47 protein-coding genes (1 of these 47 running past the window's edge) are annotated in these 57,671 nt (G+C 51.1%); 18 read left to right on the top strand and 29 right to left on the bottom strand.

The features are described 5' to 3' along the window. Nucleotides 1-682: the 3' portion of a branched-chain amino acid aminotransferase gene (locus tag JHJ32_RS20270; RefSeq protein ID WP_079716452.1), read on the top strand. 389 nt of this gene lie to the left of the window's left edge; only the last 682 of its 1,071 coding nucleotides appear in the window; its start codon lies off the left edge, out of view; its stop codon occupies nt 680-682. 12 nt (nt 683-694) lie between these two features. Here JHJ32_RS20270 and miaA read toward each other — a convergent pair whose 3' ends face one another. From miaA to JHJ32_RS20245, 5 genes are all read right to left on the bottom strand, one after another. Then, nucleotides 695-1,612 (bottom strand): tRNA (adenosine(37)-N6)-dimethylallyltransferase MiaA, encoded by a 918-nt coding sequence (miaA, locus tag JHJ32_RS20265; RefSeq protein WP_200122197.1) that lies wholly within the window; start codon nt 1,610-1,612, stop codon nt 695-697. 8 nt (nt 1,613-1,620) lie between these two features. Next, nucleotides 1,621-2,208: a hypothetical protein gene (locus JHJ32_RS20260; RefSeq protein ID WP_200122196.1), complete on the bottom strand. Its 588-nt coding sequence runs from the start codon at nt 2,206-2,208 to the stop codon at nt 1,621-1,623. Nucleotides 2,209-2,332: 124 nt separating this feature from the next. Next, nucleotides 2,333-3,730, bottom strand: coding sequence for a CCA tRNA nucleotidyltransferase (locus tag JHJ32_RS20255; RefSeq protein ID WP_079716455.1), 1,398 nt, complete (start codon nt 3,728-3,730; stop codon nt 2,333-2,335). A gap of 81 nt (nt 3,731-3,811) precedes the next feature. Beyond that, nucleotides 3,812-4,867: a 4-hydroxythreonine-4-phosphate dehydrogenase PdxA gene (gene pdxA, locus JHJ32_RS20250; protein WP_200122195.1), complete on the bottom strand. Its 1,056-nt coding sequence runs from the start codon at nt 4,865-4,867 to the stop codon at nt 3,812-3,814. Between the two features lie 53 nt (nt 4,868-4,920). Then, entirely contained in the window at nt 4,921-5,142 is a 222-nt protein-coding gene (locus JHJ32_RS20245) for a DUF2905 domain-containing protein (RefSeq protein ID WP_233632779.1), read from the bottom strand. A gap of 163 nt (nt 5,143-5,305) precedes the next feature. Between JHJ32_RS20245 and rsmA the strand changes: the two genes are divergently transcribed. Both rsmA and JHJ32_RS20235 read left to right on the top strand, forming a co-directional pair. Further along, nucleotides 5,306-6,085, top strand: a complete 780-nt coding sequence (rsmA, locus tag JHJ32_RS20240) for a 16S rRNA (adenine(1518)-N(6)/adenine(1519)-N(6))-dimethyltransferase RsmA (RefSeq protein ID WP_079716457.1) — start codon at nt 5,306-5,308, stop codon at nt 6,083-6,085. Beyond that, nucleotides 6,082-7,026 carry an NAD(P)-dependent oxidoreductase gene (locus JHJ32_RS20235; protein WP_079716458.1) on the top strand — a complete coding sequence of 315 codons (945 nt, stop codon included), beginning with the start codon at nt 6,082-6,084 and terminating at the stop codon, nt 7,024-7,026. Before rsmA ends, JHJ32_RS20235 begins: the two co-directional genes overlap by 4 nt. On the opposite strand, the gene JHJ32_RS20230 is transcribed toward JHJ32_RS20235, so the two are convergent. After that, entirely contained in the window at nt 7,023-7,907 is an 885-nt protein-coding gene (locus tag JHJ32_RS20230) for a hypothetical protein (RefSeq protein ID WP_200122194.1), read from the bottom strand. The two genes, JHJ32_RS20235 and JHJ32_RS20230, sit on opposite strands and share 4 nt — an antisense overlap. Nucleotides 7,908-8,009: 102 nt before the next feature. Here JHJ32_RS20230 and JHJ32_RS20225 point away from each other — a divergent pair, with 102 nt between their 5' ends. Beyond that, nucleotides 8,010-8,588 carry a hypothetical protein gene (locus JHJ32_RS20225; RefSeq protein ID WP_079716460.1) on the top strand — a complete coding sequence of 193 codons (579 nt, stop codon included), beginning with the start codon at nt 8,010-8,012 and terminating at the stop codon, nt 8,586-8,588. Between the two features lie 10 nt (nt 8,589-8,598). Here the strand turns inward: JHJ32_RS20225 and JHJ32_RS20220 are convergent, their stop codons facing one another. Further along, nucleotides 8,599-9,468: a UbiA family prenyltransferase gene (locus tag JHJ32_RS20220; RefSeq protein ID WP_200122193.1), complete on the bottom strand. Its 870-nt coding sequence runs from the start codon at nt 9,466-9,468 to the stop codon at nt 8,599-8,601. A gap of 112 nt (nt 9,469-9,580) precedes the next feature. On the opposite strand from JHJ32_RS20220, the gene acs reads away from it, so the two are divergent. Then, nucleotides 9,581-11,500: an acetate--CoA ligase gene (gene acs, locus JHJ32_RS20215; RefSeq protein ID WP_200122192.1), complete on the top strand. Its 1,920-nt coding sequence runs from the start codon at nt 9,581-9,583 to the stop codon at nt 11,498-11,500. Between the two features lie 88 nt (nt 11,501-11,588). On the opposite strand, the gene JHJ32_RS20210 is transcribed toward acs, so the two are convergent. The 15 genes from JHJ32_RS20210 to JHJ32_RS20140 form a co-directional block, all read right to left on the bottom strand. Then, nucleotides 11,589-14,114, bottom strand: coding sequence for a zinc-dependent metalloprotease (locus tag JHJ32_RS20210; RefSeq protein ID WP_079716463.1), 2,526 nt, complete (start codon nt 14,112-14,114; stop codon nt 11,589-11,591). Between the two features lie 131 nt (nt 14,115-14,245). Continuing rightward, complete coding sequence (locus tag JHJ32_RS20205) at nt 14,246-15,712, bottom strand: RagB/SusD family nutrient uptake outer membrane protein (protein ID WP_200122191.1); 1,467 nt, start codon at nt 15,710-15,712, stop codon at nt 14,246-14,248. A 52-nt stretch (nt 15,713-15,764) separates the two neighbouring features. Continuing rightward, nucleotides 15,765-19,037 (bottom strand): TonB-dependent receptor, encoded by a 3,273-nt coding sequence (locus JHJ32_RS20200; protein ID WP_200122190.1) that lies wholly within the window; start codon nt 19,035-19,037, stop codon nt 15,765-15,767. A gap of 543 nt (nt 19,038-19,580) precedes the next feature. After that, complete coding sequence (locus JHJ32_RS20195) at nt 19,581-20,540, bottom strand: D-2-hydroxyacid dehydrogenase (RefSeq protein WP_200122189.1); 960 nt, start codon at nt 20,538-20,540, stop codon at nt 19,581-19,583. A 154-nt stretch (nt 20,541-20,694) separates the two neighbouring features. Further along, complete coding sequence (locus JHJ32_RS20190) at nt 20,695-22,311, bottom strand: amidohydrolase family protein (protein WP_079716558.1); 1,617 nt, start codon at nt 22,309-22,311, stop codon at nt 20,695-20,697. A gap of 16 nt (nt 22,312-22,327) precedes the next feature. Continuing rightward, nucleotides 22,328-23,806 carry a S10 family peptidase gene (locus tag JHJ32_RS20185; RefSeq protein ID WP_200122188.1) on the bottom strand — a complete coding sequence of 493 codons (1,479 nt, stop codon included), beginning with the start codon at nt 23,804-23,806 and terminating at the stop codon, nt 22,328-22,330. 14 nt (nt 23,807-23,820) lie between these two features. After that, on the bottom strand, nt 23,821-25,323 hold the full coding sequence (locus JHJ32_RS20180) for a S10 family peptidase (protein WP_079716468.1): 1,503 nt from the start codon (nt 25,321-25,323) through the stop codon (nt 23,821-23,823). A gap of 40 nt (nt 25,324-25,363) precedes the next feature. Continuing rightward, on the bottom strand, nt 25,364-26,749 hold the full coding sequence (locus JHJ32_RS20175; protein ID WP_200122187.1) for a RagB/SusD family nutrient uptake outer membrane protein: 1,386 nt from the start codon (nt 26,747-26,749) through the stop codon (nt 25,364-25,366). An 11-nt stretch (nt 26,750-26,760) separates the two neighbouring features. After that, complete coding sequence (locus JHJ32_RS20170; RefSeq protein ID WP_200122186.1) at nt 26,761-30,093, bottom strand: TonB-dependent receptor; 3,333 nt, start codon at nt 30,091-30,093, stop codon at nt 26,761-26,763. A gap of 386 nt (nt 30,094-30,479) precedes the next feature. Next, complete coding sequence (locus JHJ32_RS20165; protein ID WP_200122185.1) at nt 30,480-33,371, bottom strand: tetratricopeptide repeat protein; 2,892 nt, start codon at nt 33,369-33,371, stop codon at nt 30,480-30,482. Nucleotides 33,372-33,415: 44 nt separating this feature from the next. After that, on the bottom strand, nt 33,416-34,897 hold the full coding sequence (locus JHJ32_RS20160) for a S10 family peptidase (RefSeq protein WP_079716471.1): 1,482 nt from the start codon (nt 34,895-34,897) through the stop codon (nt 33,416-33,418). A gap of 66 nt (nt 34,898-34,963) precedes the next feature. Next, nucleotides 34,964-36,487 (bottom strand): SusD/RagB family nutrient-binding outer membrane lipoprotein, encoded by a 1,524-nt coding sequence (locus tag JHJ32_RS20155; protein ID WP_079716472.1) that lies wholly within the window; start codon nt 36,485-36,487, stop codon nt 34,964-34,966. Between the two features lie 29 nt (nt 36,488-36,516). Further along, nucleotides 36,517-39,726, bottom strand: coding sequence for a SusC/RagA family TonB-linked outer membrane protein (locus JHJ32_RS20150; RefSeq protein WP_079716473.1), 3,210 nt, complete (start codon nt 39,724-39,726; stop codon nt 36,517-36,519). Between the two features lie 158 nt (nt 39,727-39,884). Continuing rightward, the gene (locus JHJ32_RS20145; RefSeq protein WP_200122184.1) at nt 39,885-41,042 is read right to left on the bottom strand and encodes a FecR family protein; all 1,158 of its coding nucleotides are present in this window, start codon (nt 41,040-41,042) and stop codon (nt 39,885-39,887) included. 118 nt (nt 41,043-41,160) lie between these two features. After that, nucleotides 41,161-41,700: an RNA polymerase sigma-70 factor gene (locus JHJ32_RS20140; RefSeq protein ID WP_200122183.1), complete on the bottom strand. Its 540-nt coding sequence runs from the start codon at nt 41,698-41,700 to the stop codon at nt 41,161-41,163. A 216-nt stretch (nt 41,701-41,916) separates the two neighbouring features. Here JHJ32_RS20140 and JHJ32_RS20135 point away from each other — a divergent pair, with 216 nt between their 5' ends. Genes JHJ32_RS20135 through mnhG form a run of 7 tightly spaced genes read left to right on the top strand, consistent with a single transcriptional unit; the run spans nt 41,917 to nt 47,668 of the window. Then, entirely contained in the window at nt 41,917-44,226 is a 2,310-nt protein-coding gene (locus JHJ32_RS20135) for a putative monovalent cation/H+ antiporter subunit A (RefSeq protein WP_200122182.1), read from the top strand. Nucleotides 44,227-44,228: 2 nt separating this feature from the next. Next, nucleotides 44,229-44,642, top strand: coding sequence for a Na+/H+ antiporter subunit B (locus tag JHJ32_RS20130; RefSeq protein ID WP_200122181.1), 414 nt, complete (start codon nt 44,229-44,231; stop codon nt 44,640-44,642). A 2-nt stretch (nt 44,643-44,644) separates the two neighbouring features. Further along, complete coding sequence (locus JHJ32_RS20125; protein WP_079716478.1) at nt 44,645-45,001, top strand: Na+/H+ antiporter subunit C; 357 nt, start codon at nt 44,645-44,647, stop codon at nt 44,999-45,001. Beyond that, entirely contained in the window at nt 44,998-46,521 is a 1,524-nt protein-coding gene (locus JHJ32_RS20120; protein ID WP_200122180.1) for a proton-conducting transporter membrane subunit, read from the top strand. The genes JHJ32_RS20125 and JHJ32_RS20120 overlap by 4 nt, the downstream gene beginning before the upstream one ends. Nucleotides 46,522-46,533: 12 nt before the next feature. Continuing rightward, complete coding sequence (locus tag JHJ32_RS20115) at nt 46,534-47,010, top strand: Na+/H+ antiporter subunit E (protein WP_200122179.1); 477 nt, start codon at nt 46,534-46,536, stop codon at nt 47,008-47,010. Then, on the top strand, nt 47,007-47,279 hold the full coding sequence (locus tag JHJ32_RS20110) for a cation:proton antiporter (RefSeq protein WP_079716481.1): 273 nt from the start codon (nt 47,007-47,009) through the stop codon (nt 47,277-47,279). Before JHJ32_RS20115 ends, JHJ32_RS20110 begins: the two co-directional genes overlap by 4 nt. Further along, the gene (mnhG, locus tag JHJ32_RS20105; protein ID WP_079716482.1) at nt 47,276-47,668 is read left to right on the top strand and encodes a monovalent cation/H(+) antiporter subunit G; all 393 of its coding nucleotides are present in this window, start codon (nt 47,276-47,278) and stop codon (nt 47,666-47,668) included. Before JHJ32_RS20110 ends, mnhG begins: the two co-directional genes overlap by 4 nt. 32 nt (nt 47,669-47,700) lie before the next feature. On the opposite strand, the gene JHJ32_RS20100 is transcribed toward mnhG, so the two are convergent. After that, a complete protein-coding gene (locus JHJ32_RS20100; protein WP_200122178.1) occupies nt 47,701-48,801 on the bottom strand; it encodes an NADH:flavin oxidoreductase in 1,101 nt (366 codons plus the stop codon). A 22-nt stretch (nt 48,802-48,823) separates the two neighbouring features. Next, nucleotides 48,824-49,123: a helix-turn-helix transcriptional regulator gene (locus tag JHJ32_RS20095; protein WP_200122177.1), complete on the bottom strand. Its 300-nt coding sequence runs from the start codon at nt 49,121-49,123 to the stop codon at nt 48,824-48,826. Nucleotides 49,124-49,227: 104 nt separating this feature from the next. Here JHJ32_RS20095 and JHJ32_RS20090 point away from each other — a divergent pair, with 104 nt between their 5' ends. Then, nucleotides 49,228-50,163 carry an alpha/beta fold hydrolase gene (locus tag JHJ32_RS20090; RefSeq protein WP_200122176.1) on the top strand — a complete coding sequence of 312 codons (936 nt, stop codon included), beginning with the start codon at nt 49,228-49,230 and terminating at the stop codon, nt 50,161-50,163. Here JHJ32_RS20090 and JHJ32_RS20085 read toward each other — a convergent pair. From JHJ32_RS20085 to JHJ32_RS20070, 4 genes are all read right to left on the bottom strand, one after another. After that, the gene (locus tag JHJ32_RS20085; protein ID WP_200122175.1) at nt 50,156-50,515 is read right to left on the bottom strand and encodes a DUF4180 domain-containing protein; all 360 of its coding nucleotides are present in this window, start codon (nt 50,513-50,515) and stop codon (nt 50,156-50,158) included. The two genes, JHJ32_RS20090 and JHJ32_RS20085, sit on opposite strands and share 8 nt — an antisense overlap. A 74-nt stretch (nt 50,516-50,589) precedes the next feature. Beyond that, nucleotides 50,590-51,498 (bottom strand): class A beta-lactamase, subclass A2, encoded by a 909-nt coding sequence (bla, locus tag JHJ32_RS20080; RefSeq protein WP_370584553.1) that lies wholly within the window; start codon nt 51,496-51,498, stop codon nt 50,590-50,592. 1 nt (nt 51,499) lies between these two features. Continuing rightward, the gene (gene metA, locus JHJ32_RS20075) at nt 51,500-52,444 is read right to left on the bottom strand and encodes a homoserine O-succinyltransferase (RefSeq protein ID WP_200122173.1); all 945 of its coding nucleotides are present in this window, start codon (nt 52,442-52,444) and stop codon (nt 51,500-51,502) included. An 83-nt stretch (nt 52,445-52,527) separates the two neighbouring features. Next, on the bottom strand, nt 52,528-52,761 hold the full coding sequence (locus JHJ32_RS20070) for a hypothetical protein (protein ID WP_079716487.1): 234 nt from the start codon (nt 52,759-52,761) through the stop codon (nt 52,528-52,530). A 169-nt stretch (nt 52,762-52,930) separates the two neighbouring features. On the opposite strand from JHJ32_RS20070, the gene JHJ32_RS20065 reads away from it, so the two are divergent. The 4 genes from JHJ32_RS20065 to JHJ32_RS20050 all read left to right on the top strand — a co-directional run bounded on the left by JHJ32_RS20065 (nt 52,931) and on the right by JHJ32_RS20050 (nt 55,739). Further along, nucleotides 52,931-53,668: a DNA-formamidopyrimidine glycosylase family protein gene (locus JHJ32_RS20065; protein ID WP_079716488.1), complete on the top strand. Its 738-nt coding sequence runs from the start codon at nt 52,931-52,933 to the stop codon at nt 53,666-53,668. A 237-nt stretch (nt 53,669-53,905) separates the two neighbouring features. Then, nucleotides 53,906-54,373 carry a hypothetical protein gene (locus JHJ32_RS20060; RefSeq protein WP_079716489.1) on the top strand — a complete coding sequence of 156 codons (468 nt, stop codon included), beginning with the start codon at nt 53,906-53,908 and terminating at the stop codon, nt 54,371-54,373. Between the two features lie 611 nt (nt 54,374-54,984). After that, nucleotides 54,985-55,209: a helix-turn-helix domain-containing protein gene (locus tag JHJ32_RS22930; RefSeq protein ID WP_370584552.1), complete on the top strand. Its 225-nt coding sequence runs from the start codon at nt 54,985-54,987 to the stop codon at nt 55,207-55,209. An 83-nt stretch (nt 55,210-55,292) separates the two neighbouring features. Then, nucleotides 55,293-55,739 (top strand): META domain-containing protein, encoded by a 447-nt coding sequence (locus tag JHJ32_RS20050; RefSeq protein WP_200122172.1) that lies wholly within the window; start codon nt 55,293-55,295, stop codon nt 55,737-55,739. A gap of 80 nt (nt 55,740-55,819) precedes the next feature. On the opposite strand, the gene JHJ32_RS20045 is transcribed toward JHJ32_RS20050, so the two are convergent. Continuing rightward, nucleotides 55,820-56,281 (bottom strand): VOC family protein, encoded by a 462-nt coding sequence (locus JHJ32_RS20045; protein ID WP_200122171.1) that lies wholly within the window; start codon nt 56,279-56,281, stop codon nt 55,820-55,822. Nucleotides 56,282-56,363: 82 nt separating this feature from the next. Between JHJ32_RS20045 and JHJ32_RS20040 the strand changes: the two genes are divergently transcribed. Next, a complete protein-coding gene (locus JHJ32_RS20040) occupies nt 56,364-57,137 on the top strand; it encodes an alpha/beta fold hydrolase (protein ID WP_200122170.1) in 774 nt (257 codons plus the stop codon). Nucleotides 57,138-57,671 lie beyond the last annotated feature (534 nt).

Below are 57,671 nucleotides of genomic sequence, written 5' to 3'. Positions count from 1 at the left end.
GGTGCCGGGTGCTGAGGGTTCATCGCTGTATATCCGTCCGTTCATGTTCGGTACGGAACCCGCGTTAGGTGTACATCCGTCTGACTCGTATAAATTCATCGTCATCACGAGCCCCGTCGGCGCGTACTATCACAAATCACTGCGGCTCAAAGTGGAAACCCACTTTACGCGTGCTGCGGAAGGCGGCGTCGGCTTTTCCAAAAACGCCGGCAACTACGCGCTCTCACTCCATCCGACGCGGCTGGCACAGCAAGAAGGTTTCGACCAATTGATTTGGACCGATGCCAACGAACACAAGTATGTAGAAGAGGCCGGCACAGCCAACCTGCTGTTCCGTGTAGGGGATACCATCATCACGCCCTCCTCAGACACCATATTGCATGGCATTACCCGCCGGACTATCATTGAAATCGCCCGCCATTGGGGTTATCAAGCGGAAGAACGCAAGGTATCCGTAAAAGAATTGATCGATGGTATTGAAGATGGCAGCGTCACAGAAGCGTTCGCCGCTGGTACTGCAGCGACACTCACGCCCATCACCGAGATTGGTTATGAAGGACGGATCTACACCTTACCTGATCCCGCAAAACGAGTGTTTTCAAACAAAGTCCTACAGTACCTTAATGATCTACGTTACGGCCGCATCGACGATGAATTCGGCTGGAACCTTATTGTGGATTAAAATTGATTAACTTCATGGCTTATCCACATGGTCAACATGCTTGACTATGTGGGATACCATTTGATCAATCGCTTCCGGTGCAAACCAAACAGTTGTTGGATCTTTCTTAAACCAGGTCAGTTGGCGCTTGGCGTACCTCCGCGTATTCTGCTTGATTTTAGCTATCGCCTGCTGCCAGGTGTACCGGCCATCCAGGTAGTCAAACAGTTCGGCATAGCCCACGGTCAGCAACGGGGGGCGATGCCGAAACGGCAGCAACGCGCTCACTTCGCCCAGCAAACCGGCCTCCACCATCGCATCCACGCGATTGTTGATACGCTCGTACAAGTGTAGCCTATCGGTATCAAGTCCAATTTTTAGCACATTGAAAGGACGCGCGGCTGCTGCCCGACGCCGAAAATGCGAAAAAGGTTTGCCCGTACTTTCATACACCTCAAGCGCGCGGATCACCCGTTGCGGATTGTTGATATCCACCTGCTCATAATACACCGGATCGACTTGTTTCAGTCGCATTTGGAGTGATTCAAGGCCGCCCTGCTCATACAGGCTATTCAGCTGTTCACGTACACCAGGAAGCGCCTTAGGTAGATCGTCAAGTCCACGGCATACCGCATCGACAAACAATCCCGATCCCCCCACCAATAGGACGATATCCAGTCGAGAAAACAGCTCTGCCAAGCATTTCAAGGCATCACGCTCGAAATCACCAGCCGAATAATCATCCAAGACGCTATGGGAATCAATGAAGTAGTGGGGTATAGCGGCCAATTCCTCAACCGAAGGCTTTGCCGTCCCGATGGACAACTCGCGATAAAACTGCCGGGAATCAGCAGACAGGATAACCGTATGAAAATGTTGTGCCAACCGGATCCCGACGGCCGTTTTGCCGATGGCGGTCGGCCCCACAATGCACACCAAGGTTTTTGCCACGTGACTCGCTAATAATCCTCTTCATAGCCACCGTTCTCTTCCTTGCTCTCTCCCTCCTGTTCTTCTTCATCCAGCATGTCTAAGTCCTCTTCCTCATTAATACCGTATTCGGTCTCCTGAAGAAAATCATATTCTTCGCCAGCTTTTTTAGACGTGGGCTCTGTAGCCACAGGCACCACCGGTACCCCCGGTAGCTTAGGGGCCTGACCAACACTTTTAAACAATGCTGGATATTCTTTGCCCGCTTCTTCCTTCAAAATTTTGATAAGCTGCACATGAAAGTCAAGCGGGTGCTCGAAGTTATATACGTAATAGAATTTTTGGTGCGGGTCATCAATGAATTTATTCAGCTTCGATTCCTCCATCAATGCCACGCCCCGCTCCTTTTTCCGTTCGTCGGGTAAGTAAGCGATTTCATCTCCCTTCTTCCAATGATCATTACTCACATAAAAGGATGAGGATGCTTCAGGGTTATAGCCCAAAGCTGTGTGAATAGCTTGGTGTAAATCTAAGAACGTTTGCTTAGGCAACACATCAATCTCTCGAATCACATCATCATAGTCCTCAAATGAAATCCTAAACCGGTAGATAGCCATGACGCGCCTTTTGTATAAGTTAGTTAATGCGATTTTTTGCGAATATCAGAAAATAAGTCGGAACTTGGAAAGTTGGAGCGGTCGAAAATTGGAAAGTCGAGCGATTGGAAAACGTTAAAACCCGCTATTTTAACCCCAGTTCTTTCCCTTTTTCGAGCATAAACTGGTAGGCTTTCTCCCGGTCGTTAGGGATTTCGCCCTCCAATATCGCTTCACGAATCGCATTTTTTATAATGCCCACCTCCCTGCCGGGCTTCAAGCCAAATGCCGCCATGATATCTTCACCAGATACCGGGGGTTGCCAATTCCGGATTTGGTCCCGTTCCTCTACATCTTTTAGTTTTTGCTTGACCAGCTCGAAATTTTGCCGGTATTTTTTCTTTTTATACTCATTCTTAGTGGTCACGTCAGCATGGCAAAGCATCATGAGGCTATCAATATCGTCACCCGCCTCAAACAACAGCCGCCTTACCGCTGAATCGGTCACGATATCCTGAGCCAATACGATTGGCCGGAGATGCAACAGCACCAACTTTTGCACGAATTTCATTTTATCATTGAGCGGCAACCGAAGCTCCGCAAACAATTTGGGCACCATCCTCGCCCCTTTATCTTCGTGGCCATGGAATGTCCAGCCATGCCGCTTATCGAAACGCTTGGTTGCGGGTTTGGCGATATCATGCATAATGGCCGCCCAGCGGAGCCACAAGTCATCACTTCGCTCGGCCACATTGTCCAGCACTTCCAACGTGTGGTAAAAATTATCTTTATGGCCCTTGCCGTCGATGACCTCCACACCATGAAGATCGGCCATAGCCGGAAAGACAAGATGTAGCAGCCCCGTATCGAACAAGTACCTAAAACCGATGGAAGGTTTGGGTGCCAAGATAATCTTATTCAGCTCATCAATGATGCGTTCCCGGGAGATGATTGCTATCCGTTGGGTATTGTCGCGTATCGCCCGGATCGCCTGGATATCGATTTTGAAATTCAGCTGTGTAGCGAACCGTATTGCCCGCATCATGCGTAAGGGGTCGTCAGAAAATGTCTCCCGGGGGTTTAGTGGCGTCCGGATAATGCGGTGCTCAATGTCAGCAAGCCCATTAAATGGGTCCAACAGCTCTCCAAAATTATGCTTATTCAAGGAAAGCGCCATGGCATTGATGGTAAAATCCCGTCGGTTTTGATCATCTTGCAGGCTGCCGTTTTCGACAATAGGTTTACGCGAGTCCGTCCGATACGATTCTTTTCTGGCCCCAACAAACTCGATCTGGAGCGACCCGTAGGTCAACATGGCCGTCCCAAAGTTTTTATAGACAGTCACTTTCGTGTTTAACCGGCTACCCACCTGTTTTGCAAAATCGATACCACTCCCTATCACCACAATATCGATATCGTTTTTGAAATCACGGCCCATGATTTTATCTCGCACATAGCCGCCAACGACATAACAATCCGTACGGGAGGCCTCGGCGATGTCCCGCAGTACGGAAAATATAGGATGTTGCAAAAAATTTTTCATGGTTGTACTCGGCATCGCCAAATCGTGTGCGGCGGCAAAAATACACATTCGATTGGGTAATCGGCCATCAGTCAAGCCTGATTAGTCCCTATCACGGGCCAATCGCCTGGTCACCAACGGGTTTGACATTAACGCCTCTTGCTCACGCCTGCGTTCTACGATATGGATAGCGGCAAAAATCGCCTCACGGAAAGACGTTTCAGTGGCCACGTTCTTCCCTGCGATATCATATCCGGTACCATGGTCCGGAGACGTACGGACTACAGGCAAGCCAGCCGTATAGTTTACGCCGCTCCGCGAAGCAATATGCTTAAAGGGGATAAGCCCCTGATCATGGTACATAGCCAGCACGGCATCGAATTTCGTATAGGTATCCGATGCGAAGAAGCCGTCGGCTGGATATGGGCCGAAACAAAAAATGCCTGCCGCCCTGGCTTGCTCAATCGCCGGGGTGACAATCGTCTCGTCTTCCAAACCGATGAGCCCCTTATCTCCCGCGTGGGGATTTAATCCCAACACCGCTATTTTAGGTTTTTGAATCCAAAAGTCCTGTTTTAGGCTCGCGTCCATTAGCGCCAGCTTCGAGACGATCGTCTCAATCGACAATTTGGGCGCGATATCTTTCACGGGAATATGTCCCGTGACCACGCCTACGCGCAGATTATCGCTAATCATAAACATCAAAACATCTCCGCTGGCTGTCCGCGATTGGAGGTATTCGGTATGCCCAGGGAAATCAAATTCATCCTGCTGGATATTATGTTTATTGATCGGAGCGGTTACCAGCGCGTCAACCTTGCCTGCCAACAGATCATCTACGGCGTGCTTCAATGAAAGAAATGCGTACTTGCCGCCAATCTCATTTTCTTCGCCCAAACTGATCTTAACTTCCTCCTGCCAGCAATTGATGATATTTGGACGTTTGCCATGAGCTTGTTCAGGATCGCGGATGACATTGAAACTGAAATCATTAATACCCAGCGCCTTGCGATGAAATGAAGCAACTTTGGTATTCCCATAGACAATCGGCGTAAAATACTCCAGAATCCGGTTATCCAGCAATGTTTTAATAATCACCTCTAACCCAATACCGTTTACATCACCGATGGAAATTCCTATTTTCAATTTGTCGCTCATATCCGCATTCGTTTTGCTTTGGCTACCAAAAGTATGAATTTTAACGGATGCACTCAAAACAATTTGCGTACCAACCAAATCACGGCACTGAATACGACACTTAAGAGCACCATGCTGGTGATGGGCATATAGAAGCTAAACCCCGGCCTTTCTATCCGGATATCCCCGGGTAAGTTGCCAAACCATTTCAGCTTGTCACCCAGAAAATAGACAACAACCCCCAAGACGAGGAGCAGCCCACCACCGAATATAAGTATTTTGGCTATTTCTTTCATGATTTGATTCACTGTAAGCAGCCACCTATTTGCGTAAAACATCTTGGCCTATGGCCCCGAAGGTCTGCCACCCTAAAGCCTCATGCTTATCGCCTATCGCCTGCCTATTATTCCAAAAACAAAACAACAAAAAAACTATCTTTGCCCAAAATCCATTTCGTCCATGAGCAGTGTCCGCGCCAAAAAGCACCTTGGCCAGCATTTTCTTACCGATAAGAATACCGCCGCCAAAATCGTCGGTGCGCTAAGGCCTCAGTTGGGGTATCAAATCGTGCTGGAAGTGGGCCCGGGCATGGGTATCCTGTCGGATTTTCTCTTGCAGGCAGACCGCTACCAAACCTGGTTCATTGATGTGGATGGCGAATCCATTCAATTCCTGCAAACCAAATACCCTCAGGTGGGCGACAAGCTCATCCACGGCGATTTTTTACAGCTGGATTTTGCATCGCACTTCACCGGCAAGTTGGCTGTCATCGGCAATTTCCCGTATAACATCTCCTCCCAGATCCTGTTCAAAATACTGGAGGAACGCCAGCGCGTGATAGAGGTGGTCGGTATGTTTCAAAAAGAGGTAGCCGAACGCTGTGTCGCCCAGCCGGGCAGCAAAGCTTACGGGATATTGAGCGTATTCATCCAAGCCTATTACGATGTAGAATACTTATTTACCGTTAAGGCAGGCGCTTTCAACCCACCGCCGAAAGTGCTTTCAGGGGTCATCCGGCTTACCCGCAATGCGATGGAGTACCTCGATTGTGATGAGACGCTGTTTTGGCGGGTGGTGAAGGCTGCCTTCAACCAACGACGTAAAACGTTGCGGAATGCGCTGGCTACCGTCATTCCCAAAGATCAAATGGGTGACAACCCCGTGTATGATCTCCGTGCAGAACGATTAACCGTAGCAGATTTTGTTCAACTAACTCAAGATATTGCTCAACGAATATGACAAATACCCCTACCAAAGTCCTTATCGTGGATGACATCCACCCTATTTTCATTTCCAAGTTGCAGGCATCCGGCATTGGGTTTGAATACCAGCCCGATATCGGAAAAGAAGAAGCCCTACAGATTATTGCCCAATACACAGGGCTGGTCATCCGATCCAAGTTCAAGGTCGACGCCGCGTTTATGGACGCCGCTCCGCAACTAAGGTTTATAGCCCGCGGCGGCGCCGGTATGGACAATATAGACGATGCGTATGCGCAGAAAAAAGGGATAACGCTGCTTAATGCACCGGAGGGCAACCGCGATGCGGTGGGCGAGCACATGGTAGGCATGCTGCTGGCGTTGATGAATAACCTCAACCGGGCAAACCTGGAAGTTAGGCAAGGACTATGGCGACGCGAAGAAAACCGCGGGCTGGAGCTGGGTGGCCGCACGGTAGCACTTATTGGCTACGGCAACAACGGGCAGGCTATGGCGCGCAAGCTGTCCGGCTTTGACGTCACGGTCATTGCCTATGACAAATACAAAACAGGTTTCAGCGATGCCTACGCCACCGAGGTCAGCATGGAAGAAGTGGTCAAGCGGGCTGATGTCCTTAGCCTCCACATCCCGCTCACCCGGGAGACGCGTAGCATGATAGATGATGAATACCTGTTCCATTTTCGCAAACCCATTTTCTTCCTCAACGGCGCCCGCGGCGAAATTGTTCACATCCCCGCTATCCTCAAGGCACTCGACGAGGGGCGGATACTCGGCGCTGCATTCGACGTATTACCCGTGGAGAAATTTCCTGATCTGGCCAAGCAACCGTGGTTTATCCCGTTGACTGGACATGAAAAAGTGGTGTTGAGCCCGCATGTCGCTGGCTGGAGCGTAGAGAGTTATTTCAAGATAGCCGATGTATTGTCCGAAAAAATCATCAACTATCTCTCGGCCGTTTAGTATTCGTCCATACGCGGCGGATACCCGTCTGGCTCTACACCGTACACCTCAATATAAGCACTGACCGACGGTTCGGGATCTTCCTGTACGAACTCGATATAGCTGGATTCAAAAGAAATGTCTGAGAGACCATGTTGTTTGTATTGGTCGGCGCCCGGAGCCAGATCTTCCGGTTCAACGGGCTGCAGCTCATAGCCGTCCGGTTCCTCTTGTTCGTCGTCTTCGCTGCGACCACTCCGGTGACCGAATGCGCCCGATTCGATTCTTTTCGAAGCAGCAAGATAGTCCGAACGGTATTGCCAATTGTATCCTTCATCCCGGAGGTAGCGGAATATAAACACCATGAACGGACGCAAGAGAACGCTTTCCCAATCTTCAAACAGGGTATCCATATCCTCATGCACCGCATCGCTTTCGGCATCTGTACCGGGAAAAGGCAGGTTGTCTTGAGCTACCTGCAACAGCCGTTTGCTTACGGTATGGGGTTCGCCAAAATAATGGTAACGTCTGGTATTGATATGATAAACCGTGCACACACTGGCAAAAATTTCGCTCATCGCACAAATCATCCCCGCTAAAGACGCCCGATCAAGGTCAAACTGCGAAGGCTGTTGATAGACCCGGATGTACTCGGACTTGGAATACGGAGTACCGTCATGAGGGGGTAACCCGCTCGCGGCAGAAGCCCGATACGAAAAGTAACGCTGGAACCGATACCAGACATACCCCAAATGATGCTCGTGGATGCGCATGGTAAAATACACTTTTCTGAGCAACGACGTGTCTTTCATTTCGGCTATGAATTGCGGAATACACCACAACAAGCTGACAATCAACCGATCAGTCTCTTCGTCAGGATATACGGACAATTGACCCCTCATAACGCTTGGTTTTCAGGTTAACAGTTTTAACGATTTTTACGTTAAAATTAAGAAAAAACAACTAAAACTTGTATGTTTGATTAACAATAGCGTCTAATTGCCATGAATGACCTAATAAACCGTTACTTTTCACACCAGCTATCCTTTTTCAACACCATTAGCCTGAAGAAGTTGATGGATGAAACGCCTAACCGCGAGCAACAATCGTTGATACACTACACGACCCGGGACTTCCGACAACGCTCTGCCTTCTTCAAAGAGCAGCTTGCCAAATGCCATGAAGATACCGAAGAAATCAGGCAAGGATTGATCAGCTATTTTACACAGCAATATGCCGCCTTCCGTAGGGCCAAGAAGCCCGCTGCCAACAAAAATTTCGTCAACAGTACTTCCCCCATTTTCGAAGCATTTTTCTGTATCTATTGGTCAGCAGTGATTTGCGCATGTACACGGGGGAAGGTGATCATTCCACAACCCGTCTCCCATTTGGACAAAATCGTACGTGTCTTTCTGCGCCGAACCACGGCATTGATCCTAAACCGGCTAAAAAAAGAAAAGTTTAACACGCAATTGGATGTTGTCGAATTCCTGACCGCGTATGTCTCGCTTGATGATACCAAGGGCATGAAACGATGGGCCGCGCTACTCCGCCGCGCTGCTACACCCGTGTGGACGAGATAGCGACCATCCATTAATTTGCAGCCCATACCACCAAAAACTGAAGCAGCATCGTCCCGTCCAGCACCAGGAAATAGTAGTACTCATTCTTCTTCATCGGTGGAAACAGGATAGCAAGCAGGCAAAACAATGAAGTCACGGACAAGGCAGCACGAACGTCCAATGCATGCCCGCTTGCCCATACCCAACCGATATGGATCACCAGCAATATAGCCGACAGCGCAAGCGCCTTTCGCTCGCCGACCAATACAGGAATCGTTTTCAGCCCATAATACCTGTCCTGATAAATATCCCGCACATCGAACGGGATTGTGATAGCCACCACAAACAAAAACACCCACGCGGCCAACTGTCCAACCTGCGTCCAAGCGATAGCGAACCCATCGTGATAAGCTTCGGCCACCGGTAACAACACGCAGCTCATTGCCCACACTGCGCCGATGTAAAACAACTTGACTCCTGTCAGTTGCCTGAGGCCGACCCAACGCCTTTCGCCCTTCATGCGAATAAGCGGTACGTTATAAGCCAGTCCCATGGCCCCTACCGCGCCCAACAGCAGGAACGAAGGCAGGTGAAGCTGGAATCCCAATAGCAAAGCGACGGCCAATGCCACCGCCGTCCATCCCCATAGCGACCGTTCATGGCGAAATATCCAACGTACCCGCCGATAAGGCGACGTTTCGGGATACTGGGGCCTTGCCAGTATCATACTGAAATTGTACAATGCCAGCGTTGCACAGCCCAGTATAGCCAAGACAGCGTAATCCATCGGCAAGGAAAGCAACAAGTAAGACAAGCTCCCCTGAGCCACGGCACAACACGCGATGAACACGTTGCTAAATAGCAAAAGATCCAATACCTTTATAAAGTAATTACGCGCCATTTGGCAGAAAATTCTCTTTTTTCCAAAAAGTATGTAAATTAGCCAACGTTAAAAACCAAAAGTAGGCCAACGTGTTGTCCAACAAAATAACACATAAAAAGATAAACTAAACATGGATTTACAAATCAAATCATTTGAAGAATACCAAGAAGTGTACCGTTACAGCGTCGAAAAACCCGAGGAGTTCTGGGCGGCTATCGCCGAAAATTTTTATTGGCGGCGCAAATGGTTCAACGTATTAGACTGGAATTTCAAGGAGCCAAAAATCAAATGGTTTGAAGGCGCGAGACTCAATATCACCGAAAATTGCCTCGATCGCCATATCTATAAGCTTGGCGATAAGCCAGCCATCATCTGGGAACCCAACGATCCCAATGAAGCCTACCGCATCCTTACCTATAAACAATTGCTTGACAAGGTTGAACAATTTGCCCATGTCTTGAAAAACAACGGTGTTCAAAAAGGTGATCGGGTATGCATATACCTTCCGATGGTGCCAGAGCTGGTCATCGCAGTATTGGCCTGTGCACGTATTGGAGCCATACATTCCGTCGTCTTCGGCGGATTTTCAGCGCAATCCATCGCAGACCGCATCAATGATGCAGACTGCCGGTTAGTCATTACGGCCGACGGCGGATACCGGGGAACGAAGATCATCGAGTTAAAAAGCATCGTGGACGACGCGCTTGTGCAATGCAAATCCGTTGAACGGGTCATCGTACTCACCCGTACCCGTACGGCGGTTTCCATGATCAAAGGTCGGGACGTCTGGTGGGAAGATGAAATCAAAAAGGTAGAAACCCAAGGCAATCCACCATGCCCTGCCGAAGAAATGAGCGCTGAAGACATGCTGTTCATTTTATATACGTCCGGCTCCACAGGCAAACCCAAGGGGGTGGTGCATACCTGCGGGGGCTATATGGTTTACACGGGGTACACATTTGCCAATGCATTTCAATATCAACCCGGCGAAGTATACTTCTGTACAGCAGACATCGGCTGGATAACAGGCCATTCATACATTATATACGGCCCGCTTTCGCAAGGTGCTACTTCGTTGATGTTCGAGGGTATCCCCACTTGGCCCGACGCCGGCCGCCTGTGGGATATCGTCGAAAAACACAGCGTCAATATTGTGTACACCGCGCCAACGGCTATCCGCTCCTTGATGGCGGCAGGGGATCAATTTGTCGAAGGCAAAGACTTAAGCAGTATTACCAAACTTGGTTCGGTCGGCGAGCCAATCAACGAAGAGGCTTGGCACTGGTTCAACGAAAAAATAGGCCGCGGCCAAGCGCCCATCGTTGACACCTGGTGGCAAACCGAAACAGGCGGTTTCCTCATTTCGCCGATTGCCGGCGTAACGCCGACAGTCCCGGGTTATGCCATGCTCCCCCTTCCCGGCGTGCAGCCTATCCTGGTGGACGAAAACGGCAACGAGATCGAAGGAAATGGCGTGAGCGGGAATCTTTGCATTAAATTCCCGTGGCCAGGGATGCTCCGCACCACATACGGCGACCATGAGCGGTGCCGCCAAACCTACTTCTCCGCCTATGAGAACCTTTATTTCACCGGTGACGGCTGTTTACGCGACGAAAACGGCTATTACCGCATTACCGGGCGCGTAGATGACGTATTAAATGTTTCCGGGCACCGCATTGGTACCGCCGAAGTAGAAAACGCCATCAATATGCACAGTGACGTAATCGAATCGGCAGTCGTCGGGTATCCCCACGCGGTTAAAGGCCAGGGAATATATGCCTTTGTTATTGCCAGCCAACATCATTTAGATGAAGACCTCACCCGGCAAGACATTCATAAAACCGTGAGCCGCATCATCGGCGCCATCGCCAAGCCGGATAAGATTCAGTTTGTGTCCGGTCTACCCAAGACCCGATCAGGCAAAATCATGCGGCGCATTCTCCGGAAGATCGCCGAGGGCGACACCGCCAGTCTGGGCGATACCACCACCTTGCTTGATCCTGGCATTGTCGACGAAATCAAGGCCGGAGCGGAAAAACTAAGGGACTAACCCGCAACATAAAAACGCCTTGGTGGCCAGCATCCATAGCATAAAAGCATGGACCCTGGCCACCAAGGCTCTTAAACCGGTCAACCGGCTAGTTCGTTATAAAATGTCCGCAATTTTCCGTGTGGCTATGCCGTAGAAAATCCATGCCAGGCATGATGGGCGCTCCCGGAGGCATTTCAAACGTACGTCCCGGCTGAAACTCATCCGGATCCTTCTCAAATTTCTCAATCTGAGACACCGCAAATAACGCTTGTGCCTTTTGCTCGTCATTAGCCGAGTTGAGGTCCGCCTGTAGCCTTGTTTTCAAGTCGTTGATTTTTAGCAATGCCTGGCCCCGTACAATGCCTGAAGCCTCCTTGTCCGCTGCCAGTTTCAACAAGTGTGTGAGCACAAGGTGATTTACCGTGGTCTGCAGCGCGCCGGCATAACCAGTAGCAAGAGGCTTGCCCCATGTTTCGGCGAGTAGCCTGTCCAGTACTGCCATCAAGCCGGGTTGTTTGCTATCCCGCGCTTTGTATTCCACAAGACGGGCAGCCCGCTCGGCATTGAGCAGCGACGCAACAGTTTCGGTAGCCGCCGAAGCCGCAGCAGCAAGCGGATCAAATGTGGGGCCGGTATTCCCTGAGAAAAGCTCGATGCTACGGGGATAGCCCGATGGGCGGGGCGGTATTTTTTGAATCAGCGTTTCGGGCAGTGCCAACGCTTCGGGCGTAATGGTAGTCATCAGCGCATCGAAAGCCTTCCATTGCCGGTCCGGCTCAACCATGCGCGTAGGCTCCTGCCCATCGCCTTTGATAGCATGCGTAAAATACAATCCGCCCACACTTTTCGCCACAGCTTCGATCTGGTACCGATGCAGCAGGTAGGCCGGCACCAGCACTTCGTGTATCGTCGTCATGGGCTCCCCGTCGCGTATGGCCCGTTCTGAAAACCGGTCAAGAACCAATCGGCGCACCTTCATCAGGTGTTGCAGTTGTTCAATGGGATCCACGCCATCATCCCACTGGTGCGACACCGGATGAGTATACCCGCCGATGTCAGGTATATATTGGTGCCCCTGCGCCAGCGTCTCCTGCATAATTTTTTCAAGTTCAGCATCTTCATCTGCGCCCGGCGGAAATTCAGCGTATCCCCAGATAACTGCCCGGATATCCCAGCTGCCAATCCCGACACCATAAGCGCTGTCCAAGCTAAGGGTTCCATCTTTATCCAGATCAATACGCGGGAATGGGTAATCCATGACCGACGCACGCCCCTTGGGACTGGCCGCAAAATTATGCATGAAACCCAGCGTATGCCCTATTTCATGGGCAGACAGCTGCCTTATCCGCGCCAGGGCCATTTCTTCCATCTGCTTAGAAGCCGGCTTACCGGTTTCATAAGGCTGCAACAACCCCTCGGCAATCAGGTAGTCCTGGCGGTGCCTATCAGCCCCCAGGGTGACTACCCCTTTGATGATTTCACCGGTACGGGGGTCGGTATACGAAGAGCCATACGAAAACGCCCTTGGGCTACCGCTCCGGTTGATCCAGTTAACCACGTTGTACCGGATGTCCATCGGATCAGCATCGGCAGGCAGCTCTTTGACGATGAAGGCGTTGCGGAATCCCGCAGCTTCAAACGCTTCATTCCACCACGCCCCCCCTTCGATAAGCGCTTTTTTAATCAGCTCGGGCGCGCCCCTATCGACATAATACACAATAGGTTCCACAGGCTCACTAATCGCCGCCTGAGGGTCTTTCTTTTGCAAGCGGTGCCGCCTGATAAAGCGCTTGGTCAGCGGCTCTTCCATGGGAGCGGAAAAATCCATATAGGTAAATGCGTTGAAGCCCGAACGAGCATCAAACTTCCGCATGTTGAAACCCGGCTCGGGAAGCGCCACAAAGGACTGGTGCAGGTGCAGTGTCACCGCTGCAGGATCCGGCGCAATGCCGCCCCCGCGGCCAAAACCGCCACCCCCACCTGAGGCTCCCCCTGCAAAGGTGACGACCGCCTCGAATTCCGAGTTTTTCGGAAAGTTCTTGGTATTCTCCATGAAAATAGCTGAACGGCTATCATCGACACGGTACGCATTCCCACCACCGGCAGCACCGCCACGACTACCACCACCAGCCAGGCTCCCCGCAATGCCCTGGCTATCGCGAATCAGGAATGGCGTCAAATCAACCAATACCCGGCCGCCTTCCGCAGCCACCGGATTGAATGCCCAAATAATCGATTTGGCAAACGCCGTTTCTACGGATTTCACCTCGTCCTCATTGCCATTCACTGCACGGTAATTATACTCCGGACGCAACAGGAAAACTTTGGGCCCTACCTTTACAAATTTGACGATGTAGGAAGTCGCACGTCCCTTTTCGGCTGCACTGCCGGCTCCTGCGGCGATCGCACTGAAATACAGAAACTCCTCATCGAACCGATCGACCTCCAGCAGGATCTTGCCGCTGCTGTTGTCATAATAAAAATCAAAAAAGCCTTCAAACTTCTGATGGTTTGCGGTGGCAGCTCCGATGGTCTTTGCCGGCTGGGGATTGCCTGCATCCTGCCGCCCCTGTCCTAAGACCGGTCCAACAGAAGTAAGTAGCCACAAGCCTACATGGATAGCACGTTTCATTCGTTAATTAATTTATTGGTTAATGGCTTCATGAAATCCTGCATTGCATCGTCTTTTGCGCAAGTCGCTGTCATCGCAGGTTTCATACAATTATGGTATTTGGTAAAAACGCCATGAATATACATGCTAAATCAATCGGAAATCAAATTATTTGTCAAAATTTCGTCGTTCGACATTGGCCAGATGTAATTTTCCGCAGCGGGTGGCACCGCCGAAGCCGAAAAGGATGGGCCTACTTTTTCGGGAATCGTATACAGCCGGCGCAGCAAATCATTCGATCGGAAACCTTCACCCAATAATTCGATTCGACGCTCGGTTTCTATGCTGGCAACCAATGCCCCCCTTGTAGCAGTAGCCGATACAGGAAAGACATAGTCTGGATCAGACCGATGATGAACAGCTTCCAGCAATCCCCTGGCTAAGACAAAATCTCCGGTCTCCGCCGCCGCTTCCGCATAGTTCAATAACACTTCTGCGTAGCGAATCACGGGTATATATCGCAGGAAAGGTGCATCCCGACCATATTTACTCAGGTAATAACGGCCATTGGTCGCGTTGAAGCGCAGCAGTCCCCACCGGTCGTCTCCTTCAGCCCATTGAGCGCTGCCCAATATCCCCGCTGGATTCAGGAAATACTCCGAGTTGCCATTGTAGAGGTACCCCAGCGCAGACTGGCCGCTTAAATTGTCCAGGTTGGTAAATGGCATGGAAAAGATGGATTCTGCCGTGGTGAAGTTATTCGTTAACGTCTCGACAATATCACTTTGAAGCGCGTGAGCCACGCCGGTAGTCGCCGAAAAAGGCGCCGCGGTCTGGGGGACAATCTTGCGGGCCTCAGCAATGACCGCGTTCCAGTTCCCTTGATTGAGGTACACCCGCGTCTTCAACGCAATTGCCGTATTTCTATGTGCCCGTGTTGTATTCAATAAAGCCGAAGCATATTCATCGGGCAGGTTTGCCTCGGCGTCGTCCAAATCCTGGAGAATCTGCGAATAAACCTGAGCCACCGTACTACGGGCTAAATTATTATTTTCAGACGTTGTCTCGGCCTGCAACCGCAGAGGCAGGCCGGGCGAAGCGCCATCGTTCTCCGCATAAGGGCGGGCAAATATGGTCACCAACGTAAAGTAAGAAAGCGCACGCAGAAATTTGGCTTCCGCCACATACCCCGCTGCTGTCGTTTCATCCACTACGCCCGGGTTTGCTGCCAGCCCTTCAATGACAAAATTAGCCCGGTTTATCGTGGTGTACCCCGTGGACCAGACGTTAAGGATATCAGCTGAAGAAGAATTGTACGAATGCGCCCAGGCGTCATAGCCGGTAAACGAGTTGGCCGTCGTATTGATAAAATCCTCGCCACGCACATCCAGAAACAGTAATAACCTCCCCCCATAGAAATTTGATCCCTTAAGTGACGCATAGATGCCGTTTACCAGCCCTTCGATGCGTGCCGGGGTACTGAATATATCGGAATAACTAAGCTGCGTGGGGGGAATCTGTTGTAGGTACTCCTCTTCACTGCACGAAGAAATGCTCACCAAGCAAGCAATGCCTAATGCGGCTCCGAGCTTCTTGATGGATTTATATGTGATATTCATAGCTGTTCAATTTTAATGATTAACCTTATCCGAAATCCTGCCTGTTTCATTCCTAAAAGCCGAGGTTCATCCCAAACGTAAACGTACGTCCGTTGCCCAGGGAATTGTACTCAATACCGGGAGATCGGGGATTATTCCCATTGATGGATGATTCCGGCTCCACCCCTGTGTAATTCGTAAACAAATACACATTGGTAGCTTGCACGTAAATCCGTGCCGAGCTGATACCGGCTTTTGCGAGCAACTGGTTAGGCAGCCGGTACCCTATCAGTACATTTTGCAAGCGCAAAAAATCGCCTTTTTCGACATAATCGGAGATGTTCGGAATGTTTGCACTTGCAAAATTGTCGTTGAATACAAGACGTGGCACGTCCGTCACATCGCCGGGCTGTTGCCAACGGTCCAGCACTTTGACCGAATTATTGAAATACCGTTGGTCCAACCAGGTTCCGGTATTGCCATTCAAGACATAGTTGCCGCCAGAAAAGGAAAAGTTAATTCCTGCATCGAAGCTTCCATACCGAAACGTATTATTAAAGCCGCCATACCATGTGGGCAAAGCATTTCCCAAGGGTTGGTAATCAGCCGCCGTGATTGCCGGTGCCGGGCGACCATCCAGGTATGTCCACGCAGAGCCTCCCGAAGGAAAAGCTGCCGAATATTGCACTTGTTCACCAGCCGCATTCATGTAAATACGCTGGCCGGTAGCCGGATTGACACCATTGGTGACCGCTCCGTACAACGTGCCTACGGAGTAGCCCGCCTGCGTCATGTTAAACGGATTGCCCGAAGAGGTGCTTACGATACGCGAGCCTTCGCCTTCAAGTGCAGTCACCTCATTCTTGATGCTCGTGAAATTGAACGAAGCATTCCATGAAAACTTCCCTTTTCTGACGACATCCCCGCTAATTCCTAATTCAACACCTCGGTTGTACAATGATCCGACGTTTCCCAGAATTGCATTGCCGGGAATACCCTTTGAAGGAGACTGCGGCACCTCCAAGATCAACCCGTTTACATTGTTATTGAACCAGCTGAAATCAACCAATATCCGGTCGTTCCAAAAGCCCAAATCCGCCCCGATATTGGTTTGTTCACTGGTCTCCCAGCCCAGATCCGAATTGCCTGCTTGGCTAAGGTGCCACGTAGAAGCACTCCCGTAAAGCGCCGAAGAGAACAAAATGAGCGAGCCATACCGTGAATTCATCTCGCCGTTGCCTACCCGGCCCCAGCCGCCCCGCAGTTTGACACTACTCATGACGGTACTTATAGCGGAACCCTGGTAGAACGCTTCTTCAGACAGTGTCCATCCGGCGGATGCCCCGCCAAAGTTACCCCACTTGGTCGAAGCGCCTAACGCCGAATTGCCATCCCGCCTGAAATTGAACTTGATGAAATAACGACTCTTATAGTCGTAATTCAAGCTTGCGAAATAGGATAAAAAGGCCCAATTTATCAGCAAGTTACCTGACTGCGATACTTGCCCCCAGTTACCCTGAACATCGGTAAAATACGGATCGGAAGCTTGCTGCACATTGACTCCCCATCGGTTCGTCGAAAAATCCTGCACATCCATACCACCAACGGCCGAAATGTGGTGGTCCGCAAATCGCGTGTCATAATTCAACGTATTGGTAAAATTCCAGTTGTTAAATAAAGTCGATACGTTCGTCACACTACCGTTTGTAGACGAACTGGAACCATGCTCGGGACTCAGCGAGCTGACATTAAGAGTGGACAACCGGTCTACCGAATAACTGGTCGTGAAATTCAGGCCCTTCAACAGGTTAACGGTCGCTCCCACATTCGCCAATATCCGATCGTTGGTCGAGCTGTATTTAGCCAGCTCAAATAAAGCCACCGGATTATAATAGACGCTCACGACCTGGTTGTTGCCATTGCCGATAGGTCCGCCCGGCGTGTTGGCCAGGTGTGGGGTACCATCCGGATTATACGCCGGCACATTCGGATTAAGGGTATAAGCCATCCGGGCAGCGCCTACAATCAGCTGTGCGTTGCCTTCCATGGAACCCGAGTTTGGCGCCCTATTTTCAGACTTGGTATAACTTATATTACCTCTCAACTTGAGCCACGAGTTTACATCATGGTCCAAATTAAATCGAAGCCCCGTCCGGTCAAACTCGTTCGTCTGCAAGAATCCCTCCTGCTCGGTAAGGTTGGCCGAAAAGAAGTAACGCGTCTTCGGACTGCCACCGCTCACCGTTACCGCATGGCTGTGCTGCACACCCGTTTGAAAAATATAGTCATACCAATTGGTATTCACCAGCGACCCATCTGGATGATAACTTGGGAAGAACAACGCCGACGCAACAGCATCGTTATCCGCCTGACCGCTCAGTATCTTCCTGTTCAGTTGCGCTTCGTTCTTGATCATCATGAAGTCTTCCGCCTCCAGCAACTTTGGAAGCCTTACCGGCTCGGTCACGCCTACCCAGCCGTCATAAGTCACCCGGGCGCTTCCCTCTTTACCTCTTTTGGTAGTAACTAAAATGACGCCATTAGCCGCCCGGGATCCGTAAATAGCCGTAGATGCAGCATCCTTCAATACGTCAATCGATTCAATGTCGGCTGGGTTAATGTCTGCCAGCGGGTTGTTGGCCACGGTAGCGTTTGAAGACACATCGCCGCTTGTCACCGGAATACCGTCTATGACGATTAATGGATAAGAGCTTAGTGATATGGAATTCGTTCCCCTGATGCGGATAACCGGCGCATTGTTCAGTACCCCGTTTGGTAAGTTGATTTTTACGCCGGCAGCCCTTCCTATAAGCGCCTGATCAAAACTCTGTACCGGGATTTCCTTGACTTGATCAGCCACAATGCGGCTTGCGGCACCTGTAAATTCCTTTTTTGACTGGGTACTATATCCAACGACAAGCACCTCGTCCAACTCCGAAGCGTCGGGCTCAAGGTTAATGGTATAAGGACCCGGGGTTCTCACGACAACCTCGGCAACGCTATACCCCAGGAATGTCACCTCAATGGTTGATCCCACCGGCACCCGAAGTGAAAATTGCCCATCGTCATTCGTTTTCGTCGCCAGTGTACTGCTGCCTTTCACATGTACAGTAGCCTCGGGCAAAGGAGCGCCGGTCTCATCGCGCACCGTTCCCGAAACCGTTATGAGTTCTTGAAAAGCGGCGTCCGGGACCAGCGATACGGCACCCCGAACGCCCATCGTGCCTGAAAACATCAGGGCACACAGGAACGCAAAGACGCTGCAGACAGGTTTGGGTTTAGGTTTTAATTGGATATGCCTATGCACACCACTTGGCATCGTTTTGCCAAATAAAAAGTATTTCATACTTTTACCAAATTAAGGTTAGCTATTAGAGAATAATGACGTTTTATTAGTAGTGATACCTTGTCCATGCAGGAGTGGTGCGAACACTCCTGCTTTTTTATTGGTATCGGGTATTTCCGGTCATGCTCAAGGAGGGTAAAAATGATTCATATAAAACGGTTAAGCCTGTTGACGCCTATATTTAATTACATACATTTGGCAGCTAAAAATCGTTAACCTGCAAACACCGTATGTGTTTGATAGTCCAGCTATCAGCATACCAGACTACTACGGTCCCGTGCAAACCACCGATTCACTTATCTTTTCAAGACAGAAAAAGCGAGAATCCCCAAAAAACAACCAACACAGCACAACACCAGCAATGGAGAAATGAAAAAATTAAAACTCACCTATCAATACACACAAACATAACCATATTCTTATATAATTCACAATAAAATAGTAAAAATATTTTATTTTTCATCAATAAAAAACAAAACAAATAAGAAAAACACAATTTTAGTCAGTCAAACAAGACGAAAAATTCAACAAAACCCAAAAAATCTACATATTAACGGCGTTTTTTGAATTCCCTTTCTGATAATCCATCAAATTACACACAGCAACCTCCATCAGGCGGGTCCGCGCCTCTTTCGTAGCCCATGCAATATGCGGGGTAATCAAACAATGTCGTGCGCCAAACAACGGATTGTCCGGAGCCGGCGGCTCGGCGGACAACACGTCAAGGCCGGCACCGGCGATGCCGCCGCTGTTCAGCGCTTCCGCAAGATCTTCTTCCACCACAAGTGGCCCGCGCGCCGTATTGATAAGAAATGCAGTTTCTTTCATCTTTTTCAGGCTACCGGCATTTATCAGGCCCTTGGTTTGCGGCGTGAGCGGACAGTGGAGGCTCACTACATCAGCCTGTGCCAGCAATTCGTCCAAGCTTGCCCAACGGAAATTCCGTCGGTAAGACTGATCGGTTTGCGTACGGCTATATCCAATGACGTCCATGCCGAATGCGGCGGCAGCGTCTGCCACGCGCTGGCCGATATCACCGAATCCGATGATGCCCAATGTCTTGCCCGAAAGCTCCATCAATGGATAATCCCAGAAGCAGAAATCAGGTGATCGCGACCATTTGCCCGAAGCGACGGCGTCACTGTGTCGCTGTACATGGTGGCAAAGTTCCAATAGCAGCGCAAAAGTCAGCTGCACAACAGACGCCGTGCTGTATCCCGGCACATTGGTCACCACGATTCCCTTTTCCCTGGCGTAGTCAATATCCACGATATTGTACCCGGTGGCCAGCACTCCGATGTATTTCAGGTCCGGCAGTTGTTCCAGTATTTCGGCATCCAATGGCACTTTATTCGTCAATAAGGCTTCAGCGCCGTTTGCCCGTTCCACGATTTGGTCGGCGGTCGTTCGGTCATATACGGTCAGTTCACCCAAACTGCCCAGATCGTCCCAACTTAAGTCGCCGGGGTTCAGCGTATGTCCGTCCAGTACAATGATCTTCATCTTTTTATTCGTTTGATTTAAAAACCCAATATTAAGCATAACTTTTAACTATCGCGAAGACGCCGGCCGGTTCACGTCCATAACGACAGCGGCGCGTATACGGTCTATTCCAGACCGTATATGCGCCACCATGACACGCTACCGTAGGTAAAGTTTATTTAAACATCGAATGATGGTAAATACCCGGCTGCAGGATTTCATACTTTTCCTTGGCCTTTTCCTGACGTACCATTTCCTTCACATCATCCAGCAATTTCTTTGCATCGTAGACAATACCGTCCTTCACGGTATACGTTACGCCACCCACACGCACCACCTCATTCTCTTCCGTCACCCGGATGGCGCCAGTGCCGTACAATACCTGCAGATTTTCCAGTGGATTTTGGTCCACGATGACAAAATCCGCCAGCTTGCCGACTTCCACGCTGCCGATTTCGTCGTCCATACCCAACGATTCCGCACCGTTGAGCGTCGCCGCCTTGATGACCTCCAACGGATGGAAGCCCGACTCACGCAGGAGCTCCATTTCCCGCGGATAAGCAAACCCGTACAGCGCATAGATAAATCCGGCATCCGTGCCAACGGTGACGCGGCCACCCCGGTTTTTATATTCATTGATAAACTTCATCCACAGCTGGTAGTTGCGTTTCCATTGCAGCTCCTGTTCCGTCCCCCAATTAAACCAATACGATCCGTGCGAAACCCGGTTGGGCTTGTAAAACTCCCACAACGAAGGCAGGGTGTATTCCTCGTGCCACTCCGACCGCCTTGCGCGCATCAGGTCCCTGCTTGCCTCATAAATCACCAACGTAGGCGAAAGCGTAAAATCCAGTGCAATCAGCTCATCCATCACCTTATTCCATCGTTCAGAGTAAGGTTCGGCTGCCTGTTCCCACAACTGTCCTGCTTCACCGAAGCGATCTTGCTCATCCTGGTAGTTGTATGACAGCGAATAATCCTGTACCGTACGATCCGTAAACATCGCCTCCGGCAACCCATACCAATGCTCCAATGCTGTAAGTCCCGCCCGGGCACTGTGCAGCGCATTCCAGCGTCCTACGTACACCTGTGCATGGTGCGTTTTTGACCGTAGCCCCAGACGTTTGTTTTCTTTGATGGCGGCATCCATGATGTGCGGTTCAGCACCGAAAAATTTGATGCCGTCGGCCCCCTTTTCCTTGTTGCTGCGCACCCATGCGATGGCCTGCTCTTCGGTACTGATGGGTCCGCTTACCCCTTGCCCGAACCGCGCGTAAGCCTTAATCCTTGGCGCTGTAATCGTATTTTCCGCACTTTTCTTTTTCTGATCCAACACCCATTCCAGGCCATTGCCACATCCCGGATCGGCAATGGTTGTCACGCCATGCGCCATCCACAGTTTAAAAACATATTCGGCGGACGCCGCCTGCGATCCACCGATATGGGCATGCGTGTCTACAAAACCCGGCAGCAGATACATCCCTGTGGCATCCAGTTCCTTCCCGCCTTCCACGAGTTTTGGCCTGCGCGCTTCGTTGACCGGCACACCCGGTGCACCGACAACCGCTACGTTTGTAATCCGGTTACCTTCCACCACGATATCCACTGGCCCCATTGGTGGCGAAAGCGTACTGTTTATCAGCGTCACCCCCCGGATGATCAATTGTTTCCAGGGCCCCTCTCCCTCTGCCCTATCGGGTGCCCCCGCCACTCGGCCTTGGGCGTACCCCCTGCCACTCATGCCGATACCTGACAAGCAACAGGCGGCAATCACGATTAGTACATGCTTCATACGCTCGTTCATTAAGTTAATCAACACGATATTTTGCGGGCATATCTTCCGCTGGCAGCGTTTTGGCGATAAACGCCCGCAAGTCGTCGTTGGCTGCCTTCAGATCCTCCTTGCGCAAATACATCATGTGACCGCTGCGATAGCCTTTCCAATCCATCCGGGATTTCAGTTTGCCGCTGGGGTCCATCTGCCAAAGGTTGTATTGCGCATTGAAATAGTCGGTAGCCCCGTCATAATACCCCGATTGGACGAGCACATGCAAAAACGGATTCATCGCCATGGCCTGCCGCAAGCTCTCGCCGGTTTTGTTTTCCAGCGCAAACCGGTTCCATGAAGCGTGGCCAGCCACGTAATATTCCAGATCCGTATCGTACTTCAGGTAATTTTTGATGTAATAGTTGTTTGCTGGTGTGAACGTATGCTGCCACGACGTATTCTCCGCTGCATAGTCCGGTCTTTCGCCTGCGACCGTCCGGTCGATGCCCAGGTACCGCGAGTCCAGCCTGCCAATGGAATAGCCTTCTGCGCGCAACAGCTCTTTCCAGAAAAAGGCCATCGGCACCACCAGGTTATGTTGCAGGATAGCGGTTTCGGAGATCCCCATGTACCGGGACATTTTGTGCGCAATAGCTTGCCTCTTCCCTTCATCGAGGTAGCCGCCCCTTACCAACGCAGGTATCAGCGAGTCCACCGTATAAGCCTCCACTTCGGGAAGCATCTCCTCCAGATCCTTCCGCTGCAGGTCCGCCGGCAGTTTTTTATGGTACCAAGCCGTGGCCGCATAGTAGGGCAGCAAATTGGCATCACCCACCGGTCCATACCGCCAGAATCCTAACGTCCCGGGAGATACCAATACCACACCATTGATGTACATCCAATGCCTGTTTTGCAGCTCCAGGGCCAGTCCCGACACGCGGTACGTCCCATAACTTTCGCCAATCAAATATTTCGGCGAAGCCCATCGGTTGTGCCGGGTCACAAACGTCGACAACCAGTTTCCCAAGTAGGTGAGGTCGTTGTTGATACCCAGGAACTGCGCAAGCGGCGCATCGCCGACAGGGCGCGAATAGCCGGTATTGACCGGCTCCACATACACCAGATCCGTGACATCCAGCAACGAATGCGGGTTATCTTCTATTCCATAAGGCTGGATCGGATACCCCTCGTCATCGATGCGTACGCGGTGCGGCCCGGTATAGCCGAGCCGCATCCACAGGGCACCTGCACCCGGCCCCCCGTTGAACGAAAAAGCAATAGGCCGGGTCGCCTGATTCGCCACATCGGTGCGGTAATAATAGGTGTAAAAAACACCGGCAATCACCTTGCCTGATTCATCCCATACCGGCTGCATGCCGGTTACTGCGTTGAACTTGACGGTTTGTCCATTTATCATGACCTCATGCTTGGTCGTTACCGCAGAATCGGGATTAAATGATCGATCTTGCGCTTGGCAAATGTAGGGCAAGAGCATAAGGGCAAAAACAAGTTTATTCATAGCCATACGCTTACTCAGTCAACGGTATATTTCGCAGGGACGCCTTCTTTGGGAATGCTCAGTTTGATAAACTCGCGCAAATCCTCATTCGAAGAAGCCAAATCTTCATATCGCAAGTACATCATGTGGCCGCTGCGATACCCCTTCCAATGCATGCGATCTTTCAGCTTGCCGCTTGGGTCGAGGTTCCACATGTTATACTGCGCATTGAAATAGTCGCATGCACCATCATAATAACCCGATTGCACCAGCAAATGCATAAACGGATTCATGGCCATGGCCTGCCGGAGATCTTCGCCGGCGGTCTCTGTCTCGGCGCCCTCCCGCGGCCAGGGCCGGGTATGGCCGGCGACATAATATTCCAGATCCGTGTGATATTTCAAGTAGTTGGTATAATAGTAGTTGTTGGCTGGCGTAAAAATGTGCTGCCAGGTCGTATTTTCCGGTGAGTAATCAGGCTGTCCGCCTGCCACCATCCTGTCGATACCCAAGTACCGCGAATCCAGACGCCCAACCGTATATCCTTCCTTGCGCAGAAGTTCTTTCCAAAAGAATTGCATGGGCACAGCCAGGTTATGATCCAAAATAGCCTGCGATGAAATGCCCATGTACCGCGACATGCGATCGGCAATGGCCTTCCGTTCGTTTGCATCGATAAATCCACCTTGAGCCATTGCCGGAATCAGTTCCTTGATGGTAAACGCTTCAACTTCGGGCAGCACAGCTGTGAGGTCCTTTTGCTGCAAATCGCTGGGCAGCTTCTTATGATACCAAGCCACCGCCGCGTAATACGGCAGCTTGTTGGCATCAGCCACCGGGCCATCGCGGCGAATTCCCAGACCAGTAGGCGACACCAGCACCACCCCGTTGATATACATCCAGTGGCGGTTTTGCAACTCCAATGCCAGGCCGGAGACACGCGTCGTGCCGTAGCTCTCGCCTACCAAGTATTTCGGAGAAATCCACCGATTGTTTCTCGATACGAAAGTCGTAATCCATTGGGCCAAGTATTGCACATCCGTTTTTACGCCGAAGAAATCCGATGCGGGAACACCATTCACCGGCCTTGAGTATCCGGTATTGACCGGCTCGATATACACGATATCAGCGACATCGAGCAGCGAATGCGGATTATCCTCGATACCATACGGCTGGATGGGGAACCCTTCCTCGTCAATTTTGATACGGTGCGGGCCCGTATAGCCCAGGCGCATCCAGAGCGCTCCGGCTCCCGGCCCGCCATTGAACGAGAAGACCAAGGGACGGGTATCCTGCCCCGGGACGTCCGTCCGCTTGTAGTACGTATAAAAAACCCCTGCACGGGCTTTCCCTTTATCGTCCCATACCGGTTGCATGCCCGTCGTGGCGCTAAACTTGACCGTCTGGCCCTTTACCACCACTTGATGGTTGGTCGTGACTGCCGAATCCGGGTTGATTTTGATGTCCTGGGCATGGGCGCTACTGCATACACCCGCCGTCAGCGTCATCAGCACAACAGCTAATCGTTTTATCCTCATTTTTAAGTAAATAAAGTGTTAGTAATGAATTGTTTTTTGACTATCGGTAAGCCTCATTTTGTTGTACATTGTTATTAGCCCGGGTTTCAACCGAAGGGATGGGCATGACTTGCCTACCCGCATTCGATAACGAATAGCTGGGCTGGCTTCCTGTGGTCCGCACAATGTTGGTAAATACCGTTGTGCCAAGCCCCCGGCGGATGACGTCAAACCAGCGCTGTCCCTCGCCCACAAACTCCAGGCGCCGTTCTTCCAGGATAGCCGCAATGATCGCGTCCTTGCCTGCAGCAGTCCGCGCTGCTACACCAGCCCTTGCACGCACGGCATTCAAATCTTCCAAAGCACCATCAAAGTTCTCCAATTCGGCGCGCGCCTCAGCACGTATAAGGTACTGCTCCGCCAGGCGAAGCAACTGAAAATTATCCCCCTCTTGCGGATCATCCCATTTCGTAGGGTAATAAACCGGCCGGGCAGGATTCTGTGCAATCAACTGGGCACGCGTATCAGCCGGGTCAGCCACAATCGCCTCGTAGGTCGATTGATGAAGCGCAGTACCTCCCCGCGCACTCAGGTTGGACGGGTAGTACCAATTGCGCAGCCCGTTGATATCCACATTGCTAAACTGCACTTCAAACAACGACTCTTCCGTATTCTTGTTCCTGAAAATGCTCATAAAAGGCACATTCAGTGATTTCCCCGCAATCGCATCGGTGGCATACTGTTCAGCCAAATCCCATTGCCGGTTATACAGGTAATACCGGGCCAGCAGTGCGCGCGCGGCGGGTTTGGTTGCTTTCACTTTAGACAATACCGTAGACGACCGCGCTTCGGGCAGCAGCTGCAGTGCCTGAAGCAAATCCGACTCAGCCTGCGCATATGTTTCGGCCAATGTACTTCTTGGCTTCAAATCACTTTCCGTGATGCCCGAAGAAGGCGTCACGACGATCACGGCACCCAACTCACCATACACCTGCGGATACCCCCCGAAAAAGCGCGCCAGATCGAAATAAGCCAAGCCCCTGACCCAGTAAGCTTGTCCCAGCATATCATCCTTGATCCCTTGATCGATAGCCATTTCGGGCACATAAGCGATGATGTTGTTTGCGATATCGATACACCGGTAAAACGACGTATACAAATCCTCTACCTCGGAGTTGTCCACACTCCAGTTAAATTCATCGGTAGCAATCAATGCGTCCCACGTGTCAATCTGTTGCGACATGTCCGACGCCACGTCGGACAAGACCTGCACACGCCACATATACGGCGTTTGCAAGTTGTTGTACATCCCGTTGACGGCTCCTTCAGCACTATTGAGATCAGAAAAAGCTTGGTTACTTGTAATTTGGGAGACAGGCTCCAAATCCAACAAATTGCATCCGGAAAACGTGAGCAATCCCGCACATATAACGACTAAAACTCTCATAGCAGTAATTTTTAGAATGTTAGATTTATTCCCCCCATCCACACTCGCGGCTGTGGCATTACACCCTGGTCTATGCCTTGAACGGTTTCTGACGGGCTTACCGACACCTCGGGATCCAATCCAGTATAGTTGGTAAACGTCAGCACGTTTTGTCCAGACACATACAGCCGCAACTGGCTAAGCCCCAATTTTTGGATGGCGCTGCTTGGCAGCGAATACCCCAGGCTGATGTTTTTCAGCCGTAGATAAGACGCATCCTCAATATGCCTTGATGGGCGGTAGTTGACATTGTAGTTGATGTTTGCCATCCGCGGAATATCGGTCACATCGCCCGGCTGTTGCCACCGGTCCAACTGCTGCGCACTGTAGCCTGTGGTCCGCTCGCCACCATGTTCGAAAAAGTAACGGTTGTAGTTGAATACATAATTTCCGTAACTAAACTGCAGGAAAGCAGACAGGTCAAAATCCTTATACCGCCAGGTATTGGTGAGCCCGCCCTGGAAATCGGGCCAAGCATTTTTATCCGAAATGAAGCGGTCTCTGTTTACGTTAAACTGGCCGTCGTCGCCCGTCCGCCAGATGATATTTCCCGTTTGAGGGTCAACCCCCAATTGTTCATGCACATAAAACGAATACAGCGGATATCCTTCTTCCAGCCGAATATATTCCCGTGAAAATTGGTTGAAAGGCGAAGCAAGCTTCTTAATCAAGTTCCTGTTTTGCGACACATTCAAATTGATATCCCACGAAAATTGCTCATTGTTAATCGCCTGGGCATTGATCCCGAGCTCAATACCCCGGTTTTCCATTTCGCCGTAGTTTTGCAGCATCACGCTATATCCGGTAGATCTCGGCGTAGGCACTTCCAGCAACAGGTCCTTTGTCTGCTTGTCATAATAGTCCAACGTCAAGCCCAATCTGTTGTTGAAAAAGCCGATATCGACCCCGATATTCAGTTGGGCGGTGGTCTCCCATTTCAGGTCCGGATTGGCCAGCTGCACCGGATTGAACCCAGCCAAGTCGCCATAAGAAGCCGCTCCACCGGCACCCGGTGTGGTTCCGCCGCCGCCCCGATAACCGCCTCGCTGACCTCCCCACAACCCCAGGGACGCATAGTTACCAATACCGCTTTGGTTACCAGTTACACCATAGCTGACGCGCCATTTCCACTGCGAGATCACCGGCAGCTGCTGCATGAAGGCTTCATCTGACATCACCCAGCCCAACGATGCCGAGGGGAACAATCCCCAGCGATTGTTGGCACCGAACCGAGAAGAGCCATCGTACCGCATGTTTACACTGACGAGGTATTTCTGTTGGAAGTCATAATTTATCCGGCCAAACACCGAAGCTATTGCCCATTCGCTTTCATCGCCACTTGAATTCTTGACAGCCGCCGAAGATATTTTTCTAAAGCTGTCACTGGGGAATCCCTGTCCCGTTGCAGTCACAAACGTATTTTTATTTTTTTGGAACGTCGTGCCCGCCAGGAAGTCCAGGTTGTGTACAGCATTGAAACTGGTCTTATAGGTCAGTATATTTTCATTGATCCAATTCAGGTCGTTGACCACGCTGCTCGTCGCCTCACCACCTACGCCCGCACCGGCCACCATCTTGGTATTTGCATAGTTGTCTTCCTGGATGTAGTTATTGTCCAAGCTCCAGGTCGTCCGAAACACCAGTCCCTCGATGATTGTCCAATCTGCAAAGAAATTACCGATAAGCCGGTTTGTATTCATCAAGTAGTCCGTCTCGTTGACAATGGCCAGCGGGCTTTCCCAAACCGGGCGGTTGTACGATCCGTCCTCGTTGTAGGCCGGGATATTGCTTGGATAGAAAAACGCATTGGCCAACGCGGAGTTGATGTTGTTCCCATTTTGAATCCGGTTGCGCCGGCTGTTGGAATAAAAGATACTCGTTCCGAATTTTAAGCGGTCGGCCGCCGAAAAGTCGATGTTGCTCCGAAACGATTTGCGATTAAACATGACCGGCTTCATGATCCCTTCCTGATTAAAATTATTGGCAGACACCATATAGCGTATCCGTTCGTTGCCCCCTGAGATTGAGGCATCGACATTGTACATCGCCCCCTGCTGCATGATGGGATCCATCCAATTGGTATTTATGGCATTATCGGGATTGGCATATGGCGGGGCAAAGGCCGCTCCCGAAGGGTTCAGTGCATCGAGGCTTCCATAGCGGTCTATCCAGTTATTGGCCGCCGCCTCATTTTGCAACCGCTCGAATGCCGGGCCGTCAACGCGCAGTTCATTCGGGTCTTTCCACGCCTTGGAAGTACCCGCATAGCTCGAAATCGAGATCGTCGGCTTACCGGATTTCCCACGTTTCGTCGTGATCAGGACCACCCCGTTGGCCGCCCTGGCGCCATAGATTGCCGTCGCCGCCGCATCTTTCAATATTTCCATAGACTCAATGTCGGATGGATTCAAATCCGCAAGCGGGTTGGTCGGTTGGCCGAAGGTCGTCCTTGCCAGGTTCTGTGACACAATCGGCACACCATCGATGACATACAACGGCTCGGAGCTGGCATTGATGGACGTACTCCCCCGTACCCGCACCACCATGCCTGCGCCCGGCTCACCGGAGGCGGCCGTCACCTGTACCCCCGGGGCCCGTCCCTGGAGCATCTGATCGGGGCTTGGCATGGGTAGATCTTTCAGCGTTTCACCATCCACACGGGCAATAGCGCTGGTCACTGTCCGGCGGCTCTGCTCGCCATACCCCACCACCACCACTTCATCCAACTGCGACGCGTCTTCCTGCAGCTGGACGTGGTAAGGGCCCTCGTTTGTCACCGTCACTTCCTTTGGTAAATAGCCGATATAAGACACCTGAATGGTAGCATTTTTGGGCACCCGCAGGGTAAATCCACCCTCGGTATCCGTTTTTGTACCGATACTTGCCTGGTTTTTCACCGATACCGTAGCCCCGGCCAAGCTTTCGCCACCCGCGTCTTTAACCGTGCCGGTAATGGTCACTTCTTCCTGCACAGGCGTGGCCATTTCATGCTTCATGTTGGCAAACTGCGCCTTCGGAAGCGTGATGATGATCGTTTCCGAAATAATTTTGTAGGCCATGCCCTGTGGATAAATCACACGGTTCAGCACGTGCTGTATATCGGCATTCTTTACCGAAATACTCACCAGGTCCGATGACTGGACTACTTCATCGCTGTACAGAAAACGATAGTCCGTCTGTTTGGTGATTTCGCTAAAAACATGTTCGAGCTTAGCATTCTTTAGGGACAGCGTCACCTTCTGCGCGCTGCTTTCCGCATACGCGCCAGCTACAAATGCAATAAGCAACAAACAAGTAATCTTCACAGCGATTAGGAATTTAGTGCACCGAGCATACCAGCATTTACGGTTTGGCATACCCTTGCCAATTGAAAAGTATTTCATACTTTTGCCTAATTAAGGGTTAATTGATAGATTAATTGATACTTGTTTAGCTTTTAACCTTCCGGGAGTGCTGCCAACACTCCCGTTCTTCTTTTACAAGCTTTTTCTTTTCAAATCCAGCATTTTTTCCATTTTGTCGGGTTTTTCCATCGTTTTTGATTTGTTGGATACCAGTTAGTTACTATAAAGAAACGAAGCGTCCCAATCGGGGTGACAAGAACCGCAATTTTTATTCGTTTAATAACCCCATGCGGCCAAAACCGGTCTGCTGCTACCGGTTTTTGGCCTACATGGAGCATTTTTTAATCTTATTCCGTCGCCACGTCGGCCTTCAATCCCTCAAGTGTCCTGTCCAGTCGGCCGATTGCTGTATCATCGCCATTGTACAGGTCTTTCAGCCCTTGGTAGGCTTGCACCTGATAACGGTTGTGCCGGATGGCTTGCTCAAATAGCGCAATAGCCTCCTCGGCGCGGCCATCCTGCACGGCCAGCTGTGCAGCAGACAACGCCCGGGAAGAGCGGTAAAAGCGGTCACCGTCTTGCGGAAGCTTATCGAACAGTGCCGCTGCCTCCTGGCCTTTACCTGCTTTACTCAGCAGGCGCACCAAGCGTTGGTTGTGCAGTTCATCCAGCCGGTCAGGGTCTATCCCGTTCACCAGCAACTTTCCGAGATACACATTCAGGGAATCCGCCTTGCCTGGCTGCATGGCGTAGGCCTCAGCTATCCGCAATTCAAAATCCGGACGGCCGCTTGACGACGCTTCCAGAATGCGCTGCGCCTCCAATAAGGTGGTCACGGCTTCTGCATACCGGCCATTGGCCATCAATGCATCGGCATAGCTCCCGCGCAGGTTGTAATTTTGCGGCCTTTTGGCCACCAGTGAAGCCAATTCAGCCAACGGAGCAGCAATCCCCAGCAACGCGCGTTCGGTAGCCGCATACGCCCGTGCATCATCCTTGCGGTCCCGCAGATAAGTAGATACCTCGGCACCGATGGCCACATATTGGCCAGCCGCCTTGATCGCCTCGGCAATCAAGCCATTCCGATGATAAAAGGTGCGCAGTTGGATGGCATTTTGTGCTTTGATCTGAAAATCAGTCTCTATCGCCACCGCCTTATCATAGAGCATCGCCTGTTCGCCTATTGCAGCGTCGTTATCGCCCGATTCCCTGCCCACGATTTCAGCTTTCACCACGTAAGCTGGCGCATACCCGCTATCCAGCTCCACGACCTGTTGCACATAGCCCTTTGCGCCGGCAAAATCACCGGTTGATAACTTCAGGCGTGCGTATGCAAGCAATGCAGGTAAGTATCGGCTATCATACGTCAAGGCCGTATCCAAGTAGCGCTGCGCCAAGTTGACGTCTGCCCGCTGTGCACGGTTGCTGAGGTTGAGGTACACTTGGGCCCAATTGGATGCCATCGCATCCTTGTTGCCGGCGAGGTAAGCTGCCTCGTTTGCGGTAAGCTCCTGCAAAAACTGGTACATTTCCGGATCTTTCGTCGTCAGGTCATGATGCGTATTCATGGACTTAAAGTCCAACGGGTGCACCTTCACGTGTTCAAAGTAAGCCGGATAGGTCTGCGCCAAGTACTCCGACTCATTATTTTGCGAATAATAATCCAGCGTCAATCCCTTTTCCATCGCGTTGAAGTACAAGGCCCTGATACGCCTGTTCTGCTCATCGGTGAGCACGCGGCCATGGAACAAATGGACATACTCATGCAAGATCACATTCCGTTCGCCGTACGCCCCCCGCTCAACGTACCCGATATCCGCCGCGCCGCTGCCAACCCCACGGATGTCCATCCATTGTCTATTATCAAATGTCGTATTGAACCTGAAATGCGGCGATTTCATGGCAATCGCAAGATCGATATGCAGCGGCGGTATCACGAACGCATTGTTTTGTTTCGTCAAAAACGGGAAATAAACCACCGCGCTATACAGCTGATTCCAGACCATGCCTTTTGCTATCTCACCTGGGTAATACGTCACATCGGGGAATACTTTCGCAAAATTGTCCCAATCGTGAATGGTTGTATGCTTCAACTCCGCCGTAACCGAATCGTACGAAGCCAAGTAGGGTATCCGCTTCGATTTGATGACGGCAGACAAGCCATTATGGGCCGGCCCATAATGCTGCTTCCTTGCCAGTATCTCCAAAAATATCGCTTGGGCGGTATCCAATCTTGCCAGCCTTTCGGGATGATCGAAATCGCTGTAATAAATAGACGCACGGTGCATGAGTGGCAATACCGAGTGGTTGTACTCCTTTTCGACCTCCCGGGTCACAACCAGTGCCTGATCGACGTTACCTTCCCGCACCAGCTGATCAGCCGCTTCCAATTTCGCCCGTATGGCCTTTTCATCGTTATCGACATAATCAGCGAAGGTCAGGTTCGTATGGCCATTGCCCCAGTGCCAATGGGTTTGGAAATGCAATGGGTTGATGGCCAAGGCCACCTCCCACTGACCCGCCATATCGTCCAGCTGAGTAGCATCTATCCGTCGCCATATAGCGTATCCGTAGCTAAACCGCGCATTGGCCTCCAGGGGATTCAGCTCCAGGCACCGAATTATCGGTGCCTCGGCAAGTGCCGGCCGCTGGTCCCAGAAGTACACGTCGCCCTCCAACAGATAGGCCGCCGCAGACTGCGGGTTCCGCCGCTGCATGTCCTTGGCCAGTGCGAGCGCCTCATCGTATTTCTTCTGCAGCAACAGCGCCCTGCCCAGCACGGCCCTGAGCCGCTCATCTTCCGGGTTGGATGCCAGCATGTCTTTGCAGCGTGCTTCAGCTTCGGGCAATTTCCAGGCTTCGATAAGCAATGTCGCCTCCATGCGTGCCACCAAGGGCGAGCGGTTAGCTGCTGCCTTCACCGACCGGAGTTCACGCGCTGCCCTATCAAAATCATTATTCAACCACCAATACTCCGCGCGCAGCACCGCCTCTTCCACCTCGGTCACGTTAGCCCCCGCATCCAGGTATGACAGCACCTCATCCCACAGCCCTACCGCCAACATGCCGTCCAGGATGCCGTACATATCGCGCCCCCCCTGTTTAAGCTGAGCGCGGAGCTTCTGGCGGTGTTCTTCCAGGTGTTTCAGCGCAGCGCCGGTATCATTGACCAGATCCTGGCAAATGCCCTGGGCAAGCGCTGCAAACACCAAAAAGCAGCATATCCATATTCTTTTCATGACGTCCTGATTTTGGAACCGCATGGCCGGCCATGCGGCCAGCGCTAATACTTAGCAGGCTGGCCTTTAGCCGGCGTTGAATTTTTGATAAACTCCCGGATATCCTCATTAGCCGTTTCCAAATCCTGCTTCCTCAAGTACATCATGTGGCCACTGCGGTACCCTTTGAAACTTGTCCTGTCCAACAACTTTCCAGAAGGATCCATCTGCCACAGGTTGTATTTGGCATTGAAGTAATCGCAAGCGCCGTCGTAGTAGCCCGATTGCACCATGACGTGCAGGTAAGGATTTTGTGCCATGGCCTGGCGCAGGTTCAGCCCGGTATTGTCGTTGCTTCTGTCCCAAGGATGAACGGGGCCAAACATGTTGTACTTTACATCCGTCTGATAGTTCAGATGATTCTTGTAATAGTAATTGATGGCCGGCGTAAACGAATGCAACCAAGAGGTCAATTCCGCCGCATAGTCCGGGCGTTCGCCACCCTCTTTGAAGTCGATACCCAAATACCGCGAGTCCAGACGGCCAACGTTATACCCTCTATCGCGCAACAGTTCTTTCCAGAAGAACGACGTCGTGATATCGAAGTTATGCTGCAGAATCACCTTTTGCGAAATGCCGGAATAACGGGCCATTTTTGCGGCGATCTGCTCCCGCTCTGCTTGGGGTAAGCTCCCACCCTTGGCTATCGCGGGGATAAGCTCGTTCATGGTAAACTCCTCGACTTCGGGCAGCATGTCTGTCAGATCTTTCTGCTGCAAATCCGCCGGCAAAGCCTTGTGGAACCAGGCGGTAGCGGCATAATAAGGCCAACGCAGGGCCTTCTCCAGCGCCGTGCCCCTATCGATGCCCAAATCTGTCGGCGACACCAATATGACGCCGTTCAGGTACATCCATTGCGCGTTTTGCAGTTCGAGTGCCAAGCCGGAAACCCGGGTAGTTCCATAACTTTCGCCGATAAGATACTTAGGCGAGGGCCACCGGTTCGTCCGGGAGACAAACGTGTTCAACCATTCCGCCAGGTATTTGATGTCTGCATTTGTACCAAAGAACTGCTTGCGGTCCGCATTCTTATCCAGGATTCGCGAATAGCCGGTATTGATCGGGTCGACGAACACAATATCAGCCACGTCAAGTATAGAATACGGATTTTCCTTAATTCCATACGGCTGCAACGGATACCCTTCATCGTCGATATTGAGCAACCGCGGGCCGGTATACGCGATATGCATCCACACCGACCCCGATCCCGGCCCCCCGTTGAAGGAGATGACCAACGGCCGTGCATCCCTGTCTTTTACATCATTCCGTTCGTAATACGTGTAATGCACAGCAGCAATGGGTTTGCCCTCCTCATCCCATACCGGTTGTGTGCCTGTCGTTGCGGTGTAGCCAAAACGCTGTCCTTTGACCGTCACTTCATGCTTGGTGACGATCGTCGAATCTGCCCACGGTATCCGTTGGGCGTGCAGATTTGCGACATACAGTACCGTCAACAAAACCATCATTAACATTGTTCTCTTCCTCATATAGCTTATTGTTTAAAAGGTTATTAAAGTAAAAAATTTTTAACCCAGCGATGAGCCTACCGCTGGCTATTGCCTGGTATCCCAAAATGCCCGATCAAGCAATGACGATCGTTGCGTGATGTGCGGGTTATTATTGATTTCAGATTGCGCATAAGGCAACAACCGTGGCACCTCATCATAGATGGCAGCCGGCTGCTGATGCGGCACCAAGCTCGGGTAGCCTGTCCTGCGGTAGTCCGTCCACGGTTCTACCAGCACGGCATAATTTGCCACATACTTTTCGGTGATGATTTGTTCCAGCCGTTGCGCGTTGGTACCGCTAAGCGTACCGTGCTCAGCCAAGTAGCCGTCTATTTCTGCCTGCGTCAACCCTGCTTCCAGCATGGATGCCCGGATCCCCTCCGCAAAAAACGCATTCGGGTCGCCAGCGGCGCCGTAGAGCAGCGCTGCCTCGGCGCGGATGAAGTTATATTCGGCATAGGTGAGCAACCGCGCCGGACCATCGCCACCGTAGGTAATCGCACCGTCCTGCAGGCTGCCATTGGGGTTTATCCGGGCCGGATCAACTGCCGACGCCGTCCCATAGACGTACGAATGGATGCGCGAATAAGCCGACGATGGCTCAATATCCAGGAAGCTCGCCCCCCGGTAAGTAGCCGGGCTCGAATTGTAGGGGAATGGCACGAAATACGAACGCCTGCGCGGATCATCGTTGCTGTTCATCAAATCCACGAGGAACCTGTTCGGAAAAAACTGATTCCTGAACTGGCCGTTTTCCATGCTATACAGCGGGTTCTGGCGCTGCGATTCGGCCAAAAACGGCATCTGGAAGCTGTCGTCATTGCTTTCCATAAACTGTGCGCCGCTGTTAATCAACGCAGTGATTTGCTGCGACGCGAACGCCGCATCTTTTGCACTATAATGCAGGAAGATCCGTAGTTTCAAGGTATTGCCGAATTTCTCCCATTTTTCCCGTGCTGAAGGCCAATCGTTACTTGTATAGATTGTGGAATACTGATTGGGCGACAAGGTGGAGCTTGCCGCATTGATATCGGCAATCCCTTCATTGATCAACCGGATCAGATCAGCATATATTGCTTCATCATCGTCCACTTCGGGATACAGGTTTTCGGCATGCTTCGCCGCATTGAAGTAAGGTACATCGCCCCATGAGTCTACCACGATTTGATACACATACGCTTTCAGCAGTTTACCCACGCCGGCGTAGTGCGGGCTTCCGCCCTCCGTTGCTTTATCTATCAGGAGCTGGGCATCGCTCAGTGTTGTTCCGAAGATACGTACCCATTGGTTGTTTACGTCCGAGTCATTGATGTTGTAGCGCTCGTACTCCCTAAACGTACCGAAACCGGTATTGGGGCCATGGCCACTGAACTGCTGCACCAAAAGCGAGGCGTAGCGAAACAAATCGCTTGCTCCCATGTAGCCTACATTGACGGTCACTGAAGGCAGCAACTGGGTGACTTGCACGTCCGTCACGTTATTGGGGTCGTCATTCACATCGAGAAACTTCTCACATGACCCGAAAAGTACGACACTTGTCGTCAACAAAATATAGAATAGCTTTTTCATCTGTTTATTTAATTCTATGGTCTCCAATGTTAGAGCGTTAAACGAATACTGCCACCAATTGTACGCGCTGTTGGTTGGATGCCAAACTCCAATCCCCTTGCGTTGCTAATCCCCAGCAGGTTTTGCTCCGGATCCAGGTGCGGATAATTAGGTGCGTAGATAAACAGGTTACGCCCATAGACCGACAGGTTAACCGCTTTGATGAATTTTTGGCCACCCAGCAGCCGTGCCGGCAACCGGTAAGACAAGTTGGCTTCACGAAGCTTGAGGAAGGTGGCATCCAGCACATAACCTTCCCATGCCACATATTTCCCCTGCAAGCCGTAGTACTGCTGTGCCGTGACACCAATGTTATTTGGTGTGCCGTCTTCCAGCACGCCTTCAAAGACATAAGGTGTGGCGGGGGTACCATCCGCATTGAACCGGGGATATTCAGCAGTTTCTGCCGCTACGCCATTGATTTGCAAATCGCCGATGGTCCGCGACAGCTGGTCGCCCTTATATTTGAAGTCAAACAGGAAGGAAAACGTAAAATCCTTAAACGAGAGCGTGTTGTTCCATCCCAATACAAACTTCGGATTGGGGTTTCCGACACGTTGCACCGCCGAGGTCGGCCTTGGCAATCCGTTTGCCCCGATAATCACTTGGCCGGCCTCATTCCGTTGGTACGCATTAGACCAGATTTGGCCATATTCTTCGCCAGCAACCAAACGGATGTTGGGCGAGGTAAAGCCGCCGATGGAAATGTTATCTACCCCCGGCGCCAACTCCTCGACGACTGATCGGAAGGTCGTGAAGTTGAAGGAAGCATCCCAGTTGAAGTTTTCATTCTTGACGGGCACCACCCGCAGCAAGAGTTCAAGCCCTTTGGTAGACAACTTGCCCGCATTGGTCGATATGCTGGTAAACCCGGATGAAGACGGCACCGGTACGTTGAAGATCAAGTTGCGCGTATCACGCCGGTAGACCGACCCATCCAGAAACACCCGCCCGCTGAAGAGCGACACTTCCGTACCCAATTCGATTTCACGGGTAAACTCCGGCTCCAATTGCGGATTGCCGGCACTATTGTTCAAGGTATAGCCTGCCAAGCCATTAAAGGGGAAATTGACTGCCGTAGATCCCAAGCCATCGCCAGCATTAGCCCGGCCATAGTACGTATTGGTTTCATAAGCACTGGTGCCTTTACCCACTTCGCCAATGTTGGCCCTGATTTTCAACGACGACAGCACATCCGATTTCAGCGAAGGAAACGCCTCGGTAGGCACCCAGCTGATGGCCAGCGCAGGATAGAAAATCGATCGGTTACCCGGTGCCAAGGTCGACGAAAAATCGTTCCTCGCCTTGACGTTTACCGAAAGGAAGTTCTTATAGTCGACCACCAAGTCGGCAAATACGCCTATCGCCCGCTGCTCGTTGACGCTCGTACCGTTTGCCGTATTGTACGTCAAAAAGTTGGATTGATGATCAAACCCTCGCAAGACAATGCCAAGGCCATCCGCCCGGAGGCTGTTGCGATAGTTGGCAATAATCTCATTTCCCACGGTAGCCAATATATTGATATCCTCGCTGATTTTCCGGTTGCCGGTTACAGTGAAGTAGGAGTTGATGTTCCTGACGGTCATTGACCGATCCGTGACTCCGCCAGCGCCGGCGGAGTTGGTATTGGCATTACTCCGCACGCCCATGTCGTCGAAACCTTTCGACACGCTGTTGAACACATCCGTACCCACTTTCAAGTCGGCCTGCAACCAATCCAGGATATCATACTTAAGGTTTACATTGCCGTAAAAGCGGTTGACCTCACCACGGTTGGTAATGTGTTTGATGGACCAGTACGGGTGATCCTCTGCCGCATACCACAGCTGGTTACCCTCTTCGTCTTCAAACGGCAGGTTTGTCAAATCATAGCTTCTCGGCGCGTAGATGCCCCGCCACAGCGGGTTGGCACCCTGGTTGCCGGATTGCGTCCGATCGGAGGTATTATTGGTATACGAAAACGAAGTACCAATCCGCAACTTGTCGGAGATATTCGTCCCAACGTTTACCGATAAGTTATTCCGTGTCAGTTCGTTGTTGGGTACCAGTCCTGTTTCTTTGGTATACCCATATGAAACGCGGTAATCGTACTTATCCGTTGCGCCCGAAAAGCTGAGGTCATTCTGGGACGATATCGAATTCTGCAAGATATCCCGTATATTATTCGGGTAGGCACGTAGCACCTCTTCCTCACCAAACCAGTTTTCTACGATTTGCCCTTCGATCCGCGGTCCCCACGAGCCGGCCACGTTGTTGATGTAATTACCGTTGCTACCTTGCGCATATTCATTTTGGAAGTCGGGAAAACGGCTCACCGTACCCACCGCCGTATTGGTTCCTACCGTCACCTGGTTGCGCGTACCCTGCTTGCCTTTTTTGGTGGTAATCAGGATGACGCCCGAAGCAGCCCTTGAACCATAGAGCACGGTTGCAGCGGCGCCTTTCAGCACGCTGATGTTTTCGATATCCTGGGGGTTGATATCCGATATCCGGCTGGAGGTAACCACCCCGCTATTCACCGAGTTGTTGCCGCCCGAGTTGTCCAGAGGAATCCCATCGACCACATAGAGCGGTTGGTTGCTCCCCGTGAAGGTCGAAAAGCCGCGGATGGTGATATTTGAACCCGCGAAGCCCCCTCCAGCGCCACTGACCTGCACGCCCGCCACTTTTCCGGACAATGCGTTCGTGACGTCTGTCGTCGGTGCTTTGGTCAGTTCCTCACTTTTCATTTCACTCACCCCGTAGCCCAACGTCTTCCGATCGCGCTGAATACCAAATGATGTGACGACCACTTCATCGAGTTCGGCAAACGATTCATCCAGCACCACCGTTATCGGCTTGCTATCCGTGACGGTGATTTCTTTTGCTTCATAGCCGATAAACGATACCACCAATACCGAATTTGACGGCACGGTGAGCGTGAAACGCCCGGCGGCGTCGGTGTTCGTCCCCCTGCCGGCAACGCCTTTCACATTCACCGATGCTTGCGTTAGCACGTTACCCTGCTTGTCCATCACCACCCCGCTTACGGTCAATTCCTGCATGAGGCCGCTTGCCGCATGAATACTGGCCATACTTTCTGTGTGTACGCCCATCGCCAAGACCAGCATCATCACAAAGACCGCTTTAATGGCCAGCCGTGTTTTAGGTAAGGTTGAGTCACTTAACTTGCCTGTTTTTTTGTAGAATAAAAAATGCATACGTTTATGCAATTGAGGTTAATTGAATAAGTTAGTTAAACGCGTTAGATTTTTGTAGCCATCAGTGAGCACGCGAGCACTCCCGATTTGAGGTTTGGTTTACGTTCGATAGTAGTAGCTGTCGTTCATGTTCGTTAGTTTGGTGTTAAAGTTTGTAATTATTCGAATGCTATGGTCACCGTATTCCCCGCTATCGTAAACGCCGCGCCACTTACATAGCTCAGCATCTCCAATACCTCGGAAATATTCACGTTCCGCCGGATGGCACCACTATAGCCTTTGTTGGTCGGGTAGGTCCCTTGGTATTTCACCTCCACATCGTACCAGCGCGATAGTTGGGCCATGATTTCGTCGATGTTATCACTTTTAAAATAAAAATCCCCTTGTTTCCAGGCGATGGCTTTCTCAATGTTTGCCGGCAGCACCGTGATGTGTTCGCCCACTTTGGCCTCCTGTCCCGGGGCCAGCAGCCGCTCACCTGTCGGGTTAGACACCCGCACGGCTCCCTGCAGCAACGTGGTAGACATCACCTTATCGTATGCATTGATATTGAAATGCGTGCCCAGCACTTCCACTTTGTTGCCATTTACATTGACAAGGAAGGGTTTTTCGGTATCGTGGGCCACTTCAAAATAAGCCTCTCCCTGCAAGAACACCTCCCGGTCGTCTGGCCCGAAGTGTACCGGAAACCGCAGTTCGGACATGGCGTTCAGCCATACTTTCGTACCATCCGACAGCGTGATGCTGAACGTCCCGGCCTTAGGCACCACGAGCGTATTGTAGATCAACCGATCGTCGTGGCTTGCACCCTGCCCATACATCAGCTCGCCCCCGCTGGTGACGATCTGCGTACCATCCTGCTCCTGCAGCTCGTGCTGGTACACCTCTAAATCCACCAGCCGCCCGTCTGACAGCCTCAGCAATGCCTTACTTCTGCCAGGCGCCACATCGTTGGCATACTGCTTATCGGGGACAGGCTGCTGGTCGGCGGTCGTTCTGGTCAGCTGTCCGGAAAATTTAATACCCAAAAACGTAATCAGGGCTATCGCCGCCGCCACGCCGGTAAAACCCAACAGCCGTTTCCACCGTCTTCTTGTGCTTCGTGTCGAAAAACGCTCCCAGGCCGCATCCGTGTCTATACTGTTCAAGAACGCTATATCCGCATCCGATTCCCGTCCCTGAAATGATGCCAGCATTTCCTGATGCTCCGGCGACTCCGCCAACCATTGCTGGAAGACTTCATTTTCATCTTCCGACAAGTTGTTTTGGAGATACTTGCTGACCAATTTTGCGATTTGGTACGTTTTCGGATCCATTTATGTCATGATTAGTTACCGCAACAGGGCATAAAACCACACACCGCGCGGAAGAAGCCGAGCTCCCGTATTTAATATAAGAAAACGAAAGCAGGTAAAAGGGTGACAAGAAAATAAATCAACTATCAAAAAAAAGCAACAAGAGCCCGAGGAGTTCGGGATTAAACTTGCTTTTAATAAGTTTCATTCCCCGCTGTTTCTGGGTTTTTACGGTGTTGATGCTGATGTTCAGCTTTTCGGCAATCTTGAGATTAGACAGCCCTTCCAAGTAGCCCAGGCGGAATACCTGCCGGCAGCTTTCCGGCATGGCCTGCATGATACGATGGATTTCATCCATCACTTCCGAGCGGATGATTTTGGCCATCACGTGGGATTCCTCAAAATCTTCCGGGCGGTAATATCCCAAAAACCGCTGCACCACCTTTTCATGACGCGAAAGGTTGAAACAAGCATTCCGCACGGCGCTGTACAAAAAGTTCTTAATGGCTACGTCATCTTCGACCAACGCATCACAGTTCTTCAAATAAGCCATGAATGCATCCTGCACGATGTCTTCGGCCAATACCTTATCGTGGACGAATTGCCAGGCAAAATGGCAAAGTCGCGGATAGTACTTTTTGAATAGCGCTTCAGGCAATAAGCTGTAATGATCTTCCATTTAATTGTGACCGGGATAACCAACGTGACAAACTCCATAAAACCAGTCCCTCGCTCAATTCACAGTGTGTTTACAATTGGATGTCCAAATATTAACATTATAAATAAAAATAACAAAAAAACTTCAGATTCTAATCCCGCTTTTTCAACTTTTATGCATCAGCGTTGAAAAAAATGCATATTTTAGTCGCTTTCCGCGAACAAAACAAACGAACAGATGCTATTCGCTGTACTTGCAGGTTTTATTGTTTCCATTCTCTACATCCCCTTCGGCCGGTTCTTGAAAGGCAAGCTGGCGGGGCTGGCGGCACTACTGCCCATCAGCTTGTTCGCCTATTTTGTCAGCTTCATTCCCGCTGTCAGCGACGGGCAGCGTGTGACGTTCCATCAGCCGTGGGTACCTTCATTGGGCATCAATTTCGATTTCCACCTGGATGGGCTATCGCTGCTATTCAGCCTGCTCATCACCGGTATCGGCTCACTGGTCTTTCTCTATGCGGCCCCCTATCTCCGGGGGCATCGATACCTTGATCGTTTTTATGCGTACCTAAGCCTGTTTATGGCGGCCATGCTGGGGGTCGTGCTTGCAGACAACGTGCTGTTGCTTTTTATCTTTTGGGAACTTACCAGCATCAGCTCCTTCTTTCTTATCGGTTTCAACAACGACAATGCCGCCTCGCGCAAAAGCTCGCTGATCGCCCTCGGGGTGACGGGCGGCGGCGGCTTCCTGCTTATGGCCGGTCTGGTGCTGATGGGCCACCTATCCGGCAGCTATTCCATCCAAGCGATGGTCGAGACCAACGAATACCTCAAAAACCACGTGTTATACGGGCTGATCCTCCTGTTGGTCTTCGCTGGCGCATTTACCAAATCGGCGCAATTCCCCTTCCACTTCTGGCTACCGGGGGCAATGAAAGCGCCCACTCCCATATCCGCATACCTACACTCGGCCACCATGGTCAAGGCGGGGGTCTATCTCCTGGCCCGGCTTTATCCGGTACTGGGCGGCACCGATTACTGGACCTATCCGCTGATTATCATCGGCGGCATCACCATGCTCTACAGCGCTTTCCATTCAATATTCCGCACCGATCTGAAAGGCATACTGGCCTATTCGACCATTTCTGCACTGGGTATCCTCGTGTTCCTTATCGGTATCGGCACGCCGCAGTCGCTGCTGGCCGCCTCGGTATTCATTTTGGTCCATGCGCTGTACAAAGCATCATTATTTTTGATCACCGGGGTAATTGACCACGAAACCGGCACGCGTGACATTACGCAGCTGGCCGGTCTAAGGAAGGTCCTGTTTCCGCTGGCCATAGCGGGCTTGCTCGCCGCCCTCTCAAGCGCCGGTCTGCCTTTCACCTTTGGCTTCATCGGCAAAGATTTGGTGTATGAAGCCACGCTGCATACCGATGGGGTGATGCCCATTATCCTTACGGCGCTTGCGGTCGTCACCAATATTTTCCTGCTATACGCCGGCCTGCTTGCCGGCCTGAAACCCTTCACTGGCCAGCTGCCTGATCGGTACCAACGCATTCACCTGCCGTCGTTGCTGATGTGGGCACCGCCGTTGCTGTTGGCCCTGTTGGGTATTGCCTTTGGGGCATTCCCTGCCATAGCAGACGCTTCGCTGCTCAATCCGGCTGCCTCGGCAATGATCAACAAGCCGATTGACACGCCACTGAAAATCTGGCACGGCTTCAACCTGGTGCTATTGCTCAGCGGCTTGACGCTTGCATTGGGTGCCTTCCTGTACCTGATGCGCAAGCCTTCGGCTTCCGGTCTGGACTGGATCGAACGATTCAACAACCTGTCACCCAAACACGTTATCAGCCAGTTGACACATTATGTACGCCACTTTGCCATCCGGTATACCCGTACGCTGCACAATGGCCTCCTGCGGGTGTACCTGCTCCGTATCGTTGTATTTGCCACCTTGCTGCTGGCCTTCCGCCTTTTTGCCGGCGGCAACATTTACCTGTTGCCCGGTTACCTGACGCCCCTGAGCGTCTACGAGATCGCCGTCGTGTGCATCCTGATTGCGGCCATTTACCTTACGGTCACCTCCTCTTCGCGGCTTACGGTCGTGGTAGCCACCAGCGTCATCGGCTACGGCATGTGCCTTTTGTTCGTCTTTTACAGTGCACCGGACTTGGCCATGACCCAGTTTACCATTGATACCCTTACCGTGGTGCTGTTTGTGCTGGTGCTTTTCCGGCTGCCGCCATTCCTCAATTTTGCCAACCGCGTTGCGCGGTTACGTGACTGGGTGGTCGCCGCCACATTCGGTGCAATCATTACCCTGATAGGCATACAGGTTTTGAATCAGTCGTTTGATGACGCGGTGAGCAAGTTTTATGGCGACAATGCCTACATCCTGGCAAAGGGGAAAAATGTGGTCAACGTCATTCTGGTTGACTTCCGTGGGATGGACACTATGTTCGAGATCGTGGTCTTGAGCATCGCCGCCATTGGCGTGTTCAGCCTGTTGAAACTAAGGCTTAAAGCATCCGAAAAAGAATAACCATGAAAAGCACGATATTAAACACAGCATCCAGCTATTTACTACCTATTCTTTTACTTTTTTCGATATTCATTCTGCTGCGGGGACACTACCATCCAGGCGGCGGCTTTGTTGGCGGCCTTATCGCTTCCATTGCCTTTGTGCTGCATAGCTTTACCCACGGCACGGACGACACACTCAAGCTGCTCCGCATCCATCCGGGCGTACTGATTCCGGTAGGACTTGGGCTTGCCGCGCTGAGCATGTTTGCGCCGGTGTTCATCGGCGATCCGGTGATGACCGGCTTGTGGTTTGACGAGCCATTCCCCGTCATCGGCCTTATCGGCTCGGCACTGTTTTTTGACATCGGCGTGTACATTGTGGTCGTTGGCGTGGTGCTCACCATATTGTTTACCATATCCCAATACAGCGAATAGCCATGGAACTATTACTCGTCATTTTACTCGGAGTCCTGTATGCGGCGGGCATTTTTATGTTGCTCAGGAGGAGCATGGTCAAGCTGCTCATTGGCCTCATCCTGCTGGGCAATGGTGCCAACCTCATGATTTTCCTGGCAGGTGGCATCACCCGGGGCAAACCCCCTGTCATTGATGATGCGGCCAAGCTTTTCACCGATATCTACGCCGATCCCATTCCCCAAGCGCTGATCCTGACGGCCATCGTTATCAGCTTTGGGCTCCAGGCCTTTGCCATTGTACTGTTGAAGCGGGTATACGTATTGATCAATTCGGATGACCTCGACGATTTAAACACCCCGGAAGAAGAAGATATATGATTGATAATACGCTCATTTTTCCTGTAATAGTCCATTTGTTCACGGCAATCGTGCAGCTGTTTTTCTGGCGCAAGACCGTTGCCCAGCGCATTGTCAGCATCACGGGCAGCCTCATCGCGATGCTGTTGGCTACACGCCTCTTCACGGCGGTGTGGAACGACGGCATCCGCACCATGCAGGCAGCGGGATGGGATGCGCCTTTTGGTATTACGTTCGTGGCCGATGTATTCAGCAGCACCATGGTGCTGCTCACCTCGTTTTCCGGTCTGGCGGTATCCATTTATTCTGCCACCGGCGTAGCGCGCGGGCGCATGCTGTATGGCTATTTCCCGATATTCCATTTTCTGCTGATGGGGCTCAACGGCGCATTCCTCACGGGCGACATCTTCAACCTGTACGTGTGGTTCGAGGTGATCATCATCGCGTCATTCGTGCTCATGACACTCGGTGGCCGCAAGGCGCAGATTGAGGGTGCCGTCAAATACATGGCCATGAACATCCTGGCTTCCACGTTCTTCCTCACCGGCATCGGCATCCTTTACGGCATCACCGGCACACTCAACATGGCCGACCTGTCGCTCAAAATCGCCGCCCTCGAAAACCGCAAGCTGGTAGACCTCACGGCCAGCTTCTTCATCATTGGCTTCGGCATCAAGTCGGCTGTCTTCCCACTGTACTTTTGGCTGCCCTCGTCGTACCATACGCCGCCCTCTGCGGTTGCGGCCGTCTTCGGGGGGTTATTGACCAAAGTGGGCATTTACGCCCTGTTCCGTGTTTTTACCCTCATTTTCATCCCCGACGATTTCCTGGCCACGCTGCTGGTCATCCTGGCGATATTTACCATCCTCACGGGCACCTTTGGCGCGGTCATCAAAAACAATATCCGCCGGGTATTTTCGTACCTTATCGTCTGCCACATCGGCTTCATGTTAGGCGGCTTGGGCATGTATTCGGAGATTGCGCTTACGGGAGCGCTGCTCTATTTATTTCATGACATCATGGTCAAGACGAATATCTTCCTTATCGCCGGCCTTATCCGGAAGCTACGCGGTACGATGAACATGGATAAGCTCGGCGGCCTCTATGCCGAGTACCCGTTATTGTCACTGGTTATGGCCCTCGTGCTCTTTTCGCTGGTGGGCGTGCCGCCGCTCTCCGGATTCTGGCCCAAAATTTACCTGTTTGAGGCCGGCTTCATGGACGGGCAGTATGCGCTGGTGGCCGCTATCATCGTGGGCAGCTTTGCCACCCTATACGTCATCGCCAAGCTATGGGCCAAGGTATTCTGGAAAGACCAGCCGGACGCACCGGACGGGGAAACGCCCGCGGACGAGTTCAAGCCGCTCAACCCGTTCAGGAAATCACTTTTGGTCGTGCCGATTGTTTTCTTGGCAGCCATCACGCTGTACATCGGTCTGGCCGCTGAAAATGTTGCCGCGGTGGCCAAACACATCGCACACGAGATGAAAGACATTTCACCGTATATCGAAGCCGTTTTAGGACCCAATGTATCACCGTAAAAACGTAACGTCATGGTAAAACAATTTTTGATGAACCTCCTGCTCGCCTTCACCTGGGTTGCATTGACGGGCGCACTGTCCTACTCCAACTTCCTATTTGGCTTTGCCGTTGGTTTTCTGTTGCTGTGGCTGATGAACCGCAATGAAAGCGACCACCGCTATTTCACGCGCGTGCCGAAGATTATCGGGTTTTTCCTGTATTTCCTATATGAAATGATCCGCGCCAACATCCAGGTGGCCTATGACGTTATCACGCCCAAGTTTTTTATGAAACCCGGTATTGTCAAGTATCCGATGAATGCCAAGAGCGATTTTGAGATCAACCTGCTCTCTACGGTCATCTCCCTGACGCCGGGCACCCTTATCCTCGATGTGAGCGAAGACCGCAAAGTACTGTACATCCATGTGATGTATCTCAGAGACAAAGATCAGTTCATCCAGCAAATCAAGGATGGTTTTGAACGCAGACTATTGGAGATTATACGATGACATTAAGTACCTATATTGATTACGTGATTTTGCCCATTCTGGGCGTAGCCTTGCTGCTGGTATTGGTCCGGATATTCAAGGGTCCCACGATCGTGGATCGCGTGATAGCCTTGGACCTACTGATAACCATTGGCGTGGGCGTCATCACGGTATTCAGCATTAGCACACAAAAATCGACATTCATCGATGTGGCGATGATTCTTGCGCTGATTGCCTTTCTGGGCACCATCGCGTTTTCGTATTACTTAGAAAAAAGGGGGAGAAAATGATCGATATTCTTATTGGCACATTATGCACCATCGGTGCAGTCGCTATCCTTATTGCCGCCATCGGCATCCTGCGGATGCCCGATTTCTATTTACGGCTATCCGTCACGGTCAAGGCCGCCACACTTGGCGGGGGGTTGCTGCTGCTGAGCGCCGCCTTCTATTTCCCGGAAGAAGTGTCGGTGACGACCAAGGCAGTGGCCATCATCTTCTTCCTCACGCTCACCGCCCCTGTAGCGGCCCACCTCATTGGCCGTACCGCCTACTTCATCGGCACGGAAAAGTGGAAAGGCACCATACGAGACGATTTGGCGGGCATGTATGACAAGGAGACCCACCAGCTCGGCAGTGGCGACAATGAAGGAGACAACATCTCGCACCCATCGTCGTGAGGGATTCAGTAGCGACGTGCATAACGCGATGATTACACCAATTCGGCGAGCGCCTCTTTCGTAAAGCCCCTTAGCTCATCTGCACGGCCCAACTTGATTTTGAGCAGCCAGTCTGGATCGGCCAACAAGGCCCTGCCCACACCCACCAGGTCAAAATCGCCCCGGTCAAAACGGCGCAGCAGCTCATCCAACCCGCTTGGCACGGAGCTTTCGCCGCGGAAGGCGGCTAGGAACTCACCCGAAAGGCCGACCGACCCAACCGTAATCGTTGCTTTTCCCGTCAGTTTCTTGGCCCATCCGGCAAAGTTAAGATCAGCGCCTTCAAATTCAGCTTCCCAGAAACGGCGTTGTGAGCAATGGAAAATGTCCACACCCGCATCGGCCAATCGTTGCAGCCACGCTTCCATTTCCTGCGGTGTCTTGGCCAACTTGTTTCCATAATCCGCAGGCTTCCATTGCGATAAACGCAGGATAATGGCAAAATCGTTACCCACCTGCCTCCGCACCTCTTTTACTACCTCTACGGCAAACCGGCTTCGCTCAACCAAGGTTTTACCGCCGTAGCCATCGGTCCGGGTGTTGGTGGCTTCCCAAAAAAACTGGTCGATCAAGTACCCATGTGCGCCATGGATTTCGACGCTGTCGAAGCCCAGCCGTTTGGCATCAGCGGCAGCACGGCCAAAAGCAAGAATGGTTGCCTCGATATCTGCCTCGGTCATGGCTACGCCATTGGCAAACCCCGGCCTATTGAATTCAGACGGCCCTTCAAACGGCACCGGCGGCAGCCAGCCCGAATGGTGGTTGTCCATAATGCCCTGGTGCCATATCTGGGGGGCCATGCTTCCACCGGCAGCATGCACTTCCTCGATGACCTGCTGCCAGCCCGCGAGCGCTTGCTGGCCATAAAAATGCGGAATATTCGGGTCGGCCGATGAAGAAGCCCGGTCAATGACCGTTCCTTCAGACAAAATCAGGCCCACTTCTCCGGCAGCACGCTTAGCATAGTACCGCGCTACGTCAGCAGTAGGTATTCCATTCGGCGAAAATGAACGTGTCATCGGCGCCATTACGATCCGATTTTTCAGGTTCAGGGATTTCAGTTGAAAAGGCTTAAAAAGCGTTGTCGTGTCCATTGAATTTGATATCTTGAATGACTTAAAGTGTAGATTGCACGAACTTTCCCAATGCCTCAAACGCTTCGTCGTTGCGTTTGTAATAGGTCCATTGCCCCATGCGGGTAGCCGTTATCAATCCCGCCCGCTGCAGCAATGCCAAGTATTCGGATACCGTAGACTGCGTCAGCCCACATTTTTGCTGGATTTGCCCCACGCAAACCCCCACTTCGCTAAACGAATGCCCCTGCGGCGGGAAATGCTTCTCCGGCTCCCGCAGCCACTGCAGAATTTGCAAACGCGTTTGGTTTGATAAGGCTTTGAAAATCTCCAGTTCGTTCATGGCACAAAGATATATCGGTTTTTTTCGATATACCAATAAACAAACAACGTATGACATTCCTGTGATTCTGCATCGATTTTCAATTGCTACCTTTAACTACCAATATGAAAAGTGTTGCACCTGATCATATTCATTACACGGTATACCAGCCGGAAGGAACAGCCGTAAAGGCAGCTATCCTACTGCTGCATGGCATGCAAGAGCACAGCGGGCGGTATGAACGTTTTGCGAACTATTTAAAAGAACAAGGCTATGCCATGCTCACCTACGACCATATCGGACATGGGCGTACCGCAAAAACGAAAGAGCAGTTGGGATTTTTCCGCAGGAACCAGCCCGACAAGCTTTTGGTTGATGACGCCGTACGCATGGCCGATTTCATGTCGCAGCGCTTTCCGGGTGTACAACTGTTTTTGATGGGGCACTCCATGGGTTCGTTTATTGCCCGCGTGCTGCTCCAGAGGTCCGCACACCGTTTTGATGGGGCCATCCTGATGGGGACGGGCGGCCCGAATCCGTTGGCCGCCCTGTTTCGTCCGGTACTGTACATGGCCAACCTTATCGCACCTACCAAACGCAGCAAGTGGCTCAACGGCCTCTTTTCTGCAATTAACAACCATAAATTCAGGCACGAAAAACCCAATGACGGCACGAATTGGCTGAGCGCCGGTTTAACAAACCGAAAAACATTCCTTGACGACGACCTATGTGGCGTGGCTTTCAGCAACAATGCATTCTTCGGCCTCATTTCCCTCAATATCGAGGCGACCCGGTCCAGCTGGGCAAAACGCATCCCCAAAAAGATGCCATTGCTGTTTGTCAGCGGTGCGGACGACCCCATCGGCGAATTCGGGAAAGGTGTGGAAAAGACAGCGGTGGATCTGCGGCACCGCGGATTTGAACACGTCGTTTGGAAGCTCTATTCCGGTATGCGCCATGAAATACTCAACGAGGACGACTGCCTGCTGGTTTTCGATGACATCACGCAGTGGCTGGAGCAAACCGTATCCCACAACGTCTCTAGCCGGGGTGCTACTTAGCCAAGGTGTCCAGTGCCTCGCCAACGGAGGCAACAAAATTAATATGCTTCCCCTGATTGCTTTCGTAAATAAAATCCTTCAGGCTTTGGCTTGTAAACTTCGAAAAGTCGCAGACTATTGCGAGACGGATACGGTAATTCGAAAATTTCTGAAGTATCTCGCCCGCCATCTTGTTTTTTAAGTCAAAAAAATCCGCGGTGACATTCTGCTCGTAGATAATGACACTGTCAAAGCCTTGATAATAGATATTACCCAGCAGATCAAATGCATCATCAGCGTGCTGAATGATTACGTTGTCTGAAGTTACTTCGGCAATTTCCTTACCGTTTACCTTATGGATTTGGATGTTCATGATACCCCGACCGCCGTCTTGCAAGTATACAAAATTTCCGCGCGCTTTCCTGTGCGCGGCGGCTTGAATATTTTTTACTGGCGCGCAAAATAATCCCATGCCGCTTTGGCAATGTCAGCAATGATTCGCTCATTTGTTTCCAGATCCTCCTTCGAGTCGGTTACAAACACGCTGATGTAAAAATAGTTGCCATCCGGCAGAAACACCACACCAATGTTATTTACGGCAGCGGTTATGCCTGTGACTTCATTCCGGCCAGACCAACCCGTTTTGTGGGCCACGACTGTCCCTTCCGGCAACTGCCCCTTCAGCCGGTTCTTTCCGGTTTCAGTGGTTTTCATCAGCCCCCACAGGAAATCATAGCTTTCCGGCGAAAGCAGGTTATCCCGGTTTTCATAGCATGCTTGCAGGATGCGGTTAGCCTCATTCGGTGTCGTCCAGTTCCGGAACTGCGCCTCCCAGTCGCCCTGCATAATTTCTTCATTGATCTTGATGGAAATCTCCTTAAAGCTGCGCTCATGGAAGTACCGCTCAACCTCCTGCGGCGAGCCAAGAAGCCGCAGCAAGACGTCGCACCCCACATTGTCGCTCAGCGAAACGGTGTATCGAAGTATTTCGGCAATGGTAAGCGTAGCACCTTCGGGATACGTTTCCCGTATCGGGCTGTAAATCCCCGGCAGCAGCTCGCTCTTTTTGATTGTTATTTTTTGGTCAAGGGAGAATGTACCCTTGTCTACCTCCGAAAGCATGGCCACGGCAATCGGAAACTTGAAGACGCTCTGCATGGGAAAGCGCCTCGATCCATAAACGCTCAGCGTATCTTGACCGTCGCGGCCAGTGATGGCCACACCGACGACCGCATCTTTCGAATCGGCGATTTGCGCTATCTGCCGGCGCAGCGTTGCAATGGATTGCGAGTAGGCCTCCGCCGAAACCAATAAGCCCAACAGAAACAGTAATCGCATCTTTTTAAGCATTTTCACGCTAACTGTGTTGCTTGATTTCACTGAGATGCGCAATTTCCTTCAGGTCAAACGGCGTCTCCTGGTAAACAAAATAATTCAACCAGTTGTTGAACAGCAGGTTCGCATGGCTGGCCCAACGGACTACCGGCTCGCTTTGCGGATCATCGCCGGCATAATAATTCCTGGGCGTATCTATGGGAAGCCCTTTTTCCAGATCCCTGGTATACTCCTCATGGAGGGTCCATGGCGCATACTCCGAATGGCCGGTCAAGTAAAATTCCCGCCCGCCCCTTGAAGAAACGATAGCTACGCCGGCGTCTTCCGATTTGGAGAGGATCGCAACATCCGCTAAGCCAGCCAGATCTGCTTCCGTAATGGTGGTGTGCCGGCTATGCGGAATATAAAACTCATCATCGAAGCCACGAAACAACGGATGCCTCTTATCCAGCGCGCTGTGTTTGAAAACACCGAACAGCTTTTTATCCAATGGAATTTTGCCGACACCATAAAAGTGGTACAGCGCCGCTTGGGAAGCCCAACAGATGTAGAGAGTAGAGGTGACGTGCGTTCGCGCCCAATCGAAAATCATCTTGATCTCATCCCAGTAGGTGACCTCCTCAAAATCCAGCATCTCCACGGGCGCGCCGGTGATGATCATCCCATCGTAGAAGTTTTCCGCAACCTCCCTGAAACCTTTGTAGAACATCTCCAAATGTTCCACGGGCGTATTTTTGGGGGTGTGCGTATCCAAGCGCAAAAATTCAACCTCCACCTGCAACGGATTGTTTGACAGCAACCGGATGAAATCAGTTTCCGTAGAAATTTTCAGCGGCATCAGGTTCAGGATGATGACGCGCATCGGACGAATATCCTGTGTATTGGCCCGCAGGTCATCCATCACAAAGATGTTCTCATTTTTGAGCAGTGATATCGCTGGGAGATTGTCTGGTATCTTTACTGGCATGCTATTTATTTCCTCGCAACTTGATTTGCAAAAATACGAGAATTTTTGCGGCTTCGGAAGTTTTCGCAACCCGGCCGGGATTTCTATCGGCTATTTCCCTCGCGGGCAGCGATAGCCTGTCCGATGGCATTGACCTCCTCATCCAGCCCAAAAAGCGGGATCCCCGATGCCGGATCGAGCTTCAGCCACTGGCTTTCGGTGTCCTTCTGTATCTGTAGGTATTCCTTGCCATCTTTATAAATGGTATACACGCCCTCCTCCTCCGGAAAAACGGAATAAGTATTGTCAAAGATTTCAAGATCAAATGGCTCTAACATGTGTGACGATTTTAATTGATAAAGGTAGCAAAATTTCATGTGCTTTTACGACACCCGGCGTCATTCCGCGCCGGCAAGAGACCACGCCACGAAATCATGCGAACATTCCCCGCTGCCCATTGTTATACCGGCAGCTTATCGTCGCAATGATTACGTTAATCGACATGTGATGCCGGAAGGACCGTCCATCGTTATCTTAAAAGAAGCTGTCCTATCCTTGCACTTGGAGGGGCAGCCGATCCGTGCCGTCTCAGGCAATAGCAAAATCGACCAGCATGTATTGCCGGGGCAGATTGTGCTCAGCTTCCGTTCGTGGGGTAAGCATTTTCTGGTTTGTTTCGAAACGTTTACCCTGCGGATTCACTTTCTTTTATTCGGGACCTACCGCATCAACGAGCGGAAGCCCTCACCGGTGAGATTAAGCCTGCAGTTTGCAACGGATGAGCTGAACTTCTATGCATGCTCCGTAAAGATCTTAGACAAACCTGCGGATGAAATCTATGACTGGTCAAGCGATGTCATGGCTGAGGAATGGGATGCCGGAAAGGCCTTAAAAAAGTTAAAAAATGCCCCCCACGCACTTTGCTGCGACGCCCTGTTGGACCAAGACATATTTGCCGGAAGCGGAAATATCTTCAAGAATGAAGTGCTTTTTCGCATCAGGGTACACCCGTTGTCCCATTTAGGCGCGTTGCCAAACGCCAAATTGGAAGAAATGGTACGGGAGGTCAGGAACTACGCATTTGAGTTTCTTCACTGGAAAAAGGAATTTACGCTAAAGAAGCATTGGTTGGCCCACACCAAAAAGACCTGTCCCCGGTGCCAAATCCCGTTTACCAAAGCCCATACGGGCAAAACCAACCGAAGAAGTTTCTTCTGCGGCAACTGCCAGGTGCTTTATGCGTAATGGTCCACTTTCCGATCAAGTACAACCGGGCGATAGTTATCGAACAACGGTCCTGCTATTCGTCTATAAAATCGACCTTTTTGTCTAAAGCATTTTCCGTTGGTCGATTCCTACCTACCGTTCGTCTAAAACCACCCTGTTGCCGTGCAACGTTTTCCAACTGCCGTCGTCATATCTACAAAACAACAGCAAAAAAAGTAGTAACAAATACATTATTCACCACAAAAAGATATCATCATGAAAACGTTCGTATTAAGCACCCTGATTAGCGTAGCAGCCCTCGGAAACAGCTTTGCCGGCACCGCCCCTATTGACCCGTCTAACGAAAAGAAAAACGCCACTGCACTGAAGGAAACCGCAGCCTTTCACCAGCACAACATGGTGACGCTGTACAACCAGTATGACCTGGCTGAAGCACGCATCAAGACAAGCCGCGGCAACCATGCCGAGCTGGACCGCGACCACAAATTTTTCGTAGGCCTGTACCAGCAAGACATTGCCAACGGCATCCGCGTGGAGCAAAGCAAAAAGGCCATTGAAGAGATAAACGCCCGCTATGCCAAGCTGCATGCCGAGCGCGATGCGTACGAGGCCAAGGAAATCGCCAAGTTGCAAAAGCACCTGGACGTAGCCCTGAAAAAAGAAGAAAAAGCGTTCAACAAAGCAACCAAGGCCTTGTCTAAGACCGTCAGCGCGGCCCGTTAATGCAACATCCCCTTGGCGGGGCTCCATATATCAGACAGCAAGCCTTCCCTCAATCTGGGGGAAGGCTTTATCGCTTACACCCTCACCGTGGGTTGCCGTACTGGCGGCAATCCACGGCCGGTGCTGTATTCCTTTCGGCAATCAAATGCAAGGCAAGGCGCAGTTCGCTATCGGTTCCTTCCACGAATTCAAAAAATGGCTTCAGCCGGCAGGAGCAGGTTCAATACCCAAATGCGCGGCCCCGCCCGGGGAGGGCAAGGGCCAGCGCAAGGGTCTGCACACATAGAAAGTTTTCAGGCGGCTGCCGCCGCTTCTGCATATTTTTACCAAGGCAACGAAAAAAACACGTAATGCACGTCCGGAACACCGGCCGGATGCGGGTATTCGTGGATGCCGCAGACATACCGCGGGTTTACCCGAAGAGGTCGCTCTTACGCCGTTGCTTATTGATCTTTTTGACAACATCCTTTCGTTTTTAGGTTCTCAGGCCGCGGCTCTGAGGATGTTATGGACAAATATAGGAAATGATTTCAAAATACACACATATTTGTGTAAATTTTTATCATTTGTATTGGCTACTTCGCTTCGCAAGAATTGTTAAGTCCTACGAGGTGGAGAAAATTGAGCAATATGTTATTGATTTTGTAAGGAATTTGAGGAATCAACATGACTTACGCCAGGAAGATATTGCTAATATTCTGGATGTAAAACCTTCCTTTATCGGAAATGTTGAGAGCGCGTCCCATCCAGCGAAATACAATCTTAAACATATCAACAAGCTTGCGGATCATTTTGGACTTTCACCCCAGGACTTTTTGCCCAAGAAGCCGTTATAAATATCCATTATGTTTATTTACAGCTAGCTGTAGCAAACAGCCTAAACTAGTCATTTTATATAACGAACTTAACTGATCAATTTATGAGTACCTATCGTATTTGTTTACTGGTGATAGTTGTTTGCTCCGTTTTCAGTTGCGAAAAGAGTGATTATGCCAACCTAGAGAATACCCTTCTCGATCTGACCAACACCCGCTGGAAGATGGAAAAAACAATCGATAAAACGACGAAGTATATCAGCACCTATCCAAGAAAACCGGATTTATATGAGATATCCTTTCAAGCCGAAGGAAAATTGAGGCTGCAAGGCGGATGTAATTACCACTATGGAAGCTATCGTATCGGAGGCAATAACACGATTCGGTTTTCAGAGCTGGGCCCCGCTACTTATCTTTACTGCGAAGATATACATGATTGGGAAATGCAAACTATCTATGGACTGGAAAACGCCTCAAAATACCGGAGTGATGGGGACCGGTTGATCATCGAAGGAAAGCGGGTGGTGTTCCATCTCCAAAGAATACCCTAAACGAAGTTCGATCGCCTTACGCCACGCTTCGCGTGGATGTCATGAAATAATCCCATGTTGCGCCTGTGCGCTGCACTATGTTAGCGCTGCTCGTCGTTGATCTCTATCCAATAACCATCGGGGTCCTTGATGTAAAGCTGTTTCACGCCGTCCACGCGTGTCCCCACTTTGCCTGGCTCATGCTGCACGTTGTAATAGACTATTCCAAATCCATCAAGCCGATCAATGAAATCGTCAATGGAGGCCACGCTGAAACAGATATGGGTACTCCGGTTGTGTTCCTTGATTTCTGCCGCGTCGGCAACAAGATGTAGCGAAAAACCGGGGGCGATCTCGAACCACTTGTGCTTACCTATTTTAAAGGGCTCCGGAAGGGTATCGAGTAATAGCACTTCCCGATAAAAGGATGCGCTCTTCTCGAGGTCATAAACGGACAAGGCAATGTGGTTGAAACCCCCTTTGCTTACTTGAGCATAGCTTTTGACGGGGCCTCCAACGAAACACATTCCGATGAAGGCATACAGGATCAAGAACTGTTTCATTTATCAAATGTACATAAAGTAACCGAATTCCGGCAACCGGATACGGTACGGCTAAAAATCCACTTGATAATAGTTACCAAAAATGAAGAGAATACTGCTAACCCTTGTGACGGTAATTTACCTGGTTGGCGCCGATGCGCAAACTGACCGGCCTGTCTTGGACATCATGCTGTCCAATTACGACTACCCCTTCACTGTACACTACTTGGATCTCAACAACCAAAACCAGCAGTTGAAAATGGCCTATATGGATGTCCGCCCGGCACGGCCCAACGGAAAAACGGTGGTGCTGCTGCACAGAAAGAATTTCAATGGTGCCTACTGCAAAACCGCCGCCGATGTCCTGACGGAATCCGGTTACCGCGTGGTGATACTTGACCAAGTAGGCTTCGGAAAATCATCCAAACCCGTGGGCTACCCGTTTAGTTTCCAGCAACTGGCCCAAAATACGAAAGCGTTGCTGGACGAACTGCGTCTTGATAACGTCTATCTCTTGGGCCATTCGATGGGGGGCATGCTGGCTACCCGTTTTTCGCTGATGTATCCTGAAACGGTTGGAGAACTGGTACTGGAAAACCCGACCGGACCGGAGGACTGGAAGCTCGTGGCACTATACGTTCCCATTGACGCACACTACCGGAATGAACTGAAGGCCAACTACGAAACCACCCGCAAATACCAGCAGGGATTGTACTACGAACAGCATTGCAACGGTACTAAGGACGGCGGGCAGCCTTTGTACAATAACTTCCATATAGAAAGGGCCACCATGGCCCTTTTTTCAATATTCAGGGGGCTACTTTTGCGGATTTCTTTTGGGAAATTCATCGACCAGCAGTCTGCTAAAAACCCCTAAGCGGTTCGAAGAGATGCTATTGGAAAAATTCCAAAATACGGTTTACTTCTCACAGGTCAGTCATTGAGTTGATGAAAAAACGTACCGCTCACATACATCCCCACAGCGCCGCCGTTTGATAGCCTCGGAATGCTGTAGCCAAAATAACCATATACCCCGTAGCCAAAATCACCTAACTGCGCGTTAGACGTACCCTACATTTGCTGGTATGAAGGAAGCGAAAGACGTAAGTTTTATTATTCTTGGGGGAATTGCCGTAGCAGCCATCTGGTCGATAACAGCCCTTTATTTCGAGTACACAGCGCACTCCTGCATCGAAACTATTTTGTCCGAGTCGGACACCGGTTGGTACTATGTTGATACACCGGTGGGACTCCATATGAATACACCTGTACATATACCATGAATACGAAGACATTATATCTCGACATTGCGATCCGCGTACTTTTCGTGGCCCTTTATACGTATACGGCAGCGATGAAGCTGCTCGACTTTCCGGTGTACCGCATCAAGATGCGGCGCCAGCATTTTTTC

This window comes from Parapedobacter sp. ISTM3, assembly GCF_016533505.1.
Taxonomy (GTDB): Bacteria; Bacteroidota; Bacteroidia; order Sphingobacteriales; family Sphingobacteriaceae; genus Parapedobacter; species Parapedobacter luteus.
This window is presented reverse-complemented; position numbering and strand designations above follow the sequence as displayed.

Bases quoted from the DNA above. Each gene is read 5' to 3' on its own strand.
- JHJ32_RS20260 (WP_200122196.1), bottom strand. From the start codon at position 2,208: ATGGCTATCTACCGGTTTAGGATTTCATTTGAGGACTATGATGATGTG.
- JHJ32_RS20255 (WP_079716455.1), bottom strand. From the start codon at position 3,730: ATGAAAAATTTTTTGCAACATCCTATATTTTCCGTACTGCGGGACATC.
- pdxA (WP_200122195.1), bottom strand. From the start codon at position 4,867: ATGAGCGACAAATTGAAAATAGGAATTTCCATCGGTGATGTAAACGGT.
- JHJ32_RS20245 (WP_233632779.1), bottom strand. From the start codon at position 5,142: ATGAAAGAAATAGCCAAAATACTTATATTCGGTGGTGGGCTGCTCCTC.
- rsmA (WP_079716457.1), top strand. From the start codon at position 5,306: ATGAGCAGTGTCCGCGCCAAAAAGCACCTTGGCCAGCATTTTCTTACC.
- JHJ32_RS20235 (WP_079716458.1), top strand. From the start codon at position 6,082: ATGACAAATACCCCTACCAAAGTCCTTATCGTGGATGACATCCACCCT.
- JHJ32_RS20230 (WP_200122194.1), bottom strand. From the start codon at position 7,907: ATGAGGGGTCAATTGTCCGTATATCCTGACGAAGAGACTGATCGGTTG.
- JHJ32_RS20225 (WP_079716460.1), top strand. From the start codon at position 8,010: ATGAATGACCTAATAAACCGTTACTTTTCACACCAGCTATCCTTTTTC.
- JHJ32_RS20220 (WP_200122193.1), bottom strand. From the start codon at position 9,468: ATGGCGCGTAATTACTTTATAAAGGTATTGGATCTTTTGCTATTTAGC.
- acs (WP_200122192.1), top strand. From the start codon at position 9,581: ATGGATTTACAAATCAAATCATTTGAAGAATACCAAGAAGTGTACCGT.
- JHJ32_RS20210 (WP_079716463.1), bottom strand. From the start codon at position 14,114: ATGAAACGTGCTATCCATGTAGGCTTGTGGCTACTTACTTCTGTTGGA.
- JHJ32_RS20205 (WP_200122191.1), bottom strand. From the start codon at position 15,712: ATGAATATCACATATAAATCCATCAAGAAGCTCGGAGCCGCATTAGGC.
- JHJ32_RS20200 (WP_200122190.1), bottom strand. From the start codon at position 19,037: ATGAAATACTTTTTATTTGGCAAAACGATGCCAAGTGGTGTGCATAGG.
- JHJ32_RS20195 (WP_200122189.1), bottom strand. From the start codon at position 20,540: ATGAAGATCATTGTACTGGACGGACATACGCTGAACCCCGGCGACTTA.
- JHJ32_RS20190 (WP_079716558.1), bottom strand. From the start codon at position 22,311: ATGAAGCATGTACTAATCGTGATTGCCGCCTGTTGCTTGTCAGGTATC.
- JHJ32_RS20185 (WP_200122188.1), bottom strand. From the start codon at position 23,806: ATGAATAAACTTGTTTTTGCCCTTATGCTCTTGCCCTACATTTGCCAA.
- JHJ32_RS20180 (WP_079716468.1), bottom strand. From the start codon at position 25,323: ATGAGGATAAAACGATTAGCTGTTGTGCTGATGACGCTGACGGCGGGT.
- JHJ32_RS20175 (WP_200122187.1), bottom strand. From the start codon at position 26,749: ATGAGAGTTTTAGTCGTTATATGTGCGGGATTGCTCACGTTTTCCGGA.
- JHJ32_RS20165 (WP_200122185.1), bottom strand. From the start codon at position 33,371: ATGAAAAGAATATGGATATGCTGCTTTTTGGTGTTTGCAGCGCTTGCC.
- JHJ32_RS20160 (WP_079716471.1), bottom strand. From the start codon at position 34,897: ATGAGGAAGAGAACAATGTTAATGATGGTTTTGTTGACGGTACTGTAT.
- JHJ32_RS20155 (WP_079716472.1), bottom strand. From the start codon at position 36,487: ATGAAAAAGCTATTCTATATTTTGTTGACGACAAGTGTCGTACTTTTC.
- JHJ32_RS20150 (WP_079716473.1), bottom strand. From the start codon at position 39,726: ATGCATTTTTTATTCTACAAAAAAACAGGCAAGTTAAGTGACTCAACC.
- JHJ32_RS20145 (WP_200122184.1), bottom strand. From the start codon at position 41,042: ATGGATCCGAAAACGTACCAAATCGCAAAATTGGTCAGCAAGTATCTC.
- JHJ32_RS20140 (WP_200122183.1), bottom strand. From the start codon at position 41,700: ATGGAAGATCATTACAGCTTATTGCCTGAAGCGCTATTCAAAAAGTAC.
- JHJ32_RS20135 (WP_200122182.1), top strand. From the start codon at position 41,917: ATGCTATTCGCTGTACTTGCAGGTTTTATTGTTTCCATTCTCTACATC.
- JHJ32_RS20130 (WP_200122181.1), top strand. From the start codon at position 44,229: ATGAAAAGCACGATATTAAACACAGCATCCAGCTATTTACTACCTATT.
- JHJ32_RS20125 (WP_079716478.1), top strand. From the start codon at position 44,645: ATGGAACTATTACTCGTCATTTTACTCGGAGTCCTGTATGCGGCGGGC.
- JHJ32_RS20120 (WP_200122180.1), top strand. From the start codon at position 44,998: ATGATTGATAATACGCTCATTTTTCCTGTAATAGTCCATTTGTTCACG.
- JHJ32_RS20115 (WP_200122179.1), top strand. From the start codon at position 46,534: ATGGTAAAACAATTTTTGATGAACCTCCTGCTCGCCTTCACCTGGGTT.
- JHJ32_RS20110 (WP_079716481.1), top strand. From the start codon at position 47,007: ATGACATTAAGTACCTATATTGATTACGTGATTTTGCCCATTCTGGGC.
- mnhG (WP_079716482.1), top strand. From the start codon at position 47,276: ATGATCGATATTCTTATTGGCACATTATGCACCATCGGTGCAGTCGCT.
- JHJ32_RS20100 (WP_200122178.1), bottom strand. From the start codon at position 48,801: ATGGACACGACAACGCTTTTTAAGCCTTTTCAACTGAAATCCCTGAAC.
- JHJ32_RS20095 (WP_200122177.1), bottom strand. From the start codon at position 49,123: ATGAACGAACTGGAGATTTTCAAAGCCTTATCAAACCAAACGCGTTTG.
- JHJ32_RS20090 (WP_200122176.1), top strand. From the start codon at position 49,228: ATGAAAAGTGTTGCACCTGATCATATTCATTACACGGTATACCAGCCG.
- JHJ32_RS20085 (WP_200122175.1), bottom strand. From the start codon at position 50,515: ATGAACATCCAAATCCATAAGGTAAACGGTAAGGAAATTGCCGAAGTA.
- metA (WP_200122173.1), bottom strand. From the start codon at position 52,444: ATGCCAGTAAAGATACCAGACAATCTCCCAGCGATATCACTGCTCAAA.
- JHJ32_RS20070 (WP_079716487.1), bottom strand. From the start codon at position 52,761: ATGTTAGAGCCATTTGATCTTGAAATCTTTGACAATACTTATTCCGTT.
- JHJ32_RS20065 (WP_079716488.1), top strand. From the start codon at position 52,931: ATGCCGGAAGGACCGTCCATCGTTATCTTAAAAGAAGCTGTCCTATCC.
- JHJ32_RS20060 (WP_079716489.1), top strand. From the start codon at position 53,906: ATGAAAACGTTCGTATTAAGCACCCTGATTAGCGTAGCAGCCCTCGGA.
- JHJ32_RS20050 (WP_200122172.1), top strand. From the start codon at position 55,293: ATGAGTACCTATCGTATTTGTTTACTGGTGATAGTTGTTTGCTCCGTT.
- JHJ32_RS20045 (WP_200122171.1), bottom strand. From the start codon at position 56,281: ATGAAACAGTTCTTGATCCTGTATGCCTTCATCGGAATGTGTTTCGTT.
- JHJ32_RS20040 (WP_200122170.1), top strand. From the start codon at position 56,364: ATGAAGAGAATACTGCTAACCCTTGTGACGGTAATTTACCTGGTTGGC.